The sequence below is a fragment of the Candidatus Krumholzibacteriia bacterium genome (genome assembly GCA_029865265.1).
Classification (GTDB): domain Bacteria; phylum Krumholzibacteriota; class Krumholzibacteriia; order WVZY01; family JAKEHA01; genus JAKEHA01.
Genome location: JAOUHG010000002.1, coordinates 202844 through 245932, shown reverse-complemented (window position 1 = coordinate 245932; position 43089 = coordinate 202844). Strand labels below are relative to the sequence as shown.

The 43089-nt window shown below is 66.0% G+C and carries 43 protein-coding genes and 1 tRNA gene (1 of these 44 running past the window's edge); 42 read left to right on the top strand and 2 right to left on the bottom strand.

The window, feature by feature from the left end:
* The 32 genes from OEX18_02290 to OEX18_02135 all read left to right on the top strand — a co-directional run.
* Nucleotides 1–778: MotA/TolQ/ExbB proton channel family protein (locus OEX18_02290; protein MDH4336090.1), on the top strand; the 778-nt coding region annotated here is incomplete at its 5' end.
* 38 nt (nucleotides 779–816) lie between these two features.
* Entirely contained in the window at nucleotides 817–1236 is a 420-nt protein-coding gene (locus tag OEX18_02285) for a biopolymer transporter ExbD (GenBank protein ID MDH4336089.1), read from the top strand.
* The gene (locus tag OEX18_02280) at nucleotides 1236–1676 is read left to right on the top strand and encodes a biopolymer transporter ExbD (GenBank protein ID MDH4336088.1); all 441 of its coding nucleotides are present in this window, start codon (nucleotides 1236–1238) and stop codon (nucleotides 1674–1676) included. The genes OEX18_02285 and OEX18_02280 overlap by 1 nt, the downstream gene beginning before the upstream one ends.
* The gene (locus OEX18_02275; protein MDH4336087.1) at nucleotides 1673–2329 is read left to right on the top strand and encodes an energy transducer TonB; all 657 of its coding nucleotides are present in this window, start codon (nucleotides 1673–1675) and stop codon (nucleotides 2327–2329) included. The genes OEX18_02280 and OEX18_02275 overlap by 4 nt, the downstream gene beginning before the upstream one ends.
* A gap of 195 nt (nucleotides 2330–2524) precedes the next feature.
* Nucleotides 2525–3169: a TonB family protein gene (locus tag OEX18_02270; protein ID MDH4336086.1), complete on the top strand. Its 645-nt coding sequence runs from the start codon at nucleotides 2525–2527 to the stop codon at nucleotides 3167–3169.
* Nucleotides 3170–3367: 198 nt separating this feature from the next.
* Entirely contained in the window at nucleotides 3368–4696 is a 1329-nt protein-coding gene (locus tag OEX18_02265; protein MDH4336085.1) for a TolC family protein, read from the top strand.
* Between the two features lie 76 nt (nucleotides 4697–4772).
* Nucleotides 4773–5480: an ABC transporter ATP-binding protein gene (locus tag OEX18_02260; protein ID MDH4336084.1), complete on the top strand. Its 708-nt coding sequence runs from the start codon at nucleotides 4773–4775 to the stop codon at nucleotides 5478–5480.
* Nucleotides 5477–6745: an efflux RND transporter periplasmic adaptor subunit gene (locus OEX18_02255; protein MDH4336083.1), complete on the top strand. Its 1269-nt coding sequence runs from the start codon at nucleotides 5477–5479 to the stop codon at nucleotides 6743–6745. Before OEX18_02260 ends, OEX18_02255 begins: the two co-directional genes overlap by 4 nt.
* A 7-nt stretch (nucleotides 6746–6752) precedes the next feature.
* Nucleotides 6753–7994: an ABC transporter permease gene (locus OEX18_02250; protein MDH4336082.1), complete on the top strand. Its 1242-nt coding sequence runs from the start codon at nucleotides 6753–6755 to the stop codon at nucleotides 7992–7994.
* A 3-nt stretch (nucleotides 7995–7997) separates the two neighbouring features.
* On the top strand, nucleotides 7998–9248 hold the full coding sequence (locus OEX18_02245) for an ABC transporter permease (GenBank protein MDH4336081.1): 1251 nt from the start codon (nucleotides 7998–8000) through the stop codon (nucleotides 9246–9248).
* A gap of 79 nt (nucleotides 9249–9327) precedes the next feature.
* A complete protein-coding gene (locus tag OEX18_02240; protein MDH4336080.1) occupies nucleotides 9328–10605 on the top strand; it encodes a GWxTD domain-containing protein in 1278 nt (425 codons plus the stop codon).
* On the top strand, nucleotides 10602–12146 hold the full coding sequence (locus OEX18_02235; GenBank protein MDH4336079.1) for an ABC transporter substrate-binding protein: 1545 nt from the start codon (nucleotides 10602–10604) through the stop codon (nucleotides 12144–12146). The genes OEX18_02240 and OEX18_02235 overlap by 4 nt, the downstream gene beginning before the upstream one ends.
* A gap of 51 nt (nucleotides 12147–12197) precedes the next feature.
* Entirely contained in the window at nucleotides 12198–13136 is a 939-nt protein-coding gene (locus OEX18_02230; protein ID MDH4336078.1) for an ABC transporter permease, read from the top strand.
* Nucleotides 13136–14032: an ABC transporter permease gene (locus tag OEX18_02225; GenBank protein ID MDH4336077.1), complete on the top strand. Its 897-nt coding sequence runs from the start codon at nucleotides 13136–13138 to the stop codon at nucleotides 14030–14032. Before OEX18_02230 ends, OEX18_02225 begins: the two co-directional genes overlap by 1 nt.
* A 2-nt stretch (nucleotides 14033–14034) precedes the next feature.
* A complete protein-coding gene (locus OEX18_02220; protein MDH4336076.1) occupies nucleotides 14035–15081 on the top strand; it encodes a C40 family peptidase in 1047 nt (348 codons plus the stop codon).
* 420 nt (nucleotides 15082–15501) lie between these two features.
* Entirely contained in the window at nucleotides 15502–16767 is a 1266-nt protein-coding gene (locus tag OEX18_02215; GenBank protein MDH4336075.1) for a hypothetical protein, read from the top strand.
* A 194-nt stretch (nucleotides 16768–16961) separates the two neighbouring features.
* Complete coding sequence (locus tag OEX18_02210; GenBank protein MDH4336074.1) at nucleotides 16962–18173, top strand: rhomboid family intramembrane serine protease; 1212 nt, start codon at nucleotides 16962–16964, stop codon at nucleotides 18171–18173.
* Nucleotides 18174–18286: 113 nt separating this feature from the next.
* Entirely contained in the window at nucleotides 18287–18970 is a 684-nt protein-coding gene (gene radC / locus OEX18_02205) for a DNA repair protein RadC (protein MDH4336073.1), read from the top strand.
* A gap of 18 nt (nucleotides 18971–18988) precedes the next feature.
* Complete coding sequence (locus OEX18_02200) at nucleotides 18989–20029, top strand: rod shape-determining protein (GenBank protein ID MDH4336072.1); 1041 nt, start codon at nucleotides 18989–18991, stop codon at nucleotides 20027–20029.
* Between the two features lie 3 nt (nucleotides 20030–20032).
* Nucleotides 20033–20902, top strand: coding sequence for a rod shape-determining protein MreC (gene mreC / locus OEX18_02195; GenBank protein MDH4336071.1), 870 nt, complete (start codon nucleotides 20033–20035; stop codon nucleotides 20900–20902).
* A complete protein-coding gene (gene mreD, locus OEX18_02190; GenBank protein MDH4336070.1) occupies nucleotides 20899–21399 on the top strand; it encodes a rod shape-determining protein MreD in 501 nt (166 codons plus the stop codon). Before mreC ends, mreD begins: the two co-directional genes overlap by 4 nt.
* The gene (gene mrdA / locus OEX18_02185; protein MDH4336069.1) at nucleotides 21380–23260 is read left to right on the top strand and encodes a penicillin-binding protein 2; all 1881 of its coding nucleotides are present in this window, start codon (nucleotides 21380–21382) and stop codon (nucleotides 23258–23260) included. The genes mreD and mrdA overlap by 20 nt, the downstream gene beginning before the upstream one ends.
* Entirely contained in the window at nucleotides 23257–24504 is a 1248-nt protein-coding gene (rodA, locus tag OEX18_02180; GenBank protein MDH4336068.1) for a rod shape-determining protein RodA, read from the top strand. Before mrdA ends, rodA begins: the two co-directional genes overlap by 4 nt.
* A gap of 81 nt (nucleotides 24505–24585) precedes the next feature.
* Nucleotides 24586–25383 (top strand): prolipoprotein diacylglyceryl transferase, encoded by a 798-nt coding sequence (lgt, locus tag OEX18_02175; GenBank protein ID MDH4336067.1) that lies wholly within the window; start codon nucleotides 24586–24588, stop codon nucleotides 25381–25383.
* A gap of 29 nt (nucleotides 25384–25412) precedes the next feature.
* On the top strand, nucleotides 25413–26159 hold the full coding sequence (locus OEX18_02170; GenBank protein MDH4336066.1) for a phosphoribosyltransferase family protein: 747 nt from the start codon (nucleotides 25413–25415) through the stop codon (nucleotides 26157–26159).
* A 263-nt stretch (nucleotides 26160–26422) separates the two neighbouring features.
* Nucleotides 26423–27421, top strand: a complete 999-nt coding sequence (gene gap / locus OEX18_02165; GenBank protein ID MDH4336065.1) for a type I glyceraldehyde-3-phosphate dehydrogenase — start codon at nucleotides 26423–26425, stop codon at nucleotides 27419–27421.
* 12 nt (nucleotides 27422–27433) lie between these two features.
* Nucleotides 27434–28645: a phosphoglycerate kinase gene (locus OEX18_02160; GenBank protein ID MDH4336064.1), complete on the top strand. Its 1212-nt coding sequence runs from the start codon at nucleotides 27434–27436 to the stop codon at nucleotides 28643–28645.
* A 7-nt stretch (nucleotides 28646–28652) separates the two neighbouring features.
* Nucleotides 28653–29417: a triose-phosphate isomerase gene (gene tpiA, locus OEX18_02155; protein MDH4336063.1), complete on the top strand. Its 765-nt coding sequence runs from the start codon at nucleotides 28653–28655 to the stop codon at nucleotides 29415–29417.
* A gap of 134 nt (nucleotides 29418–29551) precedes the next feature.
* The gene (gene secG, locus OEX18_02150; protein MDH4336062.1) at nucleotides 29552–29923 is read left to right on the top strand and encodes a preprotein translocase subunit SecG; all 372 of its coding nucleotides are present in this window, start codon (nucleotides 29552–29554) and stop codon (nucleotides 29921–29923) included.
* A gap of 18 nt (nucleotides 29924–29941) precedes the next feature.
* Nucleotides 29942–30028, top strand: a tRNA-Leu gene (locus OEX18_02145).
* A gap of 117 nt (nucleotides 30029–30145) precedes the next feature.
* Entirely contained in the window at nucleotides 30146–31576 is a 1431-nt protein-coding gene (locus OEX18_02140; protein MDH4336061.1) for a DUF4139 domain-containing protein, read from the top strand.
* Between the two features lie 118 nt (nucleotides 31577–31694).
* Nucleotides 31695–32165 (top strand): DUF4446 family protein, encoded by a 471-nt coding sequence (locus OEX18_02135; GenBank protein ID MDH4336060.1) that lies wholly within the window; start codon nucleotides 31695–31697, stop codon nucleotides 32163–32165.
* Here OEX18_02135 and OEX18_02130 read toward each other — a convergent pair.
* Nucleotides 32162–32962, bottom strand: a complete 801-nt coding sequence (locus OEX18_02130; protein ID MDH4336059.1) for a rhomboid family intramembrane serine protease — start codon at nucleotides 32960–32962, stop codon at nucleotides 32162–32164. The genes OEX18_02135 and OEX18_02130 overlap by 4 nt on opposite strands.
* Nucleotides 32963–33225: 263 nt before the next feature.
* Between OEX18_02130 and trxA the strand changes: the two genes are divergently transcribed.
* From trxA to OEX18_02095, 7 genes are all read left to right on the top strand, one after another.
* Entirely contained in the window at nucleotides 33226–33555 is a 330-nt protein-coding gene (gene trxA, locus OEX18_02125; protein ID MDH4336058.1) for a thioredoxin, read from the top strand.
* 111 nt (nucleotides 33556–33666) lie between these two features.
* Nucleotides 33667–35358, top strand: coding sequence for a peptide ABC transporter substrate-binding protein (locus tag OEX18_02120; GenBank protein ID MDH4336057.1), 1692 nt, complete (start codon nucleotides 33667–33669; stop codon nucleotides 35356–35358).
* Nucleotides 35359–35522: 164 nt separating this feature from the next.
* Nucleotides 35523–36482 (top strand): ABC transporter permease, encoded by a 960-nt coding sequence (locus OEX18_02115; protein MDH4336056.1) that lies wholly within the window; start codon nucleotides 35523–35525, stop codon nucleotides 36480–36482.
* Between the two features lie 25 nt (nucleotides 36483–36507).
* Nucleotides 36508–37416: an ABC transporter permease gene (locus tag OEX18_02110; GenBank protein ID MDH4336055.1), complete on the top strand. Its 909-nt coding sequence runs from the start codon at nucleotides 36508–36510 to the stop codon at nucleotides 37414–37416.
* 110 nt (nucleotides 37417–37526) lie between these two features.
* Entirely contained in the window at nucleotides 37527–38558 is a 1032-nt protein-coding gene (locus tag OEX18_02105) for a hypothetical protein (protein MDH4336054.1), read from the top strand.
* Nucleotides 38555–39298, top strand: a complete 744-nt coding sequence (locus OEX18_02100) for a ZIP family metal transporter (GenBank protein MDH4336053.1) — start codon at nucleotides 38555–38557, stop codon at nucleotides 39296–39298. Before OEX18_02105 ends, OEX18_02100 begins: the two co-directional genes overlap by 4 nt.
* A gap of 32 nt (nucleotides 39299–39330) precedes the next feature.
* Nucleotides 39331–39675, top strand: coding sequence for a divalent-cation tolerance protein CutA (locus OEX18_02095; protein ID MDH4336052.1), 345 nt, complete (start codon nucleotides 39331–39333; stop codon nucleotides 39673–39675).
* Nucleotide 39676: 1 nt separating this feature from the next.
* Here OEX18_02095 and OEX18_02090 read toward each other — a convergent pair whose 3' ends face one another.
* Nucleotides 39677–40036, bottom strand: coding sequence for a hypothetical protein (locus tag OEX18_02090; protein ID MDH4336051.1), 360 nt, complete (start codon nucleotides 40034–40036; stop codon nucleotides 39677–39679).
* A gap of 142 nt (nucleotides 40037–40178) precedes the next feature.
* Here OEX18_02090 and OEX18_02085 point away from each other — a divergent pair, with 142 nt between their 5' ends.
* The 3 genes in view from OEX18_02085 to OEX18_02075 are tightly spaced (at most 55 nt apart) and all read left to right on the top strand, a layout consistent with a single transcriptional unit that may run on beyond the window.
* Nucleotides 40179–41000, top strand: a complete 822-nt coding sequence (locus OEX18_02085) for a patatin-like phospholipase family protein (protein MDH4336050.1) — start codon at nucleotides 40179–40181, stop codon at nucleotides 40998–41000.
* Nucleotides 41001–41003: 3 nt separating this feature from the next.
* Complete coding sequence (locus OEX18_02080; protein ID MDH4336049.1) at nucleotides 41004–41819, top strand: SAM-dependent chlorinase/fluorinase; 816 nt, start codon at nucleotides 41004–41006, stop codon at nucleotides 41817–41819.
* Between the two features lie 55 nt (nucleotides 41820–41874).
* Nucleotides 41875–43089, top strand: the 5' portion of a protein-coding gene (locus OEX18_02075) for an RtcB family protein (GenBank protein ID MDH4336048.1). Its footprint extends 168 nt past the window's final position; only the first 1215 of its 1383 coding nucleotides appear in the window; it begins with the start codon at nucleotides 41875–41877; the stop codon falls past the right edge of the window.

Sequence of the window (43089 nt, the reverse complement as noted above, 5' to 3'; positions counted from 1 at the left end):
GAACGTCGACATGACGTCCATGGCGGCCCCGATCGACCCGGATTCCTTTCTCACCGCCCCCAATGACTCCGTCGAGGTCGCGGCAGCGATCGCGGAGATGATCCGGAAGGAAAACGCCAAGATCCAGAACCGCGTCAAGAACAGCGGTCTGGGACAGCTGTATATCAAGGGCGGCAACTTCATGCACGCGCTCCTCATCTGCTCCATCGTGGGGCTGGTGCTGAGCCTGGAGCGTCTGTGGACGCTGTCGCGCGCGCATACCAACACCAAGAAGCTCATGATGGATCTCGTCAAGGCCCTGCGCGACGAGGGATCCGAAGCAGCGCTGGAGGTATGCCGCAGAACGCGGGGGCCGATTGCAGCCGTGCTGCACTCGGGCCTGCTGCGCGCGCATCGCGGCCCCGAGGCGGTCGAGAAGGCCATCGCGACTTCGGGTGCCATCGAGATGTCGTTCCTGGAACGCGGGCTGACCGCCCTGGCCACCATCTCCAACGTGGCCCCGCTGCTGGGCTTCCTTGGAACCGTGTCCGGTATGATCAGCGCGTTCGCCGCCATCGCGGCCGCGGAGCAGGTGAGCGCCAAGCTCGTTGCCAAGGGTATCGAAGAGGCGCTTATCACCACCGCCGCCGGTCTGGTCATCGCGGTGCCGATCACGCTGTTCTACAGCTACTTCGTCACGCGCATCGACCGCTTCGTCATCGAGATGGAAGAGGCCAGCGCCGAGGTGGTCGACGAACTGCTCGACATGGAACACAAGGCGCGCGAGGCGCGCGCATAGCGTATATTTGACCGGGGCCCCGGAGCGGAGCGCTTGACGTGATCAAAAAGGTGCAGAGCAAGAACGCCTTCAAGGCGGGGGAGTTTCAGGCGGCGTCGATGTCGGACATCGCCTTCCTGCTCCTGGTGTTCTTCATCGTCACCACCATCTTCGCGCTGGAGGAGGGGATTCCGCTCATCCTGCCGGCCCGCTCTTCCGAGGTCGCCAAGGTCAAGCAGAAGAACATCATGGAGATCCGGGCCTACCCGGACGGCTCCGTGGTGACCGACGGCGAGAACGTGGGTGTCGCGGGGATCCGCAGCCTCGTCGAGCGCAGGTTGTCCGAGAACGACAAGCTCGTCGTGGTCATCGCCACCCACCCCGACGCCGAATACGGCCTGATGGTCGACCTGCTCGACGAAATCAAGCTCGCCAACTGCCGCAAGATTTCGCTCAAGACGCTGGGCGGTGCGCAGTAGTGAAGATTGGCGTTTTCAAGAAGAAACAGGGGGTGCGCAACAACGTGCCCACCGCCTCCATGGCGGACATTGCGTTTTTGCTCCTGATTTTCTTCATGGCCACCACTATCTTCAAGATGGAGGACGGACTCGAGGTCACGCTGCCGCGTGCCGAGACCGCGCAGCGCCAGCAGCGTGAGAAGATAATGCACATCTGGATCAACCAGGCCGGGAGCATCTCCATCAACGACAAGATCGTGAAGATGGAGCAGATCGAAGACATCCTCAAGGGGATGCTCTCGGAGCGCCCCGACCTCATCGTGGCCTTCAACGCGGATGATCGCGCTCCCTATCGTGTGGTTTCCGACGTGATGGAGGAACTTAAGGACGCCAGCGCCGTGCGCGTGTCCTTCACCAGCGACAAGAAGAATCCAAACGTGCGGAGGCGTCGCGAGCTATGAGCACCGCCGCCGTGACCCCGGACAGCCGCCTGCTCCACGATACCGCCAACGCGGAGTTCAAGGCGAAGTATGCGAAGTTCATCCGCTGGGCCTTCGTGATCGCGGTTGTGCTGCACTTTACGGCCTTCGTATTCACGCCGCAGTTCACCATCACGCCCTACAAGCTCAAGGAAGAGCAGTTCGAAGTGGTGGACATCCCCGACCAGATCGACCTGCCGCCCCCGCCTCCCGACGTGCCCCCGCCGCCCGTCGCGGTGCAGGCCGCCGAGGATGACGCCGAGGCGACCGACGAGGTCGCGGAAACCACCTTCGAGAACTTCGAGGACATGCCGCCTCCGCCCCCGCCCAGTGGTGGCGGCGATACTGGGATTTTTCTCGCCTTTGACGAGCCGCCCCAGTTGATCGACTATTCCTCGCCCGAGTATCCGCCGCTGGCGCGTGAGGCGGGTATCGAGGGGACGGTTGCCATCCGCGTGCTGGTCTCCGAGGAGGGCAAGGTGCTGGACGCGACGGTGCTGCAGTCCGACGTGACGCCGGCCATGGACCAGGCGGCGGTGCAGGCCGCGCTGAAGTGCCGTTTCCGGCCCGCCAAGCAGCGCACGGTGCCCGTGAAGGCGCACGTGATGATTCCGTTCCAGTTCAAGCTCCGCTAAGCCATCGTTGACGGGCTTCCCATCGGCCCGCGGTCGTTGCGACCGCGGTTTTTTTTTGTGGTGCCCCTTGCCGGCGACGCATGCATGCGCGATGTTTGATTCGTCCTAGGGACGCGCTCCCGGCCCACCACGAGAACGCCCGTCGCATCATCGTAACCCGCCCATCGCCCCGGGGCGAAACAGGGAGGTTCGCCGATGACGGCAGCGTCTATTTCCCGCCCCGTTGCCACCGCTAACGATGAATTCAAGGGCCGGTACCGTGCGTCGCTGCGCGCGGCGCTGGCCGCGGCCGTGGCCGCCCACGTGCTCGCGTTCGTCTTCGTCCCCGCCATCTCGGTAACACCGTTCCGTCTGCCGGCCGAGGAAATCCCGCTCGTGATCGACGTCGGCGAGCCCCCGCCGTCGTTCGCCGCTTTTCCCGAAGAGCCGCTCCCGCCGCGCCCGGGCCCGCATCACGCCGATCCGGAGCGGCCCGTGACCGCGCCGGAACCTGCGCCGCCCGCGCCGCCGGCCGACATTCGGGTTGCCCCGCGCTCGGCGGACCCGTCGGCAGGGGTGTTCCTGGCCTTCTTCACGGAGCCGGTGCTGGTCGAATTCGTGCCGCCCCGCTATCCGCGGCTGGCCCGCGAGGCCGGGATCGAGGGGCGCGTGCTGGTGCGCGTGCGGGTGGATGCGCGCGGCCGGGTGACCGAGGCGGTGGTGCTGGAGGCCAGCGCCACGCCGCAGATGGAGGAATCCGCGCTGGCCGCAGCCCGTGCGTGCCGTTTCGAGCCCGCCCGGCAGCGCGGCGTCGCGGTCCCGACGCACGTGACCATCCCCTTCGCGTTCGAATTGCGGTAGCGGAGCACGTTCTCCTCCGCCCCGCAGGGGGGACGGTCCGGCCGCTGCCGGGGCGTCCCCTTTCTCTCCCCGCGGCGCCCCGATCCGGGTATAATGCCGGAACATTCGAGCCACCCGTTCGTAGTACCCGCATAACTCGCTGCGACGGGCGGGATATCGAAACTCTCTCTATTCCATGCCAGACCGGAAGGTGACCAGATGAACGTTCGCCGGGCGATGGCTGCCCAGATTCTGATCGTGTGCGCCCTGGTTTCGGGCGCGCGTGCCGAGACCTACGACCTCGAGCGCTGCATCGCGCTCGCGCTCGAGACGTCGACGAACGTGGGAATCTCCACCGAGCAGCTGCGCACCGCCCGCGGCGGCGTGGTGCGGAGTTATGCGCAGTTCATGCCCAACCTGAGCATGAGCGCGTGGGCCGGACACAGCTTTGCGGGCCCGTCCACCGGCGTGTTCGTGGACGCACAGGGCCGTCCCATCCAGCCGCTGGGATTCGACTACGAGGCTTACACCTTCGGACTGCAGAGTCAGATGCGCCTGTTTGACTGGGGCGCCAACATCAACGGTCTCAACCAGTCCCAGCGGGGTGCGGACGCGGCGGCCTACGAACTCGAGTACACGCGTGACTTCATTCGCGCCATCGTCATCCGCGAGTACTACGACCTGGTGCGCCAGCGCCGGCTGTTCAAGGTGCAGGAAGCCGATCTCGAGGCCAAGACGCGCAACCTCGAGCAGGTGGAGGCATTCTACAAGATCGGCTCGCGCACCAAGGCGGATTATCTGCAGGCGCGCGTCGACCAGGGCAACAGCCAACTGCAGCTGCTCACCGTGCAGAACGCGGAGGCCATCGCGGCCGCGCGGCTCAAATCCCGCCTGAATATTCCGCAGGAGTCGGTCATCGAGGTCGACGAGTCCATCGATTTCTCGCCCGCGGACTTTGATTTCAGCCGGGAAGTCGAGCACATGTTCCAGCACCGCTCCGACCTGCTGGCGGGCCGCGAGCGCATCGAGGCGGCGGACGCGGGGTTGTCGGTGGCCAAGAAGGGGCGCTACCCGACCCTCGACGCGTCCTTCAATTACAGCTGGAACGACCGGACCTTCCCGTCGGATGGCGCCGTGTTCAAACGCGACTACGTGTGGTCGATCGGCGTGTTCTTCAGTTGGAACATCTTCGACCGCTTCCAGTCCCGCTCGGCCATTCAGGACGCCAAGGCGCAGTACCGGATTGCCGAGTACAACCTGCAGCAGGCCAAGATCGACGCGGTGCTGGACGTGAAACAGATCATGCTCAACCTGGACCAGGCGCGCCAGCGACTGGACCTGGCCACGGAGACGGTGGCGGCCGCGGAGGAGAACAACCGCCTGGCGCAGGAACGCTACCGCGTGGGTGCGGGAACCATTCTCGAGACCATCGAGGCCAGCGCGTCGCTCACCTCCGCGCAGGCGTCGCTGATCGACGCGCGCGTCGACTATCTCATCAACCGTGCCGATCTGCAGCGCGCCACGGGCCGGACGGTCACCAGCCACTAGGCGGAGAGCACAGACTCCCTGCGGAAACGGGCGGTGCGCTTTGCTGCGCGCCGCCCGTCCGTGTTATGCTGCGCAAATGCTGATCCACATGCGTGGCATCGCACGGCGCTACCAGATGGGGAGCCACGTGGTGAACGCGCTCGACGGTGTCGATCTGGACGTGGCAAAGAACGAGTACCTGGCCCTGATGGGGCCGTCCGGCTCCGGCAAGACCACGTTCATGAACATCATCGGGTGCCTGGACACCCCGAGTTCCGGGACGTACATCCTCAACGGCGAGGACGTGACCCAGCTCGTCGACGATGCGCTTGCCTTCATCCGCAACCGCGAGATCGGATTCGTCTTCCAGACCTTCAACCTGCTCCCCCGCGCCACCGCGCTCCAGAACGTGGAATTGCCCCTCATTTACGCCGGCCTCGGCGCGGTCGAGCGCCGCGATCGCGTCTGGCAGGCGCTGCGCATGGTGGGCCTGGAGGATCGTGCCACCCACCGGCCCAACGAACTCTCCGGCGGGCAGCGCCAGCGGGTGGCCATCGCGCGGGCGCTGGTGAACAACCCGTCCATCATTCTCGCCGACGAACCCACCGGCAACCTCGACTCCAGATCGGGAGAGGAGATCATGAGGATTTTCGAAACGCTACACGGGAATGGTCACACGTTGATCGTGGTGACGCACGATGACGCGGTGGCGGCGCACGCACTTCGTGAAGTGCGCCTGCGCGACGGCAAGGTGGAATCGGACCGGCGCCGCGCGCGGCAGGGCGCCGATGGGAGCCGGTCGTGACGCGGCGGCGCAAGGTTCTGCTGGTGGCTGGTGGTGCGGTGGTACTGGCGGTGCTGGTGGGTGTGAACCTCCGCTCGCGCGGTTCCGCGGTGGAGGTGCAGGTGACGGAGGTGGGGCGGCGCGACATCTCGCGCGTGATTACCGCGTCCGGAGAGATCCACCCGCGACGGCGGGTCAATGTGAGCGCCAACGCCATCGGCAAGGTGACCCGGCTGGCGGTGAAGGAAGGGGACCGCGTCAGGAAGGGGGACTTCCTGCTGGAGATCGATGCCGAGCCGTACGAGTCTGCGGTCGACCAGTTGACGGCGGCGGTGCGAGGCGCGCGGGCGGCGCTGGACATGGAGAAGGCGTCGCTCACCAAGGCGCAGGACGACTACGAGCGCGCGCAGCAGCTGCACGAGAAGGGCTTCATGTCCGACGGCGAGTTCAAGACCGCCACCTCGACCCTGGAGGTGGCACAGGCCCGCCAGCGCAACGCGACCGAGACGCTGGCCCAGGCGGAGGCCAACCTGCGCAAGGCGACCCACGAATTGCGTAACGTGCACATCACCGCGGAAATGTCGGGCGTGATCACGGCCTTGAACGTGGAAGAGGGTGAGAGCGCCATCATGGGAACCCTCAACAATCCCGGTACCGTGCTGCTTACCATCGCGGACCTCTCCGAGATCGAGGCCGAGGTACGTGTGGACGAAACCGAGGTGGTGCTGGTGCGCACCGGGCAGGCGGCGGAGGTGCGGCTGGACGCGCACCCGGACACCACCTACCACGGTGTGGTCACCGAGGTCGGCAACAGCGCCATTCGTGCCCAGGTGGGCATGGGTCAGGAGTCGGTCGACTTCAAGGTGGTGGTCGCCATCAGGGACTCGATACCCGACGTGCGCCCCGGCCTCTCGGCGTCGGTCGACATCACCGTGGCACACGTGGACGACGCGCTGGCCATTCCCATCCAGTGCCTCACCGTGCGGGACCAGGAGCGACTGGACCGTGAGCGCCGGCGCGGCCGGGGCGGGAACGGCGCACCGGCGGCGGACTCCAGCGTGACCGGCGCTGAGGAGGCGCGCCGCGACATCGAGGGCGTGTTCGTGGTGGAGAACGGAATCGCCACCTTCCGCGAGGTGCGCGTCGGGATCGCCGGCCAGAGCCACTTCGAGGTGCAGGGCGGACTGCAGGAAGGGGCCACGGTGGTCTCCGGGCCCTTCAAGACCATCAGCGACCTCGTGGACCGCTCGCGGGTGAAGGTTCAGAAGGACCGCACGCGGAGGTGATCTGGCCGTGCGCGCCTCGATCAGAGTCTCGCTCGAGGGTGTGCGCATCGCATTCGCCGCGTTGCTGGGCAACAAGCTCCGCACCCTGCTCACCCTGCTCGGCAACATCGTGGGCATCATGTCGGTCATCGCGGTGGTGTCGTTGCTCGGTGGTATAGACCTGTACATGCGCCAGGAGGTCGCGTCCGAGGGTAGCAACCGCTTCAAGATCGTGCGCGTGGATTTCTTCGACGCGATCACCGACTTCGAGGACTTCATCGACAAGCTGATATTGAACCCGCAGATCACGCGCGAAGACGTGAGTGCGCTGCGCGGCTCGCTACAGCTCTCAGAGTACGTGAGCGCGTATGCATCCGGCCGGGCGCGCATTTCGGCGCTGGGCAAGTCGGTGGACATGGAGGTGGAGGGCCGCGACGCGGTGTATCCATTCATCGAGAACATCCCCCTCCACGCCGGGCGCCATCTCACCCGCATCGAGGACCGCGAGAACGCCTCGGTGGTGGTGATCGGCTGGGACGTGTACGAGGCGCTGCTCGCGCCCCGCGACGCCATCGGGACCACCATTCTCATCGGCAACCGCCACTTCAAGGTGGTGGGCGTGGCCGCACGCCGCGGTTCGGTGCTGGGTTCGAGCCGCGATCGCTTTGCCCTGATTCCAGTGGGCGCACACCGCAAACTCTTCGGCGCGGGGCAGTCGCTGGAAATCCACGTGGCGGCGCGGGATATCCGCTCCATGGACGCCGCCATCGAGGAGGCCACGGTGGCGATGCGCATCCGCCACAACCTGCGTCCACGCGAGGAGAACGATTTTTCCGTTTCCACCAGCGAACAGCTGATCGACCTGTGGAAGAACATCAGCCGCGGCGTGATGATGGCGCTGGTGGCGTTGGTGGGCATTTCCATGCTGGTGGGCGGGATCGTGCTCATGAACACCATGGTGGTTTCGGTGGCGGAGCGCACGCGGGAAATCGGCATTCGCAAGGCGGTGGGCGCCAATCGCCGCGCCATCGTGTGGCAGTTCCTGGTCGAGTCCGCCACCCTCTCGGTCATCGGCGGTGTGCTCGGCATGTCGATCGGTTTCCTGATCGCGGCCGCGGTGTCGGCGTTTTCGGTGCTGCCCTACGTGGTGAATGCGGCCATCGTGGTGCTGGCCCTGGTGGTCACCATCCTGCTGGGGCTCGTCTTTGGCACCTATCCGGCCATCAAGGCCGCGCGCCTGGATCCGGTGGACGCGCTGCGCACGGAGTAGGGCATGCAGACCCGTCCCTCCCGAAACTCACTCTGGCGCGAGAACTTTCTGCAGGCGTTCGACGTCATCCGCGCCCATCGCCTGCGCACGGGGTTGCTTATTCTCGGGGTCGCCATTGGCATCGCCACCGTGCTGATGATGGTGACGGTACTCAACGGCCTGACCAGCAAGATCTACCGCGACATGACGTCCGCCAACCGTCCCTACGTTTACGCGCAGAAGTTCGACCTGCTGGTCGCGGGCGAGAACGCCGAGGAACTGGCGCGCCGCCCCGATTTCACGAGCGACGACGCCGAGGCCCTGGGCCGCATGTGCCCGAGCCTCGACCGGGTGAGCCTGTTCGCCGAGTCGCAGGGTAACTTCGTGGTTCGCTACGGCGCGGAGAAGACCCCGCCCACCACGGTTCTCGGCGCCGCGGAGACGCTGATGGAGATTTTCACGCTGGCCATCGAGCGGGGACGCTTCTACACCGCCAACGAGGTTCGCTTCAAGGAGCGCGTGATCGTGCTCGCGGCGGGACCGGCCGAGGATCTGTTTGGCGTGCGCAATCCCATCGGAGAGTTTGTGGTGATCAACGGCGAGAAGTACGAGGTGGTGGGCACGCTCAAGTCGCGCAATCACATTTTCGGCTCCTGGTCGGACAATTTCGTGACCATCCCGCACACCACCTACGGAAAGGACATGCAGCGCGAGGGGGACTGGATCACGCTGGGAGCCACCGTGCGCGAGGGCATCGCCCTGCAGCGCGGTGTGGAGGAGGTGACGCACGCGCTGCGGGTGCGTCGCGGGTTGCGGCCCGGCGAAGACAACAACTTCGATGTTCAGACCAGCGAGTCATTCGTCGACCTGGTCAAGCGCGTAACGGTGCCCATCGGCATCGTACTCACCATCATCGCGTCCATCGGGTTGCTGGTGGGTGGCATCGGGGTCATGAACATCATGCTCATCTCCGTCACCGAGCGCACTCGCGAGATCGGCGTGCGCCGTGCCATCGGAGCCGGGCGCGGGGATATCATGCTGCAGTTCCTGGTGGAGGCGGGCACGCTGACCGGCATCGGCGGTGTCATCGGGGTGGTGGCGGGGACGGGCCTCGCCTACCTGGTCTCGCGCCTCATCCACTTCCCGTTCATGCTGTCGGTGCCGTGGCTGGTGGTTTCGCTGGTGTTTTCCATCATGGTCGGGATCGGTTTCGGCCTCTATCCTGCCCGCCGCGCGGGCGACATGGATCCGGTGAACGCGCTGCGCTACGAGTAGGTTCGTCCTTGCCGCCCGGCGCGGGGTATTCTAAGTTCCTCGCAGCAATCTCGTTGCGTAACCACCCATGAACCTGCGCATGCAATCCCTCCGCTGCCTGGTCCTTCTCGCGCTCTGCGCCGGGGGGACGCTGTCCGGCGCGCCGGCCCGGGCCCAGGGCGGCTTCGGACTTTTCGCCAACGCGTTCCTCGACTCCAGCCGGGTGCCGGCCACGCGTATCACCGTCGAAGTACCGTTTCGGTCGCTGGTGTTCTTCAAGCAGGAGGGGTTTTTCGAGACCCGCTATCAGGCATACATTTCCATCATAAACAAGGCGGACGACCCGCCGCACCCCAACACCTACGTGCTGCACGGTTTCGCCACCGTCAAGACCTACGAGGAAACCCGCCGCCGCGACCAGAAATCGCGTACGTGGCGGGAGTTCAATCTGCCCCCGGGCGAGTACCACATCGAGGCCACCCTGAGGGTGGCCAACACCCAGATCGGCATGCAGCGTTCGGTGGATCTGCGCGTGCCCGATTTCCTCGCCTCCGGAATTGCGTTCGGCACGCCGGCGGTGCTGGCGGTGCCGCTGGACTACCGTGCCGGCATGCGGCCCTGGTCGGAGGCCGGCCAGGATCTCTCCGCGGAGACGGTGTCCGCCACCGCGTCGATCACCGGCCTCGACCGCCAGCCGGCGGTGCGCTTTGCGCTCTTCGTGGACGGGGAACTCCCGGAGCCGGTGCCGTGTGACATCTTCTACGAAGTCGATGACATCTCCGACCAGCAGATCCTGTACGGCAGGCGGCGCGTGCAGCTGCAGGGCAGGGACGATGAGTACCTCATCGCGTTCAACGTCGACGACTGGTCACCCGGGGTGTACCACGTGAACCTGCGCGCGCGCACCTACGACCCGGACCGCGACGCCACCGCGACCGTCGATATTCGCATCGATGTCACCCGCGCCATGCTGGGGGCGAACTTCGACGATACCCTGGAGATCCTGGGGCTGATTGCGAGCAGTGCCGAGATCAAGCCGCTGCGCGAGGCGCCGGAATCGGAACGCGCCGCCGCCTGGGCCAGGTTCTGGGCCGAGCGCGACCCGGATCCCAGCACCGATGTCAACGAGGCGCTGGCGCAGTACATCCTGCGCCTGCAATTCGTGATCGAGAATTTCTCGCAGTTCGGCCCCGGCTGGCGATCCGACCGGGGCCGCGTGTACGTCCGCTTCGGCCCGCCGGAACAGATCGACACCGCCATGGACCAGCGCTCCACCGGCGAGTACGAGATCTGGCGCTACTACACCATCAACCGTTCCTTCATCTTCTACGACATGTTCGGCGTGGGCGACTTCAAGCTGGTCGAGGGCGACCTTTGACCCCCCGCCCCGGCGCCGCCGCCGTCGCGGGCATGCTGGCCGTCGCCCTGCTGGCGGGTTGCGGGCGGGAACACAGCGCGCCCGATGTGCTGGAACTGGCGCTGGAGACGGCTCCCAACCGCCTCGACCCCGCCTTCGCGGTCGACGTGGCGGAGGGGGAGATCTGTACGCTGGTCTACGACGGACTCGTGGGCCTGTCGCCCGGCGGCGAGATCATCGCGGGTATCGCGCGCGACTGGGAGGTGGAGGACGACCGGCGCTACGTATTCCATCTCGACGGCTCGGCGCGCTTCTCCAGCGGCAGGCCGCTGCGCGCCGGTGACGTGGTGGCGAGTTTCCAGCGCGTTCTCGATCCCGCCACTGCTTCGCCGCGCACCTGGGTGCTGGACCGGATCCGCGGCGCCCGGGAGTTCCAGCAGGGCGCGGCGGCGGTCAGCGGGCTCGCCGCCCGCGACGATTCCACGCTGGTGATCGAACTCGACGAGCCGTTTGCACCGTTTCTCTCCATGCTGTCGCTGCCCGCGGCGCGGGTGGTGGACGTCGAGCGCCTGGACGGGGCCGGATTGCCCGTGGGAGCGGGACCGTGGGTGGTGGCGGAGTGGGTGCGGAGCGACCGCATCGTCCTGGAGCCCAACCCGCACCATCGGCGGCGCGCGCGCCATCTGCGGGCGGTGCGCTACCGCATCATCCCGGAGCCGTTCACCCGCGTGGCCGAATTCGAATCGGGAACCATTGACGTTCTGGAGATACCGGACGCCGAGGCGGCGCGCTTTCGCGACGACCCGGCGTCCGCCCCGCGCGTGCTGCGGCGGCACGAGATGCGCGTGTTCTACGTGGGGATCAACAACCGGCGCTTCACCGATGAGCGCGTGCGCCGTGCCCTCAACCTCGCGGTCAACGTGCCCGAGATCATCCGTGTTCTCGCCGCCGGCGAGGGCGTGCCCGCACACGGTTCCATCCCGCCCGGCCTGCCTGGCCACCGCGAGCGCCCGGGTTACGGGTACAACCGTGAGGAGGCGCGCCGCCTGCTCGCGCAGGCCGGGTATCCCGACGGGCTCTCCATCGAGATGTGGCAGCGCGAGAGCACCGAGGGAAACCGCATTGCGGAGGCCATCCAGGGCTACTGGAGCGAGGCGGGCGTCGAGGCCAAGCTCGTGCGCCGCGAGTGGTCGGCGTTCAAGCAGGCGGTAAGCGCGGGCAAGGTGGACGCGTTCCTGCTCGACTGGTTTGGCGACTACCCGGACGCCGAGAACTTCCTGTTTCCGTTGTTCCACTCCGGCAACGCGGGAGGAGGCGGGAACCGGGCCTTCTTCTCGGACCCCGAGGTCGATCGGCGCATCGTGGCGGCGAGCCGCACGGTGGACGACGATGCCCGCGCGCAAGCCTACGCGTCCGCCGACAGCCTGATCTACGCCCGGACACCCTGGGTGTACCTGTACTTCCCCACGACGCTGCACGTGGTGTCCGAACGCGTTTCCGGCTACCAGTTGCCGAGCCTGTACCTGGGCAACGATTTCAGCACGGTCACAAAAGCCCCCTGATCCGGATACCGCGGTTGATGCCTTCGCACGCGGTGGCATATGCTGCCCCGCATGCTGGCGTACGCAGTCAGGCGTCTCCTGTCGTTCGTCCCGCTGCTCCTTGGCGTGGCGACCATCACCTTTGTGCTCCTGCACGTGCTGCCGGGGGATCCGGTGCTGAGCATGGTTGGAGAGCGCTACGACGCGGAGACCATCGCGCGCCTGCGCGCCGAGATGCGTCTGGATGATCCCCTCTACGTGCGCTACGGGCATTACCTGGGCAACCTGGTGCGCCTCGACCTGGGGAACTCCTACGTCACCGGAACGCCGGTGTGGGACTCCATCCGCGAGCGCTTTCCGGCCACGCTTCGCCTGGCCGTGGCGGCGATGTCCCTGTCCGTGCTGTTTGGCGTGACCATCGGTGTCCTGGCGGCGTGGAGGCGCGGTTCCGCGCTCGACTACCTGCTGGTGGGGGGCGCGGTGGTGGGCGTGTCCATGCCCGTGTTCTGGCTGGGCGTGCTGCTCATCTACGTGTTCTCCATGCGTCTGGGCATCCTGCCCGCATCCGGCTTCGGCAACGGGGGGCTCGCATACCTCGTCCTGCCCGCGGTGACGCTGGCGATGGCCTCGACCGCCTACGTCGCGCGCATCACCCGCTCCAGCGTCCTCGACGAGATCAACGAGACCTATGTGAAGGCGGCGCGCGCAAAAGGGGCCGGGGAGGCGCGTATCATGGTGCGCCATGCGCTGCGCAACGCATTGCTGCCCATCATTACCGTGGTGGGTGTGGACTTCGGCAGCTATCTCAGCGGCGCCGTGCTCACCGAATCCATCTTCGCGTGGCCCGGTCTGGGGCGGTTTACGCTGGATGCCATCATGAAGCGCGACCTTCCTGCCATCCAGGGTTCGGTGCTGTTCATGGCCATCCTGTTCATGATCGTGAACCTCGCCGTCGACCTGCTCTACGCGCGTGTCGACCCGCGCGTGAAGCTGGGGAGGCCGGCGTCGTGATGGCCGTGGCACCCGTTCCGGTCAGGGAAACCCTGCCTGCCCGCCCGGCGCGGCGCGGCGTCCTGCGCCGGTTGGTGGGCAACCGGGGCGGTGTGGTGGGGGCGGCGCTCGTGCTGCTGGTGGTGCTGGGCGGCGTGTTTGCGCCCTGGTTGACGCCGTACCAGCCCAACCAGATCTCCATGCAGGACGCGCTGCAGCAGCCGAGCGTGTCGCACCCCTTTGGCACCGACGCGTTCGGGCGCGACGTGCTGTGCCGGGTGATGTTCGGCGCGCGCTTCTCGCTCCAGGTGGGCGTTGTGTCCCGGCTGCTGGCACTCGTCCTGGGAACCGTGCTGGGGCTGCTGGCCGGTTACTTCGGGGGGCGCGTGGACCAGGCGGTGATGCGGCTGGCGGACGTCACCCTTGCCTATCCCGGACTGCTGCTGTTGATTGCCGTCATGGCTGCGGTGGGGCCGAGCAAGACGGCGCTGTTCGTCGCGCTGGGGATCGTCGGGTGGGCCGGGGTGGCACGGCTCGTGCGTGCGCAGGTGCTGTCGCTCAAGGAGCGCGAGTTCGTTCTCGCGGTACGTTCGCTCGGTGCGAGCGATGCGGCGGTGATCGTGCGCCACCTGCTGCCCAACGTGCTGACGCCGATCCTGGTGATTTTCTCCATGGGACTGGGAGCTTCGATCATGGCCGAATCATCGCTGAGTTTCCTCGGGCTCGGAGCGCAGCCCCCGCAACCCAGCTGGGGTTCGATGATCAGCGGTGGCCTGGACTACCTGCGCGTGGCGCCCTGGCTGTCGCTGGCACCGGGAACGGTGGTCACGATGACGGTGCTCGGTTTCAATCTGCTGGGCGACGCCCTGCGCGACCTCTACGATCCGCGCCTGGGCGGATCGAAGCGGGGCGGGTGACGATGCTGCGCTCGATCAACGACGCCATTGCCGCCGAACTTGCCGAACGGGGCCTCGACCACCGGATGGTCTTCACGCAGGCGGGGGCGCTACCGCCCGACGGCGCCGTGGTTGGCTTTGAATGCAGCGACGCCGCCGTGTCCGCCGCGGTGATGGTACGGCTGAAACTCGCCGCCGCGCAGGCGGCGTCGGTTCGTGCGAGTGTCCTGCCGGCGCCAGGACTACCCGAGCTGCTCATGCCGGTCAGCAGCGTGGCCGACGTTCGGCGCACGCCCTCGCACGCCGCCGAGCTCGTCAGCCAGTGCATCTACGGGGACCGGCTCCAGCCGCTCAAGGCGGAGGGGGACTGGTTCCTGGTCCGCATGGACGACGGCTACATCGGATGGATCCGAAGCTGGCACCTTGTGCCCGTCGGCGAGGCACGCCACGCCGCCTTCACGCGCCGCGCCGGGCACCGCCTGCGGGCCAACCACGCCCTTGTGGTCGCCGCGCCCGAGGCCGGCGCCCTCCCGGTCACTGACCTGGTGGTGGGGACACTGCTGGTGGCAACCCCCGGTGGCCGGCGCGGTTGGCTCGCCGTGGAGCTGGCGGACGGCCGCGGCGGGTACGTTCGTGCCGGCGAGGTCGAGAAACGGCCCGCCAGCGGGCGGGCCGTCCGTCCCGATCGCCTTGCCGCGACCGGACTTCGCTTTCTGGGTGTCCCCTATCTGTGGGGGGGCACCACCCCCAACGGGTTCGACTGCTCGGGGCTGGTCCAGAGGATCTATCGCCTCCACGGACGCGTGCTCCCGCGCGATTCGGACTTGCAGGCCCGATTTGGCAAGAAAAAGACTGGTTTGGAGTTGCACGATTTCACCCCCGGGGATCTGCTCTTTTTCGGGCGGGTGCCGGAACGAATCACCCACGTGGGGATGGTGCTGCCGGACGGGGTGTTTCTGCATGCGTATGGGCAAGTCCGTGTCAATTCATTAGATCCGAAGCACCCCCTTTACGCGGCCGAGCTCGCACGGGACCTCCGGGGCCGCCGAGACCCCCTCACCTCCGCCTGATTTGAGCCCGTCTCAACGCGCCCTCGGGCCCCGCGGGGGGTGTCTTGCGCCCCATAGAAAAGCATTGACACGTTTTGCCCGCGCTTCCTAACGTTCACCACCAAAGCTGGAGCCGTCCCGAAGGGGGCGGTTCCCGGGAGCTTCCGCCCGTTCGGCGGGTGCTGTGAAGATCCGCCAGGGGCGTGGGCCGAAGCCGTTCGATTAATGACTCGTGGGCAGCGGGCAGCCGTTGCCACCAGATGGCCTTCGACAAGGAGGTGACGGACTCGGGTTTTGATCGACGCGCCGAAAGGCGCACCGCCCCAACGGAGCACCCGTCAGGGCTTTTGTGAAGTAGGGTTTGAAATGCACGGGAATGGGAGGCGCCGGTAGAGGCCGGTGGATTTCTCAAGAAAGCCATTCCCACCAGAGGAGGTCAATATGTCGAAGAACTGGAGCAGGATTGCGCTTGCTTCGTTTCTGGTTCTCTCACTCGGTGCGTCGTCGGTTTTTGCGACGACGGCCCGCGTGCGGTCGCTGGCGAACGCTGGCGACTACATGAGCGATAACTCGAATGTCAACCGCTGGTACAGCACGTTGACATCGTATGCCAACCAGGTGAACGCCGAAATGGGTGCCTGGGACGGTTTCTCACTGGCGGATACTCGCGGCCTGGGCTGGACCCATGCCTGCGGCGATGACGGCAAGTGGGGCACCTACCGCATCAGCCTCAACGAGGCGTCTCTCAATCATCCGGGTTTCTGGATCGGCAACCCCTTCTACTCGGTGCATGCACCGCAGGATCTGATCGGGTTCTTGAACGATCCTTCCGGTGTGTTCGGGGAAACGCCGGTCAACCGCTGGGATCTCGCCGGCGGCTGGGATCTCGGCGAAACCATCGCGCTAGGCGTTTCGATCACCCAGTCCAAGTGGGCCTGGGAGGACACGGGCGCCGACCAGAAGGCCAGCAACTCGTGGTTCACAATGGGCTTTGGTTTCACCTGGACCAACAACGACAACACGACACTGGACGCGCTGCTCAACTTCGGCCAGGCCGGCGGTGACGCCACCGACGGTACCAACACGGCGGAGTGGGATGCCAAGACGGCGTTCGACGTCGCTGCCCGTCTCTTCTGGGACTGGCAGGATGACGTGACGCTGGTGCCGATGGTTGAGTTTGCGAGTTCGGATTACAGCATCTCGACCGGCCCGACGGCAAACGCGACGCCGAACGGTCAGAAGATCAGCGACTTCATGGTCGGCCTGGGCGTCAACATGGATGTCAACCAGGACAACATGCTGGTGTTCGCGCTCGAGGTCATGAACCGCAAGTACGAGAACTCGAACGAGGACTCGACGTCGGTGACGATCAGCGAGTCCTACATGCCGACGTTCCGCCTCGCGCTTGAGTCACATGTCACGTCGTGGCTGACCACGCGCGTGGGTGCGGCCAAGTATCTCGTCAACACGAAGTTCGAGTACAACGGCGGCGAGGAGAACATCGGCGTGGGTACGCCGACGTTCATCTCGGACTCTCCGAGTGGTTTCGACTGGTTCCTGGGCTGCGGCTTCAACGTGGCCGAGTGGACCATCGATCTCGAACTCGCGGAAGAGACACCGTTCAGTCTGGGCTACTGGCTAACCGGTTATGAGGGCTATGGGCCCGCGGGTCCGGTCGGCCGTATCTCGGCTGTCTACAACTACTAGTTTTCCGGGACGCTGGCCGTCCCGAAAGCCGGTGCAGACGACCCCCTCCCGGAGGGGGTCGTCTTTTTTTGCCCGTGCCCCGGATGCCCGTGCATGCCCCGCCGTGGCGCATGGTTGCGGATGGTTCCCCGGCCGGGGCGTGGAACTTGCAACGCCCTCCACGCTCCGCCTGCACGCCCGGCGGGACGGAACCCATGTACTTCTTCTACTACATCCCCTTTGGTGTCGACGCCGAACGAACGCGTTTTCCGGTGTTCACGGTGATCTTCACGGTCATCTGTGTCGCGGTGTTCGTGCTCAACAAGTTCTTTGCCAACCAGGTCGGCCTGGATTTTCGCAACTACGTCTACTATCCGGGATACTCGGGATTCTCCGCGGCGCTGGCGGCGACGTTCATGCACGTCGGCTACTTTCACCTGGTCAGCAACCTCGCCTACCTGGTGCTGTTCGGCCGCTTCCTGGAGGACCGTGTGGGGCCGCTCCTGTTCGTGGCCATCTACGTCGGTTCGGCGCTCATCGGCAATGCGGTGCAGGGCTGGTTCAATCTGAACGTTCTGCACACGAGCGCAGGGATCATCGGGGCTTCCGGTTCCATATCCGGCCTGCTGGGTGCCTTCCTCGTCCGCCTGCGGCACCAGCGGGTGAAGATCGCGTACTGGGTGTTCGCCCCCCTCATGGCCACCAACCGCGCGGGCATTGCCCAGCTGCACGTGTTCTTCGCGGTCGCGCTGTGGGTTCTGATCCAGGTGGTGCGCAGTCTGGTGCAGGTGACCGGCGGTTCGTCCAACGTGGCCTACATGACCCACCTCTCGGGGTTCGCGTTCGGTATGGGGCTGATCATCGCCGCGGGTGGCTGGCGCGCGGGCATCGTGGACGGGCATATGGTGAAGGCGAAGCGTTACCTGCGCCGCGGTGAGTTCTACGGGGCCCAGGACGAACTCTCGCGTTACGCGGCGGCACGCCCGGAAGACGGTGACGCACACGCGGCGCTGGCACGCGTGCACGTGCAGTGCGGCAATCAGGCGGGCGCGAAGGACAGCTACGCAGAGGCCTGTGTGCAGCACCTCGCCCAGGGGCGGCGTGGTGAGGCCGAGCAGATTTACCAGGAGGCGCGGCGGAGTTTCGATACCTTCGTGCTTCCCGCGGAGGCGCAGTTGAACCTCTGCTTCGGTCTGGAGCGTAGTCTCAAACCCGAACTGGCGCTGGCGGCCTACGAGGGCTTCATCAGCCTCCATCACGAACACGCCGAGGCGCCCTTCGCGCTGCTGCGCGCGGCCAACCTGCACGCGCGCCAGGGCGAGACGAGCCGCGCCCGCGAATGCTACCTCGCCCTGGTACGGCGCTACCCTGAGGACCCGTGGGTTGATTTCGCCACGGAGCACGCGCGCCGTCTCCCGGCGGCGTGAGGGCCGCCCAGAACGCCGCCTGTCGGTAATAATCTTGCCATCGTGAGTGATCCGGTGTTAGCCTGCGAACGGCCGCAGGAGGCAGCCTGCGGCCTGTGCCGGGAGGTGGTGGGATGGGAAATACGTCGCCGCGCGGGCTGCCGCGGGCGGATCGGCCACGGGAACGCCTGTACGAACGCGGTCCAGGTGAGCTTTCGCTGCAGGAATTGCTGGCGATCGTCATCGGGGAGGGCACGCGGGGGTCGAGCGCGCTGGTTGTGGCGCTGAGATTGCTTGGCGAGTTCGGGGATCTGGTGGCCATGGGGCGCGCGGGGGTGGATGAAATGCGCCGGGTGCCGGGAATCGGCTTTGCCCGCGCCTGCCAGCTGGTGGCCTCGTTCGAGTTGGGGAAGCGCTTTGCGCGCGAGTCCCGCAGCGGCGGGATTTCAATAAAGGCGCCCAAGGACGTCGCCCGGCTCTTCATGGACGAGATGAAGCATTACGATCGCGAGCACTTCAAGGCCGCGTTCTTGAACACGAAGAATCAGATCATCAGGGTCGTGACGGTATCGATCGGATCCTTGAACGCGTCGATCGTGCATCCGCGGGAGATACTGAAGCCCGCAATTTCGGCGAGCGCTGCGTCCATCGTGCTGGTTCACAACCACCCCACGGGGGATCCCACGCCGAGCCGCGAGGACGTGGAGTTCACGCGGCGGTTTGCGCGTTGCGGCGAGTTAATCGGCATCGAGTTGCTCGATCACATCGTGATCGGGGCGGATCGTTTCCAGAGCCTCAAGGAGTCGGGGTACTTCTAACCTCGCGCGGAGTTCTAGATGTCGTTGTTTTCCAGGCTGTCCAACTATCTGACGAATGACGTAGCCATCGATCTGGGAACCGCGAACACGCTGGTGTTCGTGAAGGGCAATGGTATCGTGCTGAACGAGCCGTCCGTGGTTGCCGTCGATCAGCGCACCAAGAAGGTGTTCGCGGTCGGGCTCGAAGCCAAGACCATGCTGGGGAAGACCCCGGAGTACATCGCCGCCATCCGCCCCATGAAGGACGGCGTTATCGCGGACTTCGAGATCACGGAACTGATGCTGCGCGAGTTCATTCGCAAGTCCCAGAAGAAAAAACATTTCATCCGCCCGCGCATCGTCATTGCGGTGCCCTCCGGGATCACCGAGGTGGAGCGCCGCGCGGTGCGCGACAGCGCGGAGCACGCCGGTGCGCGCGAGGTATTCCTGATTGCGGAACCCATCGCGGCCGCCATCGGCGTGGGCCTGCCCGTGGACAAGCCCTCCGGCAACATGATCATCGACATCGGCGGCGGCACCACCGAGATTGCGGTGATCGCCCTGGACGGTATCGTGGCCGACAGCTCCATCCGTGTGGCGGGTGACGAACTCGACGACGCCATCGTCAACTACGTCAAGCGCACCTACAACATGCTCATCGGAGAGCAGACGGCCGAGCAGATCAAGATGAAGATCGGCTGCGCCTTCAAGATGGACAAGCCCCTGGAGATGGAGATCAAGGGGCGCGATCTCGTGGCCGGGATTCCCAAGAACCTCAAGCTCACCAGTGAGGAGATACGCGAGGCCATCAGCGAGCCGATCTCGCAGATCGTCGAGGCCCTCAAGAACGCGCTGGAGCAGACGCCGCCCGAGCTCGCCGCCGACATCGTGGATCGCGGCATCGTGATGACGGGCGGTGGCGCGCTGCTCAAGGGGCTCGACCAGTTGCTCAAGAAGGAGACCGGACTGCCGATCAATGTCGTGGACGACCCGCTTCTGTGCGTGGTGCTTGGCGCCGGCAAGGTGCTGGACGATGTTCACGAATACGACCGGGTTCTGATGCACAGCTCGCGCGACTAGCGTATGCGGCTGTTCGAGGACGTTTTTCACCGCCATCGCGACCGAACGGTCTTTGCCGTACTCGTCGCCGCGTCCCTCGCCCTCCTTGCCCTGCCCGAACCCGTGCAACTCGACATCGCGCGCGGTGTGCTGGATCGCGCGTTGCTGCCGTTCCAGCGTATCAGCACCTTCATCGCGGACTACTCCAGCATTCGTGACGAGAACGAACGCCTGCGGCGCATGGTGGCGACAATGGTGCTGGAACGCGAACGCCTCCTGCAGTTTCGCGACGAGCGCGAACGGCTGCGCCGGCTCGCCGAGTTCAAGGAGGAGCAGACGCGCCGCCTGACCCCGGCCGAAGTGGTCGGCCGCGATCTCGACCGCATCCAGACCAACCTGATTATCGACAAGGGTTCGCAGGACGGCCTGAAGGAACGCATGCCGGTGTTTTCCTTCGGCGGTCTCGCCGGCACCCTGAGCCGGGTGTTTCCGGAGTCGGCGTGGGTGCAGCTCCTGTGCAGCAAGAACCTCCCCGTGAGCTGTGTCGACAAGCGCAGCCGCGTGGTGGGGGTGCTGGAGTGGCGCCATCGTAACCTGTTTGAAATGAAGCATGTAGGGGCTACGGAGGATGTGATTGCGGGGGACACCCTGATCACCAGCGGCTTCGGCGGGACCATCCCCAAGGGGTTCCCGATCGCCATCGTGACACGCGTGGCCACCTCCAGTGACGGCCTCTCCCTGCGCGTGGACGCGCGCAGCCCGGTCGACTTCCTCGCACTGGAGGAGGTCTTCGTGATGACCGAGGAGATACCGTGGGACCGGTCGCTGTTCTATGACGAGGCGGATACCTCGCTCATGCGCGACGTTCTCCTGAGACCGGGACGGCGCAGATGAAGTGGTGGGTGCCAATCCTGTCCGCGGCCGTGTTCCTCGTCCTTCAGGCCACGCTGTCGTCGCGCATGGCCATCGGCGCCATCGCCCCGGATTTCGTGGTGGTATGCGTGGTCCTCTTCGGCCTGCAGCGTGGCCGTATTCCCGGGGCGGTGTACGGCTTCGTGCTGGGACTGGTGGTGGACGTGGGAAACCCCGGCTTCCTGGGCCTCAATGCGTTGACCAAGACGGTGGTGGGCTATGCGGCGGGGCGGATGGGTTCCGCAACATCACCCGGGTCGCTGGTGTTGTTCGTCGTCTTTCTGGTGACCGCCTTCGTCCACGACGTGGTCTATTACACGCTGTACCTGTGGCCGCAAGTGGGCGGTATCCTGGTCAGCATGGTAACGGTTGCTTTGCCCTCGGCGCTCTACACCGCGGTGATCGGTATAGCCGTGGAGCGGATCCTCGCGCTGCTCGGCGCGAGAGTGGTGATGGCGGATGGCAAAGAGAGACGGTAGAAGCCTCACCGCTGGTCCCCACCGGCTTCAGACACTGCTCGCCGTGATCCTGCTGGGCTTCTCTGTTCTGGTGGTCCGGCTCTTCTCCATACAGGTGGTCGAGCACAACCAGTACGCGCAATACGCGCGCGACAACCAGTTGCAGCGCGAACGCGTGCCGGGCCCGCGCGGATTCATGCGCGACCGCAACGGCCGGGTCATGGTCGACAATGCGCTCCACCTGGAAGTCGTCATGCAGTGGCGCTCACGGGACGATGTGACGAAAGCGCTGCGGGAACTGACACCCTTCATTCCGGTCGACACAACCCGTGCCATGGCACGGTTCGATGCGTGGCAGAAGCGCTACGGTCGCACCCCGTTTCCGTTGTTTCCGGACGCCGACAAGTTCGTGATTTCCTTCGTGCGGGAGAACTGGAGTGAGTTTCCCACCCTCAAGGTAGAGTCGCGCATGCGCCGGCGCTACCTGGCACACGGCGTCGCCGCGCACGTGTTTGGATACGTGGGCGAAGTCACCAACGAAGACGTCGCCGCGGCACCCGCGGCGGTCTACGAGCCCGGGGATTTCCTGGGCAAAGCGGGGCTGGAACGGCAGTACGAGGAGACGATGCGCGGCATCCCCGGACAGCGTGCCGTCGAGGTTACCGCGTCGGGCACCTCGCTGGGCGAGGTGCCGGAGCTCTCCATTGCACCGGTGGCGGGCAAGGACCTCTACCTGACCATCGATTCTCGGGCGCAATCCTGTCTCGACTCCCTGCTCTCCCTGCGCCCCAACCCCAGCGCGGCGGTGGTGCTGGACGTGAAGACCGGGGGCATCATCGCGGCAGCCAGCCATCCCGCCTACGACCCCAACGAATTCGCCATGGGTGTGTCATCGTCGCTCCTCAACGAGCTCCTTAACGACGAATCCAAGCCGATGTTCAACCGCATCTCGCACGCGCGCTATCCGCCCGCGTCGACGTTCAAGATGATCGTCACTTATGCGGTGCTCACCAACCGGCTCATCGATCCGGCGCGTGTGCTGGTCTACTGCGACGGTACCCATCGTTACGGAAACCGCGTGTTCCGCTGCTGGGAGGAACGCGGGCACGGGGGGATGAACCTCACCTCGGCCGTCGTTCACTCCTGCGACGTGTACTTCTACCGCGTGGCGGAGATGATGGACGTGGATATGCTGGCGGAGGCCGCGGAGACGTTCGGCTTCGGCCGCAAGACGGGAATCGATCTGCCGGTGGAGGTGGCGGGCAACGTGCCCACGCGCCGCTATTACGACAAGCGTCACGGCAAGGGGCGCTGGACGCAGGGGTTGATGCTCAACAACGCCATCGGGCAGGGCGAGTACCTGTCGACCGTGCTCCACGTTGCCACCATGTCCGCGGCCATTGCCAACGGTGGCTGGCTGGTGCAGCCCCATTTCGTCGATCACGCCACCGGCGATCCGCCCGCGGAGACGTCGCGCACGAAGATCGATGACCTGAGTGGTTCCACGTTGACCTTCCTGCAGCGCGCGATGCTGCTGGTGACCGAGCAGCCGGGTGGGACGGCGAACTGGCTGCGTATACCGTGGCTCCCCTTCGCGTCCAAGACCGGCACGGCGCAGAACCCGCACGGGGAAGATCACTCGTGGTTCACGGCGTATGCACCCGCCGGCGATCCGCAGATCGCGCTGGCGATCATCGTGGAGAACTCCGGACACGGCAGCGAAGTGGCGGGGCCCATTGCGCGCGCGTTCCTGATGGACTACTTCCGGGACGACAAGCCGGAGATTTCGCGTGGGCCGGCCGTGCCGCGCAAGACGACCCGGCCCGCGGTGGCGGCTCCGGTTGGCGTGGATTCGGCGCTGACGGGAGGGGTGATCTGGTGAGACGCGGCCGTGACTTCGACTGGGTGATCGTGATTTGCACCGGCATCCTCATGCTGGTCGGGTTGTCGATCGTGTATTCGGTGTCGCACTCCGTGGGCGAGGTCTCTCCGGAAGCCCTGGCCGGCTCGCATTTCATGCGCCAGATGCTGTGGCTCGGCCTCGGGCTGGTGACCATGCTGGTCGCGTTCGCCGTTCCGTTCCGCTGGTTCGAGTCGCTGGCGCCCGCCATTTATGTCGCCTGCGTCGTCCTGCTGGTGCTGGTGCTGCTGTTGCCGGCCAAGGGTGAGACGCAACGCTGGTTCGTCATCGGCCCGCTGGCCATCCAGCCCAGCGAGTTCACCAAGGTGGCGGTGCTGCTCGCCTGGGCGCGCGTGCTGGCCAGCCCGCGCGCGGACCCCAACCGGCTGCGCACCCTGGTCCCGGTGCTGGTCCTGTTCGTGGTCCCGTTCCTTCTGGTGCTGAAGCAGCCGGATCTGGGTACCGCGATGGTGTTCGTTGGCGTGCTGCTGCCGGTGCTGTACTGGCGCGGCTTCCGCGGGTTGCACATCCTGTTCCTGCTCTCTCCACTGGTGAGCAGCGTGCTCATCATCTACGGCGAGAACGTCACCCACAATCCATGGCCGTTTGGGATCTTCATCGTGGCGATCCTGGTGGTCGCCTACCTGCGGCGCGCGTTCCTGTTCGAGAGCGTTTCACTCGTGGTGGCCAACCTGGGCATCGGATTGTTCCTGCCCGTGCTGTGGGACCACCTCAAGCCTTACCAGCAGCGACGCGTTACCAACTTCCTCGACCCCGACTCCGACAAGCTCGGTGCGGGCTGGCAGGTGATCCAGTCCAAGATCGCCATCGGTTCGGGCGGCTTCGGGGGCAAGGGGTACATGGAGGGCACGCAGAAGGCCCTGGAGTTCCTGCCCGCGAAGCACACGGACTTCATCTTCTCCGTGCTGGGAGAGGAACTGGGGTTCGTGGGTGCGCTGGCGGTACTGTTCCTCTTTGCGGTGCTCATAACCCGCGCGCTTCTCGCCGCCCAGAAGATGAAGAGCGAGTTTGCCGGCGCGCTGTGCGTGGGCATTGCTGCCTACTTTGCCTTCCAGGTCTTCGTGAACATCGGCATGACCATCGGAATGGCGCCGGTGGCGGGTATCCCACTGCCGTTCGTGAGCTACGGCGGGAGTTCCATGCTGGTCAGCTGCTTCCTGGTGGGACTCCTGCTCAACTGCACCGCGCGCTGGTCGGAATACTAGACGCCTGGTGACAGGGGGAGCCGCGGACGCTATATTGTCCCGTACGCGACGGTGGTTGCCGCGCAAACGCGGAAGGACTTCATGCACCCCATACTCCTCGATCTCGGCCGCTTTCAGATCCGCGCCTACGGGTTCATGCTTGCGGTCAGTTTTCTGCTCGGAATCTGGTACGCGGGACGGCGCGCCAGGAAGTACGGCGTCGATCCGCAGAAGATCCTCGATCTGAGCGTCATCATCATCCTGGCCGCAGTGGTGGGTTCGCGGCTGCTCTATGTCGTCTTCCACCTGGAGCAGTATGCCAATCCCCTCGAGATGTTCGCCCTGTGGCAGGGTGGCGCCACCTTCTACGGCGGGTTCCTGCTGGCGCTGGCCGCTTCCTGGTGGTGGGTTCAGAAGAACAGTCTCAACTTTCTGACCGTGGCGGATGTTGTCTCACCCAGCATTGCGCTGGGGCTGGTGTTCACCCGCGTCGGCTGCCTGATGAGCGGCTGTTGTTTCGGCAAGCCGACTGACCACGCGTGGGGCCTGGTGTTTCCTCCCGATTCTCCCGCCGGTGCCGCCGCGCTGGAGGCGGCGTCGCGCCTGGGGCTGGATCATGTGGCCCTCCACCCCACGCAGGCCTACGCATCCGCAATGGGGCTGACGATCTTCATCATCCTGCTCGCGTTGCAGCCGGCGCTGACCCGGCGCGGGTCGACGTTCGGCCTGTTTCTCATTCTCTACGGTATCGGGCGTTTCACCATCGACTTCTTCCGCTTCTACGAGGAGAACGCGCGCGTGCTCATGGGGCTGTCGTTCAACCAGGTGATCAGCATCGGGCTCGTCGCCATCGGGCTGGTATTGCTGCTGAGACGCGAGAAGGCACCTGCGCCGGCCTGATCGCGCTGCACGGTGTGGGGAGGGGGACGGTGCCGGGCATCCTGCAGGCAGTCATCGATTTTCTGGTGGATGAGCGCTGCCACGCGTGCCGCGCGCCGATTCCGTCCCGGCTGGGGCTTCCCCTGCCCGGTCATCCCGCGCTCGTTGCACTCGACGATCCCGTCGCCACCGCCGGACTCGCGCGTTGGCGCTTCCGTACCCGCCTGCTGTGCCGTGCGTGTCTGGCGCGACTCGAGCCGTGCACGCGGGCCGTCGTGGTGGGTCGCGGCCACGACACGCTGGAGATTCTGCCTGCCTTCGCCACGGATTCCCGCCTGCTCGCGCTGATCCACCTGCTCAAGTTCGACCGCCGCGAATGCGTGGCCCCCTGGCTGGCGCGTGCGATGGCGGTGGGCCTGCCCGCGCGGGCGCGTGGCGCGGGCATTGTGCTGGCACCCGTCCCCATGGACGCCGCGTCGCGACGCCGGCGCGGTTTCAACCAGGCGGAGAGCATCTCCCGGGCGCTGGCGCGCCGCTGGGGCCTGCCCCTGGTGAGGGGGGCGGTCGAAAAGCCCGCGGCCACCGGGGCGCAATCCCTGCTGGGACGCGAGGCCCGGGAGCGCAACCTGCGGGGTGCGTTCCGGCCCGGGCGCGGGGCGGTCCGTCTGGCGGGCCGGCGCGTGGTGCTGGTCGACGACCTGGTCACCACCGGGGCCACGGCGCGGGCCTGCGCGCGGGTCCTGCGCGGTGCGGGCGCCGCGGAGGTGCGCGTGGTGTGCGCGGGCTACCGCCGCTAGCCGTCAGACGGCGTTTCCTCAATCTTGACAACGACTTCCACCCGGCGGTATGCTCAATCCCAGTGGCCGTCGCGTGCCCTGCCACCACGATGGGTTTGCCGAATCCGGCGCTCATCACGTACGTTGGTGGTCCGGCCGGGGGCGGGTGTTCGGAGGGACGGTGGGCCGGCCGTGTTTGCCGCACACGCGATTCACATCACCTATCTCACACATGAGGGGAATCCCGCGCGAGCGGCGATCACCCGCCGGCGAAGGAGACGCACATGGCGATCAAGGTTGCGATCAACGGCTTTGGCAGAATTGGTCGGCTCGTATTTCGGCACCTGTTCAACGACCCCGGCTACGACATCGTGGCGGTCAACGATCTCACCAGTCCGCAGATCCTGGCGCACCTGCTCAAGTACGATTCTGTCCACGGCCGTTTCCCGGGCGAGGTGACGGCGACGGAGACGGGAATCCAGGTGGGCAAGGAGAAGTTCGAGGTACTCTCCGAGCGCGACCCGTCAAAGCTGCCGTGGCAGAAGCTGGGTGTGGACGTTGCCATCGAGTCGACCGGACTGTTCACCAAGCGCGACGACGCGGCCAAGCACCTTGCCGCGGGTGCGAAGCGTGTCATGATTTCGGCGCCGGCCACCGATCCCGACGTCATGATCGTGATGGGTGTGAACGACGACCAGTTTGACGGCGAGAAACACAAGATCATCTCCACCGCGTCCTGCACCACCAACTGCCTGGCGCCGGTTGCCAAGGTGATTCATGACAGTTTCGGCATCAAGCGCGGGTTCATGACCACCATTCATGCCTACACCAACGACCAGCGCATCCTCGACCAGCCGCACAAGGATCTGCGGCGGGCGCGTGCGGCTGCGGTGTCGATGATTCCCACCACCACGGGTGCGGCGCGCGCCGTTTCCAAGGTGCTGCCGGAGTTGAAGGGGAGGCTGGATGGGATGGCGGTGCGCGTACCCACCTCGGACGGATCGCTGGTGGACCTGACGTTTGAGACGGAGAAGGACGCCTCCATCGAGGCCATCAACGCGGCCGTCCGCGATGCGGCCAGGGGAAAGATGAAGAAGATAATCGAATACACCGAGGATCCCATCGTCTCGGTGGACGTCATTGGCAACCCGCATTCGGCGGTGTTCGACGCAAAGTCCACCATGGCGGTGGGGGATCGCTTCTTCAAGGTGCTCGCCTGGTATGACAACGAATTCGGCTACTCGGGCCGGATGGTGGATATGCTCCGTCTCATAGGACGGTGACAGGAAGTCAGCATGAAGAAACTCTCCATTCGTGATTGTGACGTCAAGGGCAAGCGCGTGCTGGCGCGCGTCGACTTCAACGTTCCGCTCGACAGCGACCACAACATCACCGACGACACGCGCATCGTGGAATCACTCCCCACCATCCGCGACGTGGTGGACCGCGGCGGCCGGCTCATTCTCATGAGCCACCTGGGGCGCCCGCGCGGGCAGCGGGAGCCCGGGCTGAGCCTGGCGCCGGCGGCGCGCAGGCTGGCGGAGCTGGTGAAGAACCCGCTGCGCTTCGTGAATGATTGCGTCGGCGAAGACGTGCGCCAGAAGGTCGCAACGCTGAAGGACGGCGAGATCCTGCTGCTCGAGAACCTTCGCTTCCACGCCGGCGAGGAGGAGAACTCGCCAGCGTTCGCAAAGGAACTGGCGGCACTGGGCGACGTCTACGTGAACGACGCGTTCGGGACCGCGCATCGCGCGCACGCTTCGACCGCCGGGGTGGCGGAGTACATACCCGTTCGCGCGGCGGGGTTCCTCATGGAGAAGGAGCTCAAGGCGCTGGGCGACGCCCTCAACGCGCCCAACCGTCCCTTCGTGGCGGTGCTGGGCGGTGCGAAGATTGCGGGCAAGATCGACCTCATCAAGTCGTTGCTCGACCGCGTCGACGTGCTGCTAATTGGCGGCGGAATGATGTTCACCTTCTTCAAGGCCTCCGGCCTGGAGACGGGCAAGAGCATCGTCGACGAGCGTTACCTGCCCATGTGCAAGGAGCTGCTGGCGCGCACCAGGCCCGGCCGCTCGCGCCTGCTGCTGCCGGTGGATACCGTGGTGGCGGAAGCGCCGGATGATGGTGCGCCGGCACGCGAGGTCTCCATCGCCGATATCCCGGAGGACTGGTACGGGCTGGATATCGGACCCAAGAGCATGGACCTGTTCAAGACGCAGATTCTCTCCGCGCGCACGGTATTCTGGAACGGCCCCATGGGCATGTTCGAGAAGCCGAGTTTCGCCGAGGGCACCAAGGCGGTGGCGCGCGCCATCGCCGACGCCACCGATCGCGGGGCGACCACCATCGTGGGCGGCGGCGACAGCGTCGCGGCCATCAACCTGATGGGAATCGCAAACCGCTACACGCACATCTCCACCGGCGGCGGCGCCTCGCTGGAGTTCATGGAGGGAAGGGCCCTGCCCGGCGTGGAGGCGTTGTGCGACGTGGCCGAGGTCACGGGCTAGACCCCGCATGCAGCGACGCAAGCTCATCGCAGCAAACTGGAAGATGAACAAGCGCGTGCCCGAGGCGGTGGCCTTCGCCGGCGCATTGCGGCCGTTGCTCCCCGCGCTCTCCCGCTGCGACCTGCTGATCTTCCCGTCCTTCTTCTGCGTGCGTCCGCTCGTCGATGCGCTGTCTGGCACAGCGGCCGCGGTGGGTGCTCAGGATCTATACTGGGAGGCGGAGGGTGCCTTCACCGGCGAGGTTTCTGTAGCGATGCTGATCGATGCCGGCGCGACCCACGTGCTGGTGGGGCATTCCGAGCGCCGCCACGTGCTGGGCGAGAGCGATGACGTGGTGGGACGCAAGCTGCACGCGGCACTGGACGGCGGACTGACGCCGGTTCTGTGCGTGGGCGAGACCCTCCCGGAACGCGAGGCCGGGCGCGAGCGCGAAGTGGTGGAGCGCCAGCTGGTGGCCGCCTTCGAGGGCCGTTCGGTGGCGGATGCCGGGCGTACGGTCGTTGCCTACGAGCCGGTGTGGGCCATCGGGACCGGCCGCACCGCCACCCCGGACGACGCGGAGGCGATGCACCGCGCCATTCGTGCCTGGCTGGGCGGCCGCTTCGGGCCCCAAACCGCCGCCGCCGCGCGTATCCAGTACGGCGGGAGTGCGAAGCCGGAGAACGCGGCCGAACTCCTGGAGCGGGAGGAAATCGACGGGCTGCTGGTGGGCGGCGCGAGCCTGGACGCGCGCTCCTTTGCCGCCATCGCGGCAGCGGCAGCGGGTGCTTGAACCCGCCCGCGGGCGGGCCCGCGCGGGTTGACTTGGTGACGGGGCTCTGATACGCTGCCCTTTCGCGGTGGTTGCCACCGCAATTTTTGTTTGTGCGGGCCGGGCCCCGCCGGGTTCATAAGGAAAAAGACTCAATGCTGTATAACATTCTCATCGCCGTACACGTGGTGGTCTGCCTCGTGCTCATTCTCGTGGTGCTGCTTCAGTCGAGCAAGGGAGGCGGACTGGCCGGTGCCTTCGGTGGCGCGGGCGGTCAGACCATGTTCGGTGGCCAGGAGACGGCCACCTTCCTGAGCAAGGCCACGACGTACCTGGCCGTTGGATTCATGGTGCTCTCGCTCTTGCTCGCGTTCATGTCGGCGCGACGCGGCCAGGGGGGCACCCGCAGCGTGGTGCGGCAGGCGGTGGAACAGCAGCAGAACGTGATTCCCAGCGGCCAGAGCATCGACGAGATTCTGGGCGGCGCGGCGGACACCACGGCCGCTGACGCGCCTCCCGCCCCCTAGACCGTCGCCGAAAGACTCGCCCAGGTGGTGGAATTGGCAGACACGCTATCTTGAGGGGGTAGTACACGCAAGTGTGTGCGGGTTCGAGTCCCGCCCTGGGCACCACACCACGAAATCGCGCGGTGGATCGTTTTCGCCGCAGCGGGTATATACTGACGGGACGCTTGGAGACAGGCGTCCCGTTTTCCGTTCCGCCCCGGGTTTCCACAGGAGGCAAGCCCAATGAACACGTCCGCATACTACGCCGCCGTTGCCACCCTCGTCGCGACGCTTGCGACCGGCGGCGGTGCTACTGCCGCCGACAGCCGCAGCACCACTGCCGACCAGAAGTCCATCAGTATCACCATCTACAACGACAACCTGGGCCTGGTGAAGGACGTGCGCGCGGTGACACTCGCCACCGGTGCGCAGAACCTGTGGTTCGAGGGCGTCGCTGCGCAGATCGACCCCACCTCGGTGCACATCGTTTCGCTCGACGCGCCGTCCGCGCTCTCCGTGCTGGAGCAGAACTTTGAGTACGACCTGATATCGCCGTCGCGCCTGATGGAGAAATACCTGGGGCAGACGGTGGAGTTGTTCAAAGAGCGCGAGGATGGATCCACCGAGACGGTGCGCGCAAAACTCATCGGCAACCAGGAGGGGTGGGTCTACGAAATGGAGGACGGGCGTATCGCCATCAACCCGTCGGGCCGCATCATCCTGCCGTCGCTGCCCGAGGGACTCATTTCCAGACCATCGCTGGTGTGGCTGCTGGACAGCAAGCGCCCCCGACAGACCGTGGAGGCGAGTTATCTCACCGGTGGTATCGGCTGGAAGGCAGACTACGTGCTGGTGCTGTCGTCCGACGACAAGAACATCGACCTGACCGGCTGGGTCACTATCGAGAACCACAGCGGTGCCACCTACGAGAACGCCGGCCTCAAGCTGGTGGCGGGTGACGTGAACCGCGTGCGGCCGGAATTCAAGACCGGCACCGACATGCACGTTCGCGGTGGCCGGGCCGAGGAACTCAGCATGGCCCAGTTTGCCGAGGAGAGTTTCTTCGAGTACCACCTGTACACCCTCGAGCGCAAGGCCACCATCAAGGACAATCAGACCAAGCAGATCACGCTGTTGTCGGCAGAGAACGTGGGGGTGAAGAAGTCGTTCGTGGTCGAGCCGCAGGGTGGGTACTGGTACGCGCGCAACGAAATCCTCGAGAAGCCCAAGGTGGGGGTGTATCTTGCGCTGGACAACACGAAAAAGAATGGCATGGGCATGCCGCTGCCCAAGGGCGTGGTGCGCGTGTACAAGAAGGACTCGAAGGACGCGCTGCAGTTCACCGGCGAGGACCGCATCGACCACACCCCCGAGAACGAGACCGTCCGTGTCAAGATGGGTGATGCCTTCGACGTGGTTGCCGAGCGCAAGCAGACCAGCTTCGAGGTCCTGTCCAGCGGCCACCTGTACCGGTCCTCGTACCAGATCGACGTGCGCAACCACAAGGACGAGGCCATCACCGTGGCCTTGGTGGAGAACCTGAACGGGGACTGGTCCATCACCCAGGCATCGCACGAGTACGAGAAAGAGACCGCCACCCGGGTGCGCTTCGCCGTGCCGGTGGCCGCAAAGGGCTCCGCCCGGGTGACCTTCACCGTGGAGGTGCGAAGCTAGCGGCGCGGTTCCAGGCCGCCACTGCCGACCCCACATTCATGTTTACAGGTCCGCGAGCCCCGTATTAGGCTTCGCCGCTGATTCGCCCATCAACTTGCCGCAGGGGGTCTCGCAGGGCATGGATACGAACGTTCTGGTATACACCACCGGCGCAATCGCGCTGGCCGCTCTCGTTATCGGGGGCATTGCCTTCGCCGGGGTGCAAAAGATGTCGCGCCGTTTCTCGTGGGTTTCGCAGGGCGACGCGTCCAGCGTGGACACGCTGCCGACCCTGCTGCGCGCGGTGGAGTCCAACCAGCAGGACGTCGCCGTACTCAAGGCGGCCATGGAAGCGGCCAACATCGAGGCGCGCAGCCACTTCAAGCGCCTGGGCATCGTGCGCTACAACGCGTTCGACGGGGTCGCGGGACAGCAGAGCTACTCGCTGTGCCTGCTCGACGAAAACAAGAACGGCATCCTGATTTCGAATCTGGTGGGAACCAACTTTGCGCGTGGCTACGCGGTCGAAATCCGCTCCGGTGAACCCGCCCGTCCCCTGGGCGATGAGGAGAAAGAGGCGCTCGGCGCCGCCAGCAAAAACGGCAACTAGTTGCTGGAGTCGTCCGGCCGCTGGCGGCTGTAGTTTTCCAGAATGCGCTTTTCGGTGGGCGTGAGGTTGTCGTAGCCCTTCGCCGAAATCTTGTCCAGTATTGAGTCGATGTTGTCCTCCGGGCGCGCCTCGTCGCGGCGCCGTTCCTCTGCCACGTATTCCTTCCACTTGCGCTGCGGTCCGCTGGCGAACTTGAGCCGCCGCGCAATGTCGTGCCGGAAGAACAACAGGCCGGCCAGCATGCCGCCCATGTGCGCGAAGTAGGCGACCCCCGACGGCCCCGAGATTCCCTGCGCCAGCTGCAGAACCGCCAGACCCATCACGAAGTACTTCACCTTGACCGGGATCAGGAAGTAGAGCATGACCTGGGCGTCGGGAAAGAGCATGGCCGTGGCCAGATACACACCGAAGATGGCGCCGCTCGCACCCACCACGCTCGCATTGTACTCGAGCGCCATGTGCAGCAGCCCGCCGCCGATTCCGCACCAGATGTAGTAGCGCAGGAAGCGCCGCGCGCCCCACACCGACTCCACCATGTTGCCGAAGAACCACAGCACCAGCATGTTGAAGAACAGGTGCCAGAACCCGCCGTGCAGGAACATGTAGGTGACGATCTGCCAGACGAAGCCCCGTTGTACCACCAGCTTGGGGGTGAGGGCGAGGTACGCGGTCAGCGGGGGAATCAGGTTCTGGAGGAAGAACACCGCCAGGTTGGCAACGATGATGCGGCCTACCGCGGTGCCCAGGAACCCGGGTCCGGAAAAGGGTGGCGATGGTCGGTAGGAGTAGGGACTCATGTGATCGGGCTCGCAGCCGCCATCACAAGATACACGCAGGTGCGCCACCGCGGCAAGCGCTGCGGCGCCGGGCGTCTCAGAAGCAGGTGTAAGGTCGAGCCCCCGGGGCCGTCTCACGGGCCGTACGCGGGTTCAAAAGCCCTTTACACGATCCGGGATACCGGGGATACTGGCCGGACCAGAATCGTTTTGGAGCGGGAGAACACCTCGCCGGACCAATTATCGAACCTATCATCCAAGAGACTGATCTTCAGGAGGAGCGGATGTCCAAGGAATTCGAATTCACCGATGCCAACTTTGAAGCCGAGGTGCTGAAGTCTGACAAGCCCGTGCTGGTCGACTTCTGGGCGCCGTGGTGCGCCCCGTGCCGCATGGTTGCGCCCATCGTCGCCGAGATCTCCAGCGAGTACGACGGCAGGCTCAAGGTCGGCAAGGTCAACACCGATGACAACCAGGGTGTGGCGTCGCGCTACGGGATCATGAGCATTCCCACCCTCATGATCTTCAAGAACGGCGAGGAAGTCGCCCGGATCATCGGAGCCCAGCCCAAGCAGGCGCTGACTGGCAAGATCGACGCGGCCATCCGGAACTGACCGGGCCACATACGAGCGTTTGTGAGGCCGGCCTTCGGGCCGGCCTTTTTTCTTTATGCCGGGTGCCGGCGCCAGCCCCTGCGGCGTGCTTCTTGCAGCAAACCGCCAGGTATGCACCGTCCAGGGATCGTTGCGCTCTTCTGCGGCCTCGCGCTTGCGTGTTCCGCCCCCGACCCGGGTGCGTCCCGCAATGCCTCCCCGGGCGCCGCCGCGGACACCACCTCCGGCCCGAAGGCCGGCGGCCGCGTGGTCATCGGGGTCCAGCAGGAGCCGGAGATCCTCAGCGAGATACTCAACTCCATGGCGACCAACAACATGGTCTGCAACCTCATCTTCTCGAAGTTCGTCAAGTACAACGACCGCTACGAGCTGGTGCCGGACCTGATCGAGGAGATTCCCACCGTGGAGAACGGCGGTGTTTCCGCGGACCACCTGGAGTACACCTACCACCTGCGCAAGGACGCCCGCTGGCACGACGGGATGCCGGTCACCAGCCGCGACGTCAGGTTCACCCTCGAAATCATCATGGATCCGGATGTCAACGTGGAGTCGCGCGAGGGCTGGGACGTGGTCGCGTCGCTGGCAACGCCCGACGACCACACGGTGGTGTTTCGGCTCAAGCGCCCGTACCCCGACTTCGCAAGCGAGACCTTCTACGACGAGTCGGTGCTTCCGGAGCACCTGTTGCGCACCAGCCGGGGTGCACGCTTCCAGTCCGCCGCCTACCACCGCGCCCCGGTGGGCTCGGGGCCGTTCCGTTTCGAGAGCTGGGCGCCGGGGTCGCATCTGGTGCTGGTGGCCAACCGGGACTACTACGGCGAGGGACCGCACCTGGACGCCATCATCTTCAAGTTCGTACCCACCGAGAACGCGCTGCTGGTGCAGCTCAAGACCGGTGAGATCGACATGTTTGACAACGCCAACATCAGCTACATCTCCCAGCTCGACGCCATCGACGGCATACGTGTCTACCGCACACCCATGCTCATGTACGAGCACCTGGATCTCAATACCGAGCACGAGGTGCTGCGCGATGTGCGCGTGCGGCGCGCGTTGATGTACGCCACCAACAAGGCGGAGATCGCGGAGCGCATCTACAACGGGCTGGTGCGGGTGGCCGCGCTGGATGAGTTCGAGCAATCGCGCTACTACTCACACGAGGCCGCACAGCGTGCCGGGTACGACCCGGCGCAGGCACGGCGGCTGCTGCGCGAAGCGGGATGGCGGGACGACGACGGAAACGGCATCCTCGAGCGCGACGGCAAGGAGTTGCGCCTGACCATATCGGCCAGTTCCGGCCAGCCCAACCGCGAGCGCACCGAACTGGTGCTGCGCGACCAGTATCGCGCGGTGGGAATCGACCTCGCCATCGAGAACTACGGGCCCACCGTTCTCTACGGAACCTACGAAGACGGCGGCGTGCTCAAGCGCGGCACCTTCGACATCGCGATGTACGCCTGGCTCTCGTCACCCGGCCCGTCGCGTCGCGAGGCGCTCTACGCCGCGGGGAGCATCCCGCCCAACGGCCAGAATCACCCCCGCTTCGTGCACGAGGAGCTCACCGCGATGCTCGACCGGGCGGGGACCGAAACCGACGGGGCGCGCCGCGAAGAGCTGTATCGCCGCGTGCAGGAGATCCTCGTCGATGAGGTGCCGGTGATTCCGCTGTTCTGGTACACCGCCATCGACCCGGTTACCGAGCGCCTGCGCAACTTCCGCCCCAACGCCACCCAGTCCGCGGACACCTGGAACGCCGCCGATTGGTACCTGGCCGATCCCGCGTCCCAGGTATCGGCGCGCTGACCGCGTTCCCGCTTCGACCCGGGTGTGCCCGGCGAGTCCCTCCGGTTTCCGCTTTTCCCGCCCCGGGGCCCCGATTGGTACAGAAATCGCTGTCCCGGAGTGGGGGACTGCGGCAGGGGGATGGGGCAGAGCTTTAAACCATTGCAAATAATTACGTTATGGGAATGTTCCGTTTCTTCATTCGGCGTTCGCTGGCGGTGATCCCGCTCGTCCTGCTCGTGTCCCTCATCTGTTTTGCACTGATGCAGGCCGTGCCCGGGGGGCCGGCCGGCATGATGGTGGAAAACCCCATGGTCGGGCCCGACGACGTGGCGCGCATCCGGGCCAACTTCGGCTTCGACCGGCCGGTGCTGGTGCAATACGGCATGTGGCTCAAGCGCGTGGTGCTCCACGGCGACTTCGGCCACTCGCACGTTACCGGCGAACCGGTGCTGCGCATGATCTGGCAGCGTTTGCCCGCCACGGTGGAGCTGATGGGGGCCGCCTTCGTGCTGGCCTTCCTGTTCGGACTCTCCGGCGGCGTGGTGGCCGCGCTCAAGCGCTACACCAAGTTCGATTCAGTGATCATGTTGGTCACCCTGCTCGGCATCTCGATCCCGGTATTCTGGCTGGGCCTGATGTCGATGATGCTGTTCACGGTGAAGTGGCGCCTGCTGCCGTCGACGGGGATGATCTCGCTGGGTGTACCGTTCTCGGTGGTCGACCACCTCCGGCACCTCATCATGCCGGCACTGGTGTTGTCACTGCTGTTCATCGCCAGCTGGAGCCGCTACATGCGCGCGAGCCTCTCCGATGTGTTGTCGCGCAACTACATCAACGTGGCGCGGGCCAAGGGAGCGTCCGCGAGCAGCGTGGTCTTCCGGCACGCCGTGCGCAACGCGGCGATTCCGGTACTCACCGTGATCGCGCTCAACCTGCCCGCGCTGTTCACCGGGTCGATTATCACCGAGACCATCTTCGCATGGCCGGGCATGGGGCGGCTGTTCTACGACGGCCTGCTGCGGCAGGACTACACGCGCCTGATGGGGATCATCTTCATCGCGTCGGCGCTGATTGCACTGCTCAACCTGATCGCGGATACCATCTATGGCGTTCTTGACCCCCGCATTAGATTCGCCCGCTAAGGAGCGCCGGCCGCGGACGGTCTCGGTGCAGACGGTACACCCGCTGCGCGACCCGTTCCGCCCGGTTCCGTCGAGTGGCGCGCGCGGCGATCGCAACAGCTTCTCGCTGGCGCTCAAGAGGAGTCCGCTCGCGTATGCCGCGTTCATCGTGATGAGTCTCATCATCCTCGGCGCAGTGTTCGCGCCGCTGATGAGCCCCTACGACAAGGACAAGATCGACCTGACGGCCCAGTACCTCACGCCGTCGCTTGACCATCCCTTCGGCACGGACGACCTGGGGCGCGACATCTTCGTGCGCGTGATGCACGGGGGGCGGATCACCCTCGCGGTGGGACTGCTGGCCATGCTGGTGGCGTTGGTGATCGGGGTAGCGGTGGGGGGCGTGTCCGGCTACTACGCCGGCTGGGTGGACAACGTGCTGATGCGGCTGGTGGATCTGATGCTCGCCGTGCCCGTGTTCTTCGTCATCCTCTTCGTGGCGAGCATCGCCTCGCCCAGGTCCTCCATCGTGGTGGTCTGTCTGATGATCGGCTTCACGCAATGGATGGAGGTGGCGCGTCTGGTGCGCGCGGTGGTGATCACCACGCGCGAACACGAGTTCGTCGACGCGGCGCGCAGCCTGGGGCTGCCCGACCGCCGCATCCTGCTCCGGCACCTGCTCCCGCACACCACGGCGCCGGTGCTGGTGGCGGTCACGCTGGGACTGGCGCAGGCCATCATCATCGAGAGCGGGATCTCGTTTCTGGGCTTCGGTGTGCAGCCGCCCACGCCCAGCTGGGGTGCCATGCTCCAGAACGCCCAGAGCTACCTGTCCGACTGCCCGTGGATCGCCGTGTTTCCCGGGCTCATGATCTTTCTCACCGTGGTCTGCTGCAACATTCTGGCGGACTTCCTCGGTGACGCCCTGAGCCAGATCCGCTCGGCCACCCGCTAGCCGGGCGCACCCGATTTCACATTGCACCGCCACGCCGGGTGGGGTATTCTGACCCCGTCGGTCGTTGTATCTTGCTTTTATTTATATAATTACACGATTCGATGGCTACCATGACCAGACGGGCGCACGGGATCGGACTGCTCTCGGGAGGACTGGATTCGGCGCTGGCCGCCAAGGCCGTGCACGACGCCGGCGCCAAGGTCACCTGCCTGCATTTCGTCACCGGCTTCTGTGTCACCGGGCATCGCAGCCGCGTTGGCCGGCGCGACCGCCCCACCGCCAACCCCGGCCTGCGCGTGGCATCCGCGAACGACATCCGGGTGGAACTGGTCGACGTGGCCCGGGACTACCTGCCCATGGTGCTCGCGCCGCGGCACGGCTACGGCGCCCACATGAACCCGTGCATCGACTGTCGGCTGTTCATGCTGCGGCGCGCGAAGACGTACATGGAATCGGTGGGGGCGGACTTCGTGTTCACCGGCGAAGTACTTGGGCAACGGCCGCTCTCACAGCGGCGCGCGGCCATCGATTTGATCGAGCGCGAGTCCAGGCTGGCGGGCCGGCTGCTGCGGCCGTTGTCGGCGCACCTGCTGCCGCCCACCGAGGTCGAAGCGGACGGCAGGGTGGACCGCGCGCGATTGTACGGCTTTAGCGGTCGCGGCCGGCGCGCGCAGATCGCACTGGCGCGCAAGTACGGGCTCGAAGGGTTCCTCTCCCCCGGGGGAGGCTGTTGTTTCCTCGCGGACGCGGGCTACTCCGCACGTCTGCGCGACCTGGTGCGCAATCGCGGGGCGGAAAACATCACCATGGACGATATCCATCTGCTCGGTGTGGGAAGGCACTTTCGCCTGTCACCCCGGGTCAAGGTGATCGTGGGGCGCAACGAAGTGGAGAACCGCTATCTCGAGAGGCACGCGGGCGACACGTGGCGTGCGCGCCTGGCGGAGGCCACCGGCCCGACCGGGATTACGCACGGCGCACCGGCCGATCACGACGTGGTGACGGCGGCGGCGATCGTCGCGCGCTACGGGAGTGCGCCCGCACGCGAGACGGTGCCGGTGGAGGTATGCCGCGGGGCCGTATCGCGCACGCTGCACGTGGTTCCGGCGGCGGAGGAATTCCTGGCGGGGGTACGCCTGTGAGCGCAACGCTGTGGACCGCCTGTTTCGCCCTGATTGCCGCGCTGGCGACGGTGCTGGGCGGCGTTATCGCAACCCTGCCCGGAACGCTGTCCCGGCAACGCCTCAGCCATATGATCGCGTTCGGTGCGGGCTACATCCTGGCCGCCGCGCTGGTGAGTCTCATGCCCGCCAGCATCGAGCTGGTTTCGAATGCGCCGATGTGGATCTTCGTGGGCTACGCGCTCGCGCATCTGTTCGAACACACCTTCACCTCCCACTTTCACTTCGGCGAGGAGACGCACAAGGAGCACGTGGTCGCGCCCAGCGTGGGCATCACCGCGCTCGTCGGTCTTGGGCTGCATTCGTTCTTCGACGGCGTCGCCATCGCCTCCGGATTCATGGTCACGCCGTCGCTCGGTGTTCTGGTCGCACTTGCCGTGGTGCTGCACAAGCTCCCCGAGGGGGTAACCATCTCGTCGCTGATGGTCGCCTCGGGACGGGGGCGACTGGCCGCGCGCAATGCGGCGGGGCTGCTGGCGGTGGCCACCCTGGCGGGCGCGGCCACCATGTCGGCCGTGGGGAGCGGTTTCAAGGGGATCGGGCTTGCAATTTCTTGTGGAATAGCGCTTTACGTTGCGGCCACCGATCTCATGCCGGAGTTCAATCAGCACCCGGAGCGAGGTTATTCCGTGACGGCCCTCGTGGGGGTGCTGTTATACTTCGGGGTCCACGGCCTGATGGGCCGGATGGGGATTCACTAGTTCGGTCGTCGTGATTGCCGATCAATCGTCACATGAGCCATGCCGACTTCCTCGTTGTGCTGATCACCGCTCCGACCGTTGCGGACGCGCGGCGCATTGCGCGCGTTCTGATCGAAGAGCGGCTGGCGGCGTGCGTGAACGTGCTGCCCGAGTGTCGCAGCGTGTATCGGTGGGACGATGGTGTGGTGGAAGAAGCAGAGGCGATGATGATCGCGAAGACGGCGCGGGATCTCTTTCCGGAACTGGCCAGGCGGGTCACCGAGGTTCACCCGTACGCGGTGCCGGAGGTGGTGGGGCTTCCCGTGATCAAGGTGACCGATCCCTATCGACGCTTTCTCTCCGACAGCGTCGGACGGGAAGGGCGAGATCCCCGGTGACCTATACCAGGCCGGCGGTCGCTTCGACGGCGGCCCCGACCAGCGAATCCACCACGGCTCCGACGGTGGTGACGAGGGCGCGGCCAAGCGTCAGGGCAACCCGGGCGGTGCGCTTCACCGTCTGCGCGGTCGTCGGCTTCGCCGCGTCACAGGCGATGGCCTGGGTGCACACGAAGGACACGTGTCCGACCCGTACGGCCTCGAGGGGCATCGCAACGTCCACCGTCAGGCTCGGGACGTAGGTTTCGATCTTCGTCGTCTCGGTCTTCACGGCGTGGTCGCAAGCATATGCAAATGAATGGAATGCAATCACAACCGCAAGGGCCATCCCCAGTGCCACGACCCGTTTCTGCGTCTTCATTGCGCACCTCCTTGTCTGGTGAATACGCCCGGGGCCCCCTCAGGGTTCCCGGCGATCTCCGGGTTCTGGTACTTGGACGCCCCCAACCTCCGGCCGGTTGCAGGTTTTTTGGACGGGCCGGGGCGGCCGCCGGGGGGCCGGGATGGTGAAGCTGCCATCCGTGGGGCTCGCCCTGAGCGGGGGGACGGCCAAGTCGGTCACCCACGTGGGGGTGATCAAGGCGCTGGTGGAGGCGGATATCCCGGTGTCGTTCGTGGCCGGAACCAGCGGCGGGAGCATCGTCGGGACGATGTTCGCCTCCGGGATGCCCATCTCCACCATGGAGACGGTTGCCACCAACATGAGCTGGCGCAAACTGGTGAGCATCCGGCTGACCCGCATGGGCTTCATATCCAGCGAGCGCATCGAGGAATTCGTCACCGAAACCATCGGCCACCTCTACTTCGAGGATCTGGCCATTCCCAGCGGTGTGGTCGCCACCAATCTCGTCACCGGCGATCGCAAGATCTTCCGGCACGGTTCGGTGGCGCGCGCGGTACGGGCGAGTTGCAGCATCCCGCAGATCTACCTGCCGGTTGAGATCGAAGGGGAGTACTACGTGGACGGCGGGCTGTCCGAATACCTCCCCGTGGAAACCGCCCAGGAACTGGGGGCCGAGTTCGTCATCGCCTCGCACCTCGCCCCGGTCGACCCCACCTACCGGCGCCCGCGCAACATCCTGCAGCTGGTGGTGCAGGTGACCGGACTGATGGCGCGCAAGAACTTCCCGATATCGGAGCAGAAGGCCGACTTCGTCGTTCATCCCAACGTGGATGCGTACAGCTCGTTCGATTTCGATCACTCGGCGGAAATGATCGAGATCGGATACGACGCCACCAAGCGGCTCATCGCCGACCTCAAGGACGTCTGGCAGCGCGCCGGAGGTCTGGGACCGCGCATTGCGCGCAAGCTGCTGGGAGAGTAGGCCGTGGCGCGGGCGCGTCCGATCGTGTTCATCACCGACTTCGGTGAGGACGGTTTCTACGCCGGGATCCTGCGCGCCGTGGCCGCGTCCGCCTCTCCAGCCTCCCCCCTGATCGATCTCTCCCACCAGATGCACGCCCACGACATCCGCCAGGCGAGTTTCGTTCTCGCACTGGCGCTCGACTATCTGCCGCGCGACGCGGTGGTCGTGGCGGTGGTGGATCCCGGTGTGGGCAGCGCGCGGCGCGCGCTGGTCGCGGAACTCGACCAGCGGGTTGCGGTGCTGCCCGACAACGGCCTGTTGAGCGACGTGCTCGCCGCCCTGCCCGCCACCCGCATTCACGAAATCTCCGGCGATGCGGCGCAGCGGGTGGCGGGGCCTCACGCGCGCGGTGCCACCTTCCACGGGCGCGATCTCTTCGTCCCGGTTGCGGCCGGGATTGCGCGCGGGGCGGCGCCGGGTGACTTCGGCGGGCCCGCCGGCGACGTGGTCGTCCTGCGCGACGTGCCCAGCGTGTCAACCGGGCCCGGGCGGGTGACGGGGACGGGACGCATGATCGACCGGTTCGGGAACATACTCACCGACATCCCGGGCGCCGTGGTGGAGCGCACGCTGGGCGCCGGCGCATGCCTCGTGTCGGTGGGGGGTGTTGACGCGGGGCCGCTGCGACGCACCTACGCGGATGGTGCGCCCGGAGAGCTGCTTACGATCGTGAACAGCTGGGGCCGTGTGGAGGCCGCGGTGCGCGAGGGCAGGGCGAGCGACCGTTTTCCCGGCACGGAACCGGCACAGATTCGCTTCGAGGTGGGGGGTGAGTAACGCCCGCATCCGGCGCCGGGGCCCCTACCTGTGGGAGATCCCGCAAACCGGGGGCATGCGGGTGCCGGGGCGCATTCTCGCCAGCGAACGGCTCATGGCCGACATCCGTGAGGATGCGGCCGTGGAGCAGGTGGCCAACGTGGCGCACCTGCCAGGCGTTGTCGGCTACTCCTGGGCGATGCCGGATATGCACCTGGGCTACGGTTTTCCCATCGGCGGTGTGGCCGCCACGCTGCTGGACGAAGAGGGCGTGATATCGCCCGGCGGGGTTGGTTACGACATCAACTGCGGGGTGCGGCTGGTGGGCTCGCAGCTGACCCGCGAAGAAGTGCTGCCGCGCATGGACGCAATCGTGCGTGCACTCTTCCACGCGCTCCCGTGCGGGCCAGCGCCGCACGTCTCCGGCATGGGCGCGCTGAGCACGGCGGAGACGGCGAGCGTTCTGCAGGATGGCGCCGGCTACGCGGTGGAACGGGGTTTCGGCTGCGCGCGCGATCTCGAGTACTGCGAGGAGGCGGGCGCCATGGAGGGCGCGGATCCGTCGCAGGTGTCCGCGCAGGCCATTGAACGCGGCCGTCGGCAGGTCGGCTCCGTGGGATCGGGCAACCACTTCGTCGAACTTGGCTGGGTGGAAGAGGTCTTCGACGATGCGGCGGCCGCCGCGCTCGGTCTCGAGGCGGGGGGTGTCACCATCCTCATTCACTGCGGATCACGCGGCCTCGGCCACCAGGTGTGCACCGACTTCCTGCAGGAAATGAACCGCACCCGCTTCTCCTTCGAGCTTCCCGATCGCCAGCTGGCCGCGGCACCGCTCGACTCGGAGCTGGGGCGCCGTTATCTGGCCGCGATGCGCGCGGCGGCGAACTTCGCGTGGGCCAATCGCCAGGTGCTCATGGTCCTCGCGGAGCGCGCCGTGGCCGGCGTCTTTGAAACCACACCCGATCGGCTGGGCTTCCGCCTCGTCTACGACATCTCGCACAACATCGCGAAGATCGAAACCCACACGGTGGGTGCCGGGCCGCGCGCGGTGTGCGTCCACCGCAAGGGAGCCACGCGTGCGCTCCCGCCCGGCGACGACCGTGTCCCCGCCGCCTACCGCCCGGTCGGCCAGCCGGTGCTGGTGCCCGGGGACATGGGCACCGCGTCGTACGTCTGCGTGGGTGCGGCACCGCCGGGCGAGCACCCGTTTTATTCCAGTTGCCACGGGGCAGGCCGGCGCATGTCCCGCCGCTCGGCCGTGCGGCGGGGTGCCGGCCGCTCCATCGTGGAC

Coding starts and splice junctions, on each gene's coding strand:
- OEX18_02275 (MDH4336087.1), top strand. CDS start 1,673: ATGAGCACCGCCGCCGTGACCCCGGACAGCCGCCTGCTCCACGATACC.
- OEX18_02270 (MDH4336086.1), top strand. CDS start 2,525: ATGACGGCAGCGTCTATTTCCCGCCCCGTTGCCACCGCTAACGATGAA.
- OEX18_02265 (MDH4336085.1), top strand. CDS start 3,368: ATGAACGTTCGCCGGGCGATGGCTGCCCAGATTCTGATCGTGTGCGCC.
- OEX18_02260 (MDH4336084.1), top strand. CDS start 4,773: ATGCTGATCCACATGCGTGGCATCGCACGGCGCTACCAGATGGGGAGC.
- OEX18_02245 (MDH4336081.1), top strand. CDS start 7,998: ATGCAGACCCGTCCCTCCCGAAACTCACTCTGGCGCGAGAACTTTCTG.
- OEX18_02240 (MDH4336080.1), top strand. CDS start 9,328: ATGCAATCCCTCCGCTGCCTGGTCCTTCTCGCGCTCTGCGCCGGGGGG.
- OEX18_02230 (MDH4336078.1), top strand. CDS start 12,198: ATGCTGGCGTACGCAGTCAGGCGTCTCCTGTCGTTCGTCCCGCTGCTC.
- OEX18_02225 (MDH4336077.1), top strand. CDS start 13,136: ATGGCCGTGGCACCCGTTCCGGTCAGGGAAACCCTGCCTGCCCGCCCG.
- OEX18_02220 (MDH4336076.1), top strand. CDS start 14,035: ATGCTGCGCTCGATCAACGACGCCATTGCCGCCGAACTTGCCGAACGG.
- OEX18_02215 (MDH4336075.1), top strand. CDS start 15,502: ATGTCGAAGAACTGGAGCAGGATTGCGCTTGCTTCGTTTCTGGTTCTC.
- OEX18_02210 (MDH4336074.1), top strand. CDS start 16,962: ATGTACTTCTTCTACTACATCCCCTTTGGTGTCGACGCCGAACGAACG.
- radC (MDH4336073.1), top strand. CDS start 18,287: ATGGGAAATACGTCGCCGCGCGGGCTGCCGCGGGCGGATCGGCCACGG.
- OEX18_02200 (MDH4336072.1), top strand. CDS start 18,989: ATGTCGTTGTTTTCCAGGCTGTCCAACTATCTGACGAATGACGTAGCC.
- mreC (MDH4336071.1), top strand. CDS start 20,033: ATGCGGCTGTTCGAGGACGTTTTTCACCGCCATCGCGACCGAACGGTC.
- mreD (MDH4336070.1), top strand. CDS start 20,899: ATGAAGTGGTGGGTGCCAATCCTGTCCGCGGCCGTGTTCCTCGTCCTT.
- mrdA (MDH4336069.1), top strand. CDS start 21,380: ATGGCAAAGAGAGACGGTAGAAGCCTCACCGCTGGTCCCCACCGGCTT.
- lgt (MDH4336067.1), top strand. CDS start 24,586: ATGCACCCCATACTCCTCGATCTCGGCCGCTTTCAGATCCGCGCCTAC.
- gap (MDH4336065.1), top strand. CDS start 26,423: ATGGCGATCAAGGTTGCGATCAACGGCTTTGGCAGAATTGGTCGGCTC.
- OEX18_02160 (MDH4336064.1), top strand. CDS start 27,434: ATGAAGAAACTCTCCATTCGTGATTGTGACGTCAAGGGCAAGCGCGTG.
- tpiA (MDH4336063.1), top strand. CDS start 28,653: ATGCAGCGACGCAAGCTCATCGCAGCAAACTGGAAGATGAACAAGCGC.
- secG (MDH4336062.1), top strand. CDS start 29,552: ATGCTGTATAACATTCTCATCGCCGTACACGTGGTGGTCTGCCTCGTG.
- OEX18_02140 (MDH4336061.1), top strand. CDS start 30,146: ATGAACACGTCCGCATACTACGCCGCCGTTGCCACCCTCGTCGCGACG.
- OEX18_02135 (MDH4336060.1), top strand. CDS start 31,695: ATGGATACGAACGTTCTGGTATACACCACCGGCGCAATCGCGCTGGCC.
- OEX18_02130 (MDH4336059.1), bottom strand. CDS start 32,962: ATGAGTCCCTACTCCTACCGACCATCGCCACCCTTTTCCGGACCCGGG.
- trxA (MDH4336058.1), top strand. CDS start 33,226: ATGTCCAAGGAATTCGAATTCACCGATGCCAACTTTGAAGCCGAGGTG.
- OEX18_02120 (MDH4336057.1), top strand. CDS start 33,667: ATGCACCGTCCAGGGATCGTTGCGCTCTTCTGCGGCCTCGCGCTTGCG.
- OEX18_02115 (MDH4336056.1), top strand. CDS start 35,523: ATGTTCCGTTTCTTCATTCGGCGTTCGCTGGCGGTGATCCCGCTCGTC.
- OEX18_02105 (MDH4336054.1), top strand. CDS start 37,527: ATGACCAGACGGGCGCACGGGATCGGACTGCTCTCGGGAGGACTGGAT.
- OEX18_02095 (MDH4336052.1), top strand. CDS start 39,331: ATGAGCCATGCCGACTTCCTCGTTGTGCTGATCACCGCTCCGACCGTT.
- OEX18_02090 (MDH4336051.1), bottom strand. CDS start 40,036: ATGAAGACGCAGAAACGGGTCGTGGCACTGGGGATGGCCCTTGCGGTT.
- OEX18_02085 (MDH4336050.1), top strand. CDS start 40,179: ATGGTGAAGCTGCCATCCGTGGGGCTCGCCCTGAGCGGGGGGACGGCC.